Here is a 57,671-nt window from a genome sequence, read left to right as displayed (position 1 = left end):
TAGCCAAATTAACTATCTCGTATTTATTTACGGGGTAGTTTTTTTAGTAAAAATATGGAGCGGCACTTTGTTCAGCTGTGCTAGGATGGAGAAAAAGGGAGCGAGGGATTTAATTGATGAAAATTACTGAGTTGTTAGGTATCCAATATCCGATTTTTCAAGGAGCAATGGCTCATATCGCCCGTTATCCGTTAGTCAGTGCGGTATCAGAAGCCGGTGCATTAGGAATTATTGCGGCAGGTGGACTAAGTGGGGAAGAGTTGCGAGAACAGATTCGTGAAACGAAAAAACGTACAGACAAGCCTTTCGCTGTTAACTTGATGCTGCAAATGGACAATATTTCGGAACAAGTTGACCTACTGATTGAAGAAAAAGTAAAAATCGTTACGACTGGTGCAGGAACACCTAAACCTCATATGAAACAGCTAAAACAGGCTGGGATCAAAGTTTTCCCTGTCGTTCCTTCCGTGAAATTAGCGAAAAAGATGGAGCAATTGGGTGTTGACGGGATCATTGCTGAGGGAATGGAGGCTGGCGGACACATTGGTGAGACTACGACGATGACGCTGATACCGCAAGTAGCACAAGCGACTGAGCTACCATTGATTGCAGCAGGAGGCATCGGTGATGGTCGCGGGATGGCGGCGGCATTTGCTTTGGGGGCACAGGGGGGTCAAATGGGCACCGCTTTTTTTGCTAGCAGCAGAGTGTCCCATTCACGAAAACTATCAGAAGGCGATTATCCGAGCAAACGATACCGCTACAATAGTGATTCGTAAAGGTGGAGCGATCCGCGGATTAAAAAATCGTTTGACGACAGAGTCACCGAATGAGGCATTTACATTGGAAGCATTACGGTCTGCAGCAGATCCGGGAGATATTGAACAAGGATGCGTGATGTCTGGGCAGATTGCCGGATTACTGACCCAAGTGAAGCCAGCAAAGGATCTAATCGAAGAATTGTATAGAGAAGCTAAGTACGTGAGTGAAAGGATAAAAATAGACTAACGGGGTGCCCCGTTAGTCTTTAATAAACGTTTCAGCCAAATGGTAGTCACCTTCATAAGGAAGATCTTCACCATTGACGGTCATATATTTGTCGGTTCCTTTTCCAGCCAAAATGATGGCATCATTTGGTCCGGCATTATGAATCGCTTCTTTGATGGCTTTCTTGCGATCGGCTTCAAAGTGGACATGGACACGATCGTTTTGGATGCCTTGCTGGATTTCGTCTGCGATTTTTTTTGGATCTTCAAAGTTTGGATCGTCACTAGTCAGAACAGCGATGTCGGCATATTCTCCAATCGCTTGTCCCAGTCCGTCACGGCGAGATTCTGCTTTATTACCGGTAGAGCCGGTGATGACCAGAAGTTTCCCGTTCGGGTGCTGCTCCTTCGCAAAGGCTAACAAGGATTTCATGCTTAGATAATTATGGGCATAATCCACATAGATGTGGGCGCCATTTGATTTTAGCAGCAGGTTCATTCGACCAGGGACCAAGGCCTCAGCCAGACCTTGGCGACCGGCTGCTTGATCTGCGCCTACTAACGCACTAGCGATTAAGGCAGCAGCGGCATTTTCCTTGTTGAAATCACCAGCCAGCAAAATTTTATACTCGCCATTTAGCTCCAATCGATCCTCTGCACTGGATAGAGCAAATGCTAGCGGATGGTCTAACGGCTTCACCTGATAATCCGCTGCCTCATTCCCGTAAGTAATAACGGGAATCATTTGTTTTTCGGCTAATTCCTGCAGCAGATCAAAATGATCGATTTCATGCTGCAGAATGACTTGACGAGAATTTGCCACCAATTGTCGTTTACAATAGAAGTAATCTTCAAACGTTGGGTGTTCAATGGGTCCGATATGATCAGGCGAGATATTTAGAAAGATCCCTACATCAAAAGTTAAGCCATAAACGCGTGCGACTTTATAGGCTTGGGAAGAGACCTCCATGACTAGATGTGTCATACCGTTTGCTACGGCCTCTGCCATCATGCGATATAAGTCTAAAGATTCTGGTGTTGTCAGCTTTGATTTGAAAAAAGTAACGCCGTCTAAGGTTGTATTTAAAGTAGATAGCAATGCGGTCTTTTTATTTGTAGCGAGATCTAAAATTTGTTTTGTAAAATAAGCAACGGTTGTTTTTCCCTTCGTTCCGGTGATGCCGATCAGCTTCAATTTTTCTTGCGGGTAATCGTAAAATGCCATACTTAGAACGGCTAGCGCTTTACGAATGTCGGTTACAATAATCGCCAATTCTGCCGCCACCTCGTAGGGCTGTTCTGCAATATAACAGGTTAAACCGTCTTTCAGTGCTTGTTCTAAAAAGCGCTGTTGAAAATTATTGCCCTTACAGAAAAAAAGTGTGGTGCTATCGACTTCACGTGAGTCGTAAGAAATTTTTTCGAAGTCTTTATCAAAGGGAGCAGTCAGTGTCCAATGCGTTGGTGTGATGAACTCCCGTAAAAGATTTTCTTTTTCAAGTATTTGTTGAATTTGGGTAAGTGTCAGCATGTTGAGACCTCCAATATATAGTCTAGGCTATTATAGCATAGCTCAGGCTTAGAAAAAGTAAAGAGTGATTGTCAGGAACGCGATTTAGCTTTACTATAAGAGTAACGATTTTTAAGGAGGAGACCATGAAAGAGACACGACCAAGTGATCTGAGCTATCAGGAGAAAATGATTCAGGGATCGGCATGGATGTCGATCGGAAGTATTTTTTCCCGACTGCTGGGGGCAATATATATTATTCCATGGTACGCCTGGATGGGAGAAAATGCCAGAGCGGCGAATGGCTTATTTAATATGGGGTATACCTTTTATGCGTTGTTCATGATGATCTCCACTGCGGGATTACCTGGGGCAATCGCGAAGCAGGTCGCTCGTTACAATTCTATGGGTGACTATCAAACGAGTCATCGGTTATTCATCAAGGCTCTGCAGGCAACAGCGATCTTAGGGGTTGTCTTTGGTGGAGTCATGTTCTTCACTGCTCCGTTATTAGCTGGTTTATCAGGTGGGGGTCGTGAACTGATTCCTGTGATCCAGGCATTGAGCATCGCGGTCGTGGCCTTTCCATGTATGAGCGTTTTACGAGGCTATTTTCAGGGTCAGCAGGATATGCGGCCTTCTGCGATTTCTCAATTAGTTGAACAGGCGCTTCGAGTCCTATACATGCTTTTAAGTGTTTTCATCATCATGAAGGTTATGAAAGGCGATTACTTAAATGCAGTGATTCAATCGACCTTTGCGGCTTCAGTTGGGATGATCGGTTCTTATGCTGTTTTACTTTTTTATTGGTTCAAAAAGCATAAGCAAGAAAACAAGCAATTTCAACCTAGTCGGAATAAAGTGGCGATTGACACAAAGAAATTATTGATTGAAACGGTTCGCCAAGCGATCCCTTTTATTTTACTAGGAAGCGGAATCACCATTTATAAATTAGTAGATCAGGTCACGTTTATCCATACGATGAGTGCCAACACGAACTATAGCCACGAGCAATTAGTTGCCTTATATGCCCTTTTCAGCGCGAACCCAGATAAGCTGACGATGGTGGTGGTTGCCTTAGGGACCTCTTTAGCATTGACAAGCTTGCCGATGTTGACGGAACTTTTCACGCAACGACGTCGGCCAGAGCTGGCTAAACTGGTGAACACGAATATCCAATTGTTTGCTTTTATCATGCTGCCGGCTGTTTTTGGGATGATTTTGTTGGCCTATCCTTTGAATACGGTCTTTTATTCAGCAGATCTATTAGGGAGTCGCGTCTTGGTTGCTGCCTGTTGGGCTGGATTTGTTTCAGCTTTATTTATGATGCTGTCCACGACTTTGCAAGGCATCTCCCACAGCCGTATTGCTGTGAGGTATTGGTTAGCTGGGCTGCTGTTAAAAATAGTCATCCAGGTACCGTTAATTGAATTACTGGAAGTCTATGGACCCTTAGTTGCTACATTTATCGGACTAAGTTTTACCTGCGGCTTATGCTTATGGAAATTACGAAGAGTCGTCCACGCCAATTATAAGCTGGCTCTTCGTCGCTGTGTGTTGATTTTTATTTTAGCGATCCTAATGCTGATTGTTGCTGTTGTTGTTCGGCAATTAAGCTATTTAGCCTTTGATCCTTCATCTCGGGTTTCAGCTCTTGTTATTTGTCTACTGACGGCGGGAGCTGGCGGATTGGTTTATTTCTATTTGAGTTTGAAGATACGCTTAGTTGACAAATTAGTTGGGCCGCAGGCAAGAAAATGGCGCAGAAGACTTCATATTAAATAAAACTGTTTCTACTTCCGTTCTTTTATATAGAACGGAAGTATTTTTTTATTATAAATCAACGATTAAATTCAAATTCTACAAAAAATATTTGCAAAATAATTCAAAAAGAACAAGGTTTTTTCTTTTCTTTTCTTTACAAAAAGATTGCAATATTTCTAAAGATAATTTTTGTAATACAAGAGTAAAACAGTTACATCTGCTGGAAAAGGCTTGGATACTGACTTTTATTTAATAAGAATAAAAGTAATATATTTCAAAGTGACACACACGCCGGCGTTTTGTTACATAGTTTTATGTTTCTGTAATGAACTGTTACATTAATATTACCCATGAAATACAAAAGGATGGTAAAGTAGCACTCGTAGTCAAGAAGACAGAAGAACAATGACATAAGAAAAATCGGAGGAAGTTACATAATGAAATTAGGGAAAACATTTCTTTTTAGTACAGTATTAGCAGCAGGTGCAGGTTTAGCGATGGGAGCTACAGATGCACACGCTTCAGAAACATACACAGTAGAAGCGGGCGATACTTTATCAAAAATCTCACACAAGTTTGCTGGTAACGACAGCTTAGTAGAAGCAATTGCAAAAGCAAATAAAATTTCTAACGTAAACATGATCTTTGCTGGTCAAGAATTAACGATTGATAGTGAAGGAAAAGCAGCAAAAGAAGAAAAAACACAAGCAGTTGAAACTGTTCAAGAAACAACAACAATTCAAGCTTCCACAGAAGTACCTGCACAAGAAGCGGCACCAGTACAAGCAGCAACAGCTCCTGTACAACAAACACAAGCAGCTCCTGTTCAACAAGCAGCGCCAGTACAAGAAGCAGCTCCAGCAGCGACTGCAGCGACAACTTCTTCAGCAAAAGAATGGATTGCTCAACGTGAATCAGGCGGTTCTTATTCAGCTACTAACGGTCAATACATCGGACGTTACCAATTATCAGCTTCATACTTAAATGGTGACTATTCTGAAGCAAACCAAGAACGTGTTGCTGATCAATATGTAACTTCTCGTTATGGCTCATGGGAAGGCGCGCAAGCTTTCTGGCAAGCAAACGGTTGGTACTAGATAGACGATTTCAAGCCAAGACCTCACAATGAGATCTTGGCTTTTTTTATGGAAAAAAACCAGTTTGAACAGAGCCACTCTGTCCGAACTGGTTTCTTTTTCACCATAATCCTGGTAAAGCTCGTACGGCTATTTTCTGATTGGTAAAAGGATGGAGCAAATGCAATTCATAAGCATGCAACATTAATCGTCCGCGGGGATTTTTACTATATAAGGGGTCTCCGATTAATGGGTGCCCTATACTAGCAAGATGAACGCGAATTTGATGAGTCCTGCCGGTTTCCAATTGACAAAAAATCGCTGTTTGATTTGTTGATTGCTCGGCGACAGTGACATGAGTGATGGCAGGCTTACCACCTTTTGGATCGATTCTTCGTTTGCGACGATCATGCCGGTCACGGCCAATTTTTTTATTGATGGTTAAATCCTTTTTGATTGTTCCGTGAACGACCGCTTGGTAACGACGATAAATTTTTTTTTGCTCTAATAGACGCCCTAAGATTGGTAAGACAAAAGGGTTTTTCGCAAAAACAATCGCGCCGCTGGTTTCTTTGTCTAGGCGATGAACCACGTGAGGCTGGAAATCTGGCGCTAAATAGGCGGCTAAATGATTGAATAAAGTATCGCGCTCATCTGGCTGATTGGGGTGGGTTTTCATGCCTATGGGCTTATTAACAATGATTAAATGTTCATCTTCGTAAAGTACCTTAATTTGCTTTTTGTCGCCCAACAGGATCTTCCGTTCCGGATAATCGCTGGCCTCAAGAAGGATAGTAATCGTATCTCCAGGGTGAACGATTGATTGGAAATGACAAACTTCGCCATTAATCAGCAGGCCTTTGCGTGTTCGAATAAAATGGCGAACCTTTCGCGGGACTAGCCATTCCTGCTCCAGTAAATCTTTAATAGGCATTTCAACAGTATATTCAGGCAGAGTCATGGTAAATTTCATTGAATAGCTCCTTTTTATAGTTGTAAATGGATAGTAACTAAAATAGACGGGTTTAAAATAAGAGGATAGTTACTTAAGTGAGTAAGTAGCTGAAGCTTATTTTTTCTTTTTATTGAGTAAAATAAATCATTCATCCGGCTTATTGTATCACTTTTAACGGATATTTAAGAAAAAAATCAGCTTTTCCTTGATAGGCCATGCTAGAATACTCTCAAGTGTGTATCGGTCTGGAGACCCAAGCATAGAATCGGTCATTTGTGATACACTGTGTCTGAAATTTGTATAGAATGGAGACCAAACATGGATTTTCAGGAATTTTGGCGCAAATTTAAAAGTGGTGCGAAGGTTTTTTGGCAAAAGTTCCGTAGCGGGACAAAAACCTTTTGGGAGTGGATCAAGCCTTATTTGATTCGTTTTCACCATTGGCGCAAACGTATTTGGAAAAAATATCATATCAATAAAATCTTGCTCTTAATCACACTTGTAGGCATCCTAGTGATGAGTGTGTACCTATTTTTCTTAGCGAAGTCGGTGAATGTGGAGACGCTGCAGTCCAGCTTGAAGCAATCGACGGTTATCTATGACGAAAAGAATGAACAAGCCGGTTCTCTCTATGGACAGAAGGGAACCTATGTGGAAAGTGACCAGATTTCTCCTTATTTAAAGGATGCGGTTGTTTCTACAGAGGATCGAAATTTTTATAACCATCATGGATTTGACATCAAAGGGATTGCTCGAGCCGCGCTAGGTTTGGTTACCTCAGGTCATATTACTGGTGGAGGAAGTACCTTGACCCAGCAGCTGGCGAAAAATGCTTATTTGAGTCTCGATCAGACGCTTGAACGGAAGGCCAAAGAAATTTTCATGGCAATCGAGATTGAAAAGAAATATGACAAAGATCAGATTCTTACGATGTACCTCAATAATGCCTACTTCGGGAATGGGGTTTGGGGCGTTCAGGATGCAGCGAGAAAATATTTCGGTGTAGATGCGAATCAGGTAACGATTGGTGAAGCAGCGACGATCGTGGGGATGCTGAAGGGTCCAAGTATTTATAATCCGATTGACAATCTAGAAAATGCAGTAAATCGTCGCGATACTGTACTATCTGTTATGGTAGAAAATGGTAAGCTGTCCAAAGAACAGGAGGCGCAAGAAAAAGCCGTTGATCTGGGTTCAGAATTGAATGATACGTATTCCTCAGCGGATGCGGGCTATCGATACCCTTCATACTTTGATGCCGTCATCGATGAAGCAGTGGAACGCTATGGAATGTCTGAAAAGGATTTACTGAATAAAGGCTATAAAATCTACACCTCATTGGATCAGGATTATCAAAAACAAATGGAAGCTGTTTATGCCAACAACGCAAACTTCCCAGCGAATGCTGCGGATGGCGCAATGCCGCAATCGGCATCTGTTGCGATGGATCCCAAAACCGGTGGTGTGCAAGCGTTAGTTGGTCGTCGTGGAGAACACATTTTCCGCAGCTATAACTTTGCGACTCAAATGCAGCGTTCACCTGGATCTACAATGAAACCGTTAAGTGTTTATTCCCCCGCTTTAGAAGCTGGATACAAACCTGATAGTGTACTGAAGGACGAACCGCAATCGTACTATAAAGCGAAAAACTATGACGGAACCTATCAAGGGGAAGTGCCAATGTATCAAGCGGTGGCTCAAAGTCTGAACTTACCAGCCGTCTGGTTGCTACATGAGCTTGGCTTGAATAAGGGCTATAATAAAGCCGAAGAATTTGGAATCCCATTAAGTAAATCAGATAAATACTACGGATTAGCTTTAGGTGGGTTAGAAAAAGGGACCTCACCGATGCAAATGGCGGCCGCTTATGGTGCTTTTGCGAATGAAGGAAAAGTATATCAACCGCATTTGATCACAAAAATTATTGATTCTACAGGAGCGGTTATTGAAGATAATAGCTCGCCGAAATATGAGCAGGTGATTTCAAAAGAAGTGGCAAATGAAATGACCAGTATGCTCCTAGGTACTTTTTCAAACGGAACAGCAGCTCAGGCAGCTCCTGCAGGCTTCACAGTTGCTGGGAAAACGGGAACGACTGAAACGAACTTTGATGCAAACAAGGTCAATGACCAATGGATCATTGGCTATACACCAAATGTCGTGATTTCTACTTGGTTAGGTTTTGAAAAGGTCAGTGAGACACATTATTTGAGCGGGACAAGCGGTTCAGAAGTCGGGCAGGTTTTCAAAGCCGAAGCCGAATCTATCCTACCATATGCCGGACAATATTCCTTTGATGTCGCGGACGCTTACGTGACTGGCGGAAAAGTTGTAGCGGCAAATGAAGTGAACCAAGGCGCGGACAATTCGGACACGGATAAATGGCGGGAAGAATTAAAAGAAATTGGCGGAAAAGCCAGTGAAGGTGCTGCAAACTTCTTTGAAAAGGCTAAAGAAGGGGCTAATAAGTTGAAAGAAAAAGGCCAAGAACTATGGCAACAATATCAACAAGGAAATTAGGGTGTGAACCCGTTTCCATTCATGTTACAATAGAAAAGTAACTTTTATAGAAAATGAGGGAATAAAAAAATGGCAAACATCTACGATTCAGCGAACGGATTGGAACGCGAAATCCGCGAACTACCAGAATTTAAATCTTTAGAAGCAGCTTTTGCGGAATTAAAGAAAAATGAAACAGCTTATGCGGCGTTCAAGGACTTCCAAGCATTCCAACAAGGTCTGCAAGAAAAACAAATGCGTGGTGAAGACTTCAGTGATGAAGATGCAGCACAAGCACAAGCATTAGCAGAGAAGGTTCAACAAGAAGATTTGATCAATGAATTAATGGTGAAAGAACAAGCTTTCAGCGTAATCATCAACGATTTGAACCGCATTATCATGACTCCAATTCGTGAATTGTACGAAGGTTAATCAGAGATAGAAGCTGCGACGCCCCCGCGTCGCAGCTTTTTTTTGCCAGTCCAACTTTTCGCAGTTTTATGATTGAAGGAAAGTCCAATCATTTATTAACCTTCCATTCTATTACGTGTCGTATAGTTGGATGGTATGCGTACGAAAATAAGCTCATTTTTCTGGTGTTTAGAAAAATGAACACTCAAAAACTGAGCTAGCTGCCAGTCTCAATTTTTTTAGCTTACAAGAATCTTACAAGAAACGAATAAAAATGATAGATGAGAAAAAATCACAGTTTTTTTTATCGAAACTTGCTATACTTCATGCCATAAGGATGGCGAAGAAAGAATGAAGAAAATAGTTATTGGAGGCAGTGGAATAGTCCTGTTGGTTATCGGCTGTTTATTAGCTTGGCATGCAAATGCGTTAGATTTTCATGCAAAAAAAACACAAGAGACAACAATTGCCTCGACTAGGTCTTCGAAAGATTCATCACTAGAAGAAACTGAAGTGAAGCCAAAAGAGAAAGCAGCGATTGTCTTGCCGACGACTGCCAATCAAGAGTTAGACACTTTTTTGAACAGTCAGCATTTTTCAGGGACTGCGTTGGTAGTACGTAAAGGTCAAGTCATTTTAAATCAATCTTATGGGTTGGCGGATCAAGAAAAGCAAATGCAAAATACACCAACGACTCGGTATTATATCGGCTCAGCACAAAAAGCAATGATTGCCACAGGAATTTTACAGTTGGAACAAGCAGGTAAATTGAAGATCGAGGATCCTGTGGCGAAATACATAAAAGCTTTTCCCAATGGACAGCAAATCACACTGAAGAATCTGCTTAATCATACCAGTGGATTAACGGGACGCACAGAGGGAAGTAAAGAAATTTTGCCGGAGCAGATTGTTCAGGAGATCGAAGCGGCGGGCAGTGATTCCCCAATAGGAACTTGGCATTATTCGGATAGTAATTATGCAGTTCTAGCCTATATCCTTCAGCAAGTTAGCAAACAAAAGGTGCAGGCGTACATCCAAGAGCATATTTTCAAGCCAGCCAACATGCAAAATACAGGTTTCTATCAAAGTACTAAAGCAATCACTGACTTGGCAGAAAGCTATAAAGAAAAAAATGGCCGTTTAGAAAAAACGCAGTTACCAAATCTTACTCAATTATTTGGTGCAGGCGATATTTATACGACAGCGACCGATTTTTATTTGTTTGATCAGGCGTTGATGCAGGGAAAATTGATCAATGATGAAGAAAAAAGTAAAATGCTGACGGCAGGCAGTGCTTCTACTTATGGGATGGGGTTCTATGTGAATCCTGGGAGTTACTCTAGCCACGGGGTTCTTGGTGGATTTAATACAATCAATACCTTTACCCATACAGGACTGACCTTTATTATTTTATTGGCGAATACGAATCAGGTTCAGTCTTTAGGTCAGACCGCTGATCATATTTATGAAGTTTTAAACCAGATGGAATAAAAAAAGTTAGCCACACGGCTAACTTTTTTTGTTTAGAAGAATTTTTTGAATTGATCCCTCAAACTATCGAATTTCTCGGATTTTAATAATACTTTGGCTTTATCATAATATTCGTCCAGTTCGTCCTTATGGTCTTCGATAAACGCCTTGGCTTTGTCAATATTGCCTTCATTTAAGAGTTCTTTGGCTTTTTTGATAAGTTCTTCTTTATTCATTTCGCTCACTCCATTCAATTACTTTCATTCTAATTGATCTGCCTTCTTTTTTCGAGAATTTCCTTTTTAAAATGTTTTCTCAAATACGAACAGACTTTCGTTTTTTTATGTTAAAATAGATTGGATTAAAAGCTGATTATTCTAAAGTTCAGCACCATTGTATGTGAGGAGGAGAAAAAATGAAATTCCTACACGCGGCGGATCTACATTTGGATCGCGCCTTTGAAGGACTGACTACTGTGTCAGAGCATTTTCGAAAATATTTGGCAACTGCCAATCAGAAGATGCTGCAAAATATTGTAGATACAGCGATTACGGAAGCCGTCGATTTCATTTTATTGGCAGGGGATACCTTTCATCAAAATCGCCCCACGTTAAAAACACAACGTTATTTCTTTCAAGAAATGGCGCGTTTAGATGAAGCAAACATTCCTGTTTTTATGAATTTTGGCAACCATGACTTTTATCAAGCAGATCGTTATTGGTTTGCTTTTCCAGATACTATTCACATATTCGACGGGGAGCAAGTCGAAACGAAAAATTTTATTATAGGAGCCGGAGAGCAGATCGCGATCACAAGTTTTAGTTATCAACACCCAACGATCATCGAAGAAATGGCTGAGAAGTTTCCTCGGAAGGGTGCTGTCGATTTTCACATTGGTATGTATCACGGTGGACAGGCGCCTTATGCCCCATTTCAATTATCGGAGCTATCTTCAAAAGGCTATGATTATTGGGCGTTAGGACATATTCACGTTCCGCAAATCTTGGCAGAGCAGCCTTATGTTATTTATCCTGGAACACCACAAGGGCATACACAAAAAGAGATGAATCTCGCAGGTGTGATCGTAGTCGAGAGCCAAGGAAATCAACTGATTCCAAAAGCGGTGCCAGTGGAAGCTGTTCGCTGGGAAAAGCAGACATTGTCTTTAGCAAAAGTTAGACAACCTCGGGAAATTTTTCCATTAGTCCGTCGCCTAAGTGTAAATGGACCAACCTTAATGCATTTAGAATTTAGTGATGCAGAAAATGTGGGTTCAGAGCTGACGTATCAAATCGCCTCAGGAGAGTTACTAGAGGCGCTGCAAGAGGAAACCGCACCAGAGATTGGTCTTTGGCAATTATCATTGGCAGAGTTACCGAAGGAAAAGCCTTATCTGGCAGTGGACAATCAGTTGATTGATCATTTGATCCTGACGTACGAAACACCAGAAATATTTAATGAATTATTGAATGATTTGGACCAGAATCCACAGCTTCACCCTTTAATGGATCAAGCGTTTCGAACGCAAACGATGGAAAGACTAAAAGAAAAAATGGAGCAAAGCTATCAATTTAGGAGGGAAGCCGATGTGGATTAAAAAAGCGGAGATCACAAGCTTTGGCAAGTGGCGTCAGCAGACCTTCCTATTTGAAGCAAAAAATCAGTTAGTCTATGGATTAAATGAAGCGGGAAAATCAACGCTGTATCAATTCATCCAAGCAATCTTATTCGGTTTTCCCGCGAAGCGTAAAAAAGGTCAAGATTATACACCGAATGATGGCAGTGGTTTTGGCGGACGCTTATTGCTCGTCCATCCGACGTATGGCACAGTGACGATCGAGCGATACAAGGCAAAAAATAAAGGCAAGGCTAAAGTCTGGATGGAAGACGGTCAGCAAGGGGAAGAAGAATTACTGGAAAAAATTCTTTATCCGTTGAACCAGCAGCTGTTTCGTCAAGTGTTTACCTTCCAGCAGGAGCAGCTTCAGCAGTTAGATGCTCTAAGTGAAGAAAACTTGCATGAAGCGTTAATCTCCTTGGGCTTATCCGGCAGCAATGAACTATTTGAACAACGGCTGCAACTGAAAAATATGTTTGAAGCGATTTATCGGCCACGCGGACGCAAACAGCCATTGAATCAGGCTTTGCAGAAGTATCAAGCCCTGCAACAGAAGATCAAGGAAAAAGAAGCACAGGAGGCCGGCTTTCAGCAACTGGTACGTCAGGCAGATGAAGAAAAGCGGCAGGTAACGCAACAGGCCACAAAGAATCGCAACCTTCAGGAGCGTCAATTAGGTCTGGAACAGCAGCGGATGAACTGGTCAGCATACGCAGAATATTTAGAGTTAAAGAAAATGGAGTTGCAGCTATCAGCTAGTGAATCGGAACAGGCAGAGCTTCAAGCGTTTTATCAAGAGTATCAACAATTAATGAAAGAACAGGAAAAATTACATGCTGCGTTGCAACAGCACAGTGGAAATCAGGAATCAGCACGCTATTATTTTTACTTGGAAAACGAACAGAAGATCCAGCAAATAGTAGCTGAAAAAGTGACTATCACACGAATGCTGGATGAAGAACAGCGAATCGCAGTGAAGCTGGCACAAGTCAGCGAAGTTCCAACGAACTGGGAGCAAAATCTACCCAAACCGTTTGCAGATGAGCAAGAAATTCAAAAGCTTTTCGCTCCGCTGCAGGTACAGCAAAAAGCGCTAGAGGAACAGCAAATTCGTCTGCGTTTAGTCAAAGAACAGCGAGATCAAGCAGAAGCTAGCCTCAATGACTATGAACAGAAGCACCCTGAACTCTTCAACCGCAAAAAGAATCCGCCGTGGTTGTTGATTGGTGCAGCTGTTGGTTTGATCGTCGCCTTTTTGCTTCCTGCCCCTTTGCGCTATGTGTTGGTCGTAGCAGCAGTTGCTTGCGGTATCGGCGGGGTGCTGAAGCAGAGCAAACCTGCAAATAAAGATACTTGGCAGGAAAAACTTGGACAGCTGGATGTTTACGAAGGACAGGTAGCGGAAATGACAGAAAAAGCGGCTAAGAGTCAGCGCAATGTCCAACGCCTATTCGATCAGCTCCAAAATGAATTACGGCGAAGAAATTTAGCCGATGCTGAGAACGAGTTTGCGGTTGTGCAGGACAATCAACGGGCACAAAATTATTTAGCACAACTGAAAACAAACAAAGAGCTTCAGCAGCGACAATCGATTTTACGTCAAAATTTGATGCAGCAGGAAGAGCGTTTTGGCTTTTTGACAGAGTGGCTACCCCTTCATGAAAAAAATCTATCTGAAAAGTTTGCAGTGTTAGAGCAGTTTGTTAAGGAAATGGAGCAGATCCGTTTTGCTCAAACCTATCAAGAAAATACAGTTTTGCAGCAACGCATCCATGAAGCACAGAAGCATCAGCAACAGCTTTTAACGCAGTATCATCCTTTGATGGAAAAAGTACATTTGGCGTATCCATCAGAGATTCCCGCATTTTTACAGCGGGAATCCGAGGTGGTTCAAAAGCAAGGTCGGTTAAGAGAACTAACCAAGAGTGTCGCCCCATTATTCAAAGAGGAAACAACCCTTGCAGAAATCGAAGAAGGCTTGCGTATATTACAGCAGGAGATTCAAGCTGGCGAAGCTCAGCTCCAGCAATTACAGGAGCAAGAGCAGCGAACACGTTTGCAGATTCAACAAATGCAAGCAGATGGCACACTGGACAGTCTATATCAACAAATCAGCCAGCAACAGGCGTTAGTTGAAAATTTAACGACGGATTATGCATTGGCGAAGCTGGAGAACCAGTTGTTACAGGATATCGCCACGGAATTATCTGAGCAGCAGCTGCCTGAGCTGCTAAAACAGGCAACGAGCTATTTCCAAGAGTTAACCAATAATGCACACAGTCGTTTAGATTTTTCAGAAGGACTATTGACCGTCGATCAGATGAGTATATATAATCTTTCCACAGGAACCAAAGATCAAGTGATGATGGCCTTTCGCTTTGCTTATCTTGCTTTACAACAGAAACACCCATTGTGTCCAGTAATCATTGATGATGGTTGGCTCCATTATGATCATCAGCGAAAATATCAGTTTGCTAAATTATTACAGCATTTTAGTGAAAATTATCAGGTCATTTGTTTGTCATCTGACCAAGAAATGGTAAGCTATTACCAAGAGCTTCACCAGCCAGTCTGGGAATTGAAGGGAGTCCAACGATGAAAAAAATCAAAGAATTGACAGTTGATGAACAGTTTGAGATGTACGTGCTAATTAAGAACGCCGACGTTCGCTTAGCGAAAAATGGGAAAAAATTTATCGCGTTTACTTTCCAAGATACTTCTGGAACGGTGGATGGCAAATTTTGGGATGCTTCTGAGGAAGAGATTAAGCGATACAAGGCCGGACAAGTGGTTTTATTAAACGGCAAACGCGAAATTTATCAAGGGAACCCACAGGTGAAGATCATGCATCTGCGTACAACGAAGCCAGATGAACCCAATGATCCAGCTCTATACATGGAGCGTGCACCGATCAAGCGCGAGGATATGGAGGAAGAGTTTAATAAGACACTTTTTGAGATCACCAATGCCCATTGGAATCGGATCGTTCGTTTCTTGCTGAACAAATATCAAAAGGAATTTTTCGAATTTCCCGCAGCAAAGCGCAATCATCATGCATTTGCCGGTGGCTTGGCATTCCATACGTTGACGATGCTGCGTTTAGGCAAGGCGATCGCGAAGGAATATCCTCAGCTAAATACCTCATTGCTTTATGCTGGGATCATCATTCATGATTTAGGGAAGGTAATCGAGTTAACAGGTCCTTCTTCGACTGAATATACAGTAGTAGGTAATTTAGTCGGCCACCTTGTTTTGGTAGATGAAGAAATCACGAAAGCCTGTGCTGAATTGAAAATCAATGATGCTGACGAAGATATAGTGGTCTTGCGTCATATGGTCTTGTCACACCATGGACTTTTGGAATACGGATCTCCTGTGCGCCCACGCATCATGGAAGCAGAAATCCTGCACCAAATCGACAACATTGATGCTTCGATGCAAATGATGTCGAGTGCTGTGAAAAATGCAGAGCCAGGGACATATACCGAGCGTATCTTTGGATTGGATAATCGCAGTTTTTATGTACCAAAAGATATTTAAGACAAAGCATGCCGCGGAAGCCTCGCGGCATGCTTTTATTGTGAAGGAAGCCTTTCTTAAGCTGTCTGAAAAGTGACGATTAAGCTTGTTTGGAGATGAAAAGAAGATGATAGAAACGAAAAGACTTTACCTTCGAGAATTGCAACCATCGGATAGAGAAGCGTTAAGTAAAATTTTACAGGATGAGCAGACCATGTATGCTTATGAAGGAGCCTTTAATGACATTGAGGTTCAAGCGTGGCTAGATAAACAGTTAAAGAGTTATCAGCGGAATGGCTTTGGTTTGTGGGCAGCGGTTTTAAAGGAAACAGGCGAAATGATCGGCTAATGTGGCTTAACATGGCAGGAGCTTGCTGGGGAGCAAGTGTTAGAGATCGGCTATCTGTTCCAACGAGCGTTTTGGCACAAAGGATATGCAAGCGAAGCGGCAATGGCGTGTAAAAACTATGCCTTTGAAATGCTACAGGCAGACGAGTTTTTTTCAATTATCCGTGATACGAATGTCCCTTCTCAAAGGGTTGCTGAAAGAAATGGCATGACTCGTTGCGGAGAATTTATCAAGCATCATCGAGGCATAGATATGCCTCACTATGTTTATTCTGTTCAAAAGTAAGCCGTCGTTTACAGCGGCTTTTTTTATTTATTCTAATGATTCACATTTTAAGAGATGCTTGCGTTTAAAGCTAAAAACCGACTAAAAAAGCAAGTCGTGTTAAGATAAGTATAGAGGGAAAACTTATTTTTCGCTGTGATACAGCGTTGTTACAAATGGAGTGAGGTGAAACCGGATGAAGAAAAAGAAAGAAGTTCAAACGGTGGAAGAAAATTTTGATACAGTTGAGATCCCAGCAGAGCTAGAGGGTCTAACAGCTTCCGAAGTGCAGCGAAAAATAGAAGACGGTCAGACGAATCAAGTGGAAGAGAACTTGTTAAAGTCAGACAAAGAAATTATTAAAGAAAACACGATCAATATCTTCAATATTCTAAACCTTGTATTGGCCTTATTCGTGCTTTTAGTAGGTTCGCCAAAGAATACCTTGTTTTTTGGTGTTGTGGTGATCAACACCTTGATTGGAATTATCCAGGAATTAAGAGCAAAACATACCATCGATAAATTATCGGTCTTGGCCAAAACCAAAGCAGTTGTCTTAAGAGATGGACGGTTGCAGCAGATTGATCAGGAAGCTATCGTCTTGGGGGATATTCTTTATCTGCGAAATGGCGATCAGGTCCCAGTAGATGGGAATTTATTAGCGGGTGAAGGGGTCGAAGTAGATGAGTCACTCCTGACTGGTGAAGCGGATCGCGTACAAAAGACTTTGCAAGATAAATTGTTCAGCGGCAGCTTCGTCACTGCCGGGGAATGCTTCTATCAAGGAACGGCTGTGGGAAAAGATAATTTCGCAGAGCAATTAACCAGTGAAGCAAAAACGAAAAAAACAGAGAACTCAGAATTGACAAAGGTCTTGAGTCGAATGATTGCTGTTCTAACGATTGTGATTATCCCAGTAGGATTAGGCTTATTTTATAGTCAATACCAAGCATCTGCATCCATTAAGCAGGCTGTTTTAGGAACGGTGGCTGCGTTAGTCAGCATGATTCCAGAAGGTCTGATGTTGTTAACCAGCGTCGCATTTGCAGTTGGTGCAGCGAATCTGGCCCGTAAGAAAGTACTCGTGCAGGCCTTACCATCTATTGAGACGTTGGCGCGAGTTGATGTGATTTGCTTAGACAAAACAGGAACAATCACTGACGGCACACTAAAATTTGAACAAGCATTGCTGGGGGAAGTTTCAGAAAATCGTGTAAACACGATCATGGGTGCTCTCCTGCATCACTTGAAGGATCAAAATGCGACAGCAACAGCCTTACGTAAGGCTTTTCCAGCAGTCAGTGATTGGCAAGCAGAAAAAGTTATCCCGTTTTCTTCTGCAAGAAAATGGAGTGGCGTGTCCTTTAAGGATCAAGGCAGCTTCGCTTTTGGTGCGCCAGAATTTATCTTCAAAGAAATGACCGCAGAAATGCAAAGCAAGATCCAACCCTATTTGGAAGAAGGCCAACGCGTACTCGTTTTGGTGGAGTATCCAGGGACCTTGGAAGAAGAACTTGTCTATGAGCCGCGATTGCTTGCAACGTTGATTATCTCAGATAATTTGAGAGAGAATGCGCAGGCGACCTTTGGTTATTTTGCGAAACAGGATGTTCAATTGAAGGTTATTTCTGGAGACCATCCATTAACGGTTTCGAAAATCGCACAAAAGGCTGGAATCAAAAATGCCGAAACGTTTATTGATATGTCCGGCTTAGATGAGCCCATTGATTACAAAGCTTTAGTAAACCAAACGACAGTCTTTGGTCGAGTGACGCCAAAGCAAAAGCAATCTTTGATTCAAGCGTTAAAAATCAATCATACCGTTTGTATGACCGGAGATGGCGTCAATGATGTGTTAGCATTGCGAGAAGCAGATATTGGTGTGGCGATGGCAAATGGAAGCAGTGCGGCAAGAGCGGCATCCGATGTGATTTTATTAGATTCTGATTTTGCCCGAATGCAGAATGTTTTAAACGAAGGGCGACGGGTAATCAATAATATTGAACGTGTGGCTTCAATGTACTTGGTCAAAACGATTTATTCGTTATTACTCGCAGTAATCTTCATGATCATTGCAAGTCCATATCCTTTTGAACCGGTGCAATTAACACCGATCAATGCATTAACTGTGGGAATCCCATCCTTCTTCTTGGCGTTGAAGCCAAGTTATGAACGGATAAAGGGGGACTTTTTGAATAATATTTTACGGGTCTCTTTGCCTGGGGCTTTGACAGTTGTGAGTGCTGTAATGATTATTCAATTGGCGAATGTGTTGTTTGATTTAGATTATCAGGCGACGTCGACTATGTCTGTTTTTTTGACAGGATGTGTAGGATTACTGGTTTTATACAAAGTTTCTTTCCCATTAGATAAGAAAAAGATTGCACTGATTACCGCCTTGAGTACAGCCTACCTAAGTTGTTATCTTTTCTTTAGAGAATTTTTCGATTTTGATAAATTATGGAATCGCAATTTGTTTTTCGTGATTCCATTAACCTTTGGCATTTATTGGTTGTTCAAAGGCTTGACCTTTGTCATGGATCGATTAGTGGATTGGAGAATTCGCTGGAAAAAGAAACGACAGGCGAAAAAGAATCCGCAGTCGCGTGTCATTTAATAGAGTAATAAATACTTAAATTGTTAAAATTTCCCGGAAAAGGCTTTCTTTTTCGGGATTTTTGGTATAATAGACTAAAAGTAGAATTCTAGGAATACGGATGCCAGTCCAACTTTTCGCAGATTGTTTAGTGAGTAGACTAAAAAAGGCATCAGAATGAATAAAAGTGAGAGCCACCTAGTTGGATGGTATACGGCATAAAGATCAAACTAATTTTTCTTAAAGAAAAATAAATACCTTAATAGGAATACGGATGCCAGTCCAACTTTTCGCAGATTGTTTAGTGAGTAGACCAAAAAAGGCATCAGAATGAATAAAAGTTAGAGATACTTAGTTGGATGGTACACGGTATGAAGATCAGACTAATTTTTCTGAAAGAAAAATAAATACATTAATAGGAATAAGGAGGAATTCATCAATGGCGTTAACAAAATTGCAAAATGGTTCGGATATTCGTGGAATCGCTATCACTGCTGAGGATAAAGTGAAGAACTTAGGGGCCGAAGAAGTTCGTTTAATCGCAAACGGGATTCTTAATTGGTTAACGAGTAAGGGGTTAGAGCGTCCTTTCAAAATTGGGATTGGGCATGATAGCCGCTTAACTGGTCCAGAATTAAAGGATGCGATGGTAGCTGTTTTTGAAGCAGCTGGCTGTGAAGTATTGGATTTTGGCTTATCAACGACGCCTGCATTGTTTATGGCAACGCAGTTTGAAGAGTTTGCGTGTGATGCTGGGATCATGCTGACGGCAAGTCATCTACCATTTTATTTCAATGGGATCAAAATTTTCAGCCAAGCAGGCGGCGCAGAAAAAAGTGATATTGCCTACATTTTGTCCCATACTGAACCAAGTGAAGCGGCGAAAGGAAATGTAACCGAGGCCGATTTATTGTCTCGTTACGCAGCAGATCTAGTTGAAAAGATCCAACGTGGCAGCGGCAGTGAGCAGCCGTTAAAGGATATGAAAATCGTCGTTGACGCTGGAAATGGTGCTGGCGGATATTTTGCAGATAAAGTGTTAGCTGTACTTGGTGCGGACACCAGTGGTTCGCAATTTTTAGAGCCTGATGGTAATTTTCCTAACCACATTCCAAATCCAGACAACAAAGAAGCGATGGCAAGTATCAAAAAAGCGGTACTAAATAATCAAGCCGATCTGGGAGTCATCTTTGATACGGATGTCGATCGTTCAGCGATCGTTTCAAAGGATGGACAAATGATTAACCGGAACAATTTGATTGCCGTTTTATCGGCCATCGTTTTGCAGGAGCATCCAGGAAGTACGATTGTAACCAACTCGCCAACATCGGATCATCTGAAAAACTTCATTGAAGAAAAAGGCGGCAAGCAATATCGCTATATTTCAGGCTACCGCAATGTAATCAATAAAGCGATCGAGCTTAACGAAGAAGGTATTGATTGCCAATTGGCGATTGAAACGAGTTCCCACGCGGCGTTCAAAGAAAATTATTTCTTAGATGATGGTGCGTACGTCATCGCCAAAGTCTTGATGCTGTTACCAAAACTACAAAAAGAAAATCGTGAACTGACAGATTTGATGGCGGAATTGGAACAGCCTGTTGAAACACTAGAAATTCGCTATACCATTAGTGGAGAGAATTATAAAGAGGCTGGGCAGCAGATGATCGAGAAATTCCGTGAGGAGCTGCCAACACATGACGGCTTTGCGGAAAACTCTGAGAATCAGGAAGGTGTTCGCTTTTCTGTGACCGATCCATATGGACAGGGCTGGATGCTTTTACGTTTAAGTCTGCATGAACCGCTGCTAGTGATGCAGGTAGAAAATGATCAAGCCGATCAAATTCAAAAGCAATTACCTATATTCCGTGAAATTTTAGCTCAGAATACGCAAATTGATCTAACGAAAATTGACCAGCAATTGAATAAGTAAGATTGCTTGCAAAATAAGCCCCTTGGTCTGATGATAGGAATCAGAAAAAGGGGTTTGTTTTTTTGTATTCTTTTAATAGAGCAATTTCTAACGAAAAATTTCAGAATAGGAGAGAGACAGATGGAAATCACACTTGATGAAGCAGCAAAAGAAAAAATTTCGGAACACTTAGGAGTGGATAAGCTTTTATTATTAACTTTTGAAGATGGGGTCGGAGCGTATTCGCAGCATGCCATGATTCACATGCAGACACAATTTTCCATTAATATTATTTCCACTGATATAGAAAAAGCAGGTTATGACGAAAAAATCCCATCAAATATTGGCGACTTTTGGATCAAAGGGTATTCGAAGGAAGATTTGCAGGAAGAAATGCACATTAAATTTAATCCACGCTTGAGCACATTCAGTTTATCTGGAGAAGGTGGGATGATTGACGATAATCTAGGCTTCATCGATTTTACTAAAAATTAATTTAAGATGGATCGTCTTTCATTTTTTTTCTGTTCTTTGATATGATGATAAAAAAGGTTTCGAGACAGGTTCTTAACGTCAGATATTTGGAACCAGACAAACAACAGAAAGAGAGAAAATAAAGTGGCAAAAATCATGATCGTTGAAGATGAAGCGGTAATACGGCAACTGATTGGCGAAGAACTAACGAAATGGAGATTCGATGTTTATCAGGCAACTGATTTTAACCAGGTTTTTGAAGAATTTGAAGAGACGGAGCCGCAGCTTGTGTTGTTGGATATCAATCTTCCTGTATATGATGGGTATTACTGGTGCCAAAAAATTCGTGAAGTCTCCAAGGTACCGATTATTTTTATCTCCTCTCGCAATACCAATATGGATCAAATCATGGCGATGAACATGGGGGCGGATGATTATATTACAAAGCCTTTCCAAGTAGACATATTAGTTGCGAAGATTAATGCCTTGTTGCGCCGCTCATACAATTACGCTGAGAGCGGTGAAGAATTAGAGCATAATGGCATCACGTTGAACATTGACAACAGCAGTATGACAATTAATGGTGAAGTCGTTGATCTTAGTAAGAATGAGTACCGGCTCCTATTCATTTTGATGAAGCAACACGGGAAAATCTTAAGCCGTGATAAATTATTACGTGCTTTGTGGGACGATGAACGCTTTGTCGATGACAATACTCTAACAGTCAATATCAATCGTCTGCGTCGGAAGATCGAACAAGCTGGAATTGATGACTACATTCAAACGAAGGTTGGACAAGGCTACATTGTCCCATAAGGAGCGGCCATGACATTTATCAAGTATTTAAAGGATCGTCTACTGGTTTTATTAGGTTGGGCAGTCTTAAGTTCACTACTGGTTTTTATGGTCTGGCTAACACCGGATTTACACGGCTTTTGGGACAATCTGGGGTATCTGTTGATTTTGCAACTCTTTCTCGTCTTCCTTTTTTTCACGATTGATTATTATCGTCGAAAAAAATGGTACAAGGAATTCGATAAACAGGAAGAGTCTCATTTGCAGCATTTTGTCGAATCTGCGACAAACAATGAGGAAGTGTTGATTCAGGAATACGTCAATAAGCAGGTACGAGAGCATCATTCGATGATGGAGCAATTGTTGGATAGTCAAAAGGATCAAAAAGATTACATGGATTCTTGGATTCATGAAATAAAAGTGCCGTTAGCGGCAGTCGATTTGATTTTGAATGCGATTGAATTTGATATTCCGGATGAAAAGTTTGTTTTGCTGCAAAATGAACTTCAACAGATTGATGAGTATGTGGAACAGATTCTCTATTATTCTCGTTCGGACGAATTTGTAAATGATTATTTGATTCAAGAATATTCATTGAAAAAAATTGTTCAGCCGATCATTCGCAGTCAAGCCAATTATTTCATTCAAAAAAACCTCCAATTGACACTAGCAGAAAATGATGCCAAAGTGCTGACCGATGCCAAATGGATCGAGTTTATTTTTCGCCAGTTATTGAGCAATGCCATCAAATATACACCAGATCATGGTCAAATCACTATTACAATCGAGACGAAAAGTGCCGGAGCTTCTTTGATTCTAGAAGATAGTGGCGTTGGGATTCCACCAGAGGATCTAGGACGAATTTTTGACAAAGGCTTTACAGGTGAAAATGGTCGAAAAGCGCAGCAGCATTCGACAGGTCTTGGCTTGTACTTAGCGAAGCGACTCGCTGAGAAATTAGGGGTAGCTATTACGGCAGAGTCAACAATGAATAAAGGCACTAAGATGACTTTATTTTTTCCGCGATTAGATTATTATCATGAAGAACGATAAATTACTAGTTTTCGATTGCCAAAACCTCTTTTTTTCGCTAAACTATTTCAGTTGTGAATTGAAGGGAGTAAGGTTATGAGTATTTTAATTGCCCTAATACCAATGGTAGCATGGGGAAGTATTGGTTTGGTGAGCGGGAAATTAGGTGGAGACGCCAATCAGCAAACCTTAGGAATGACGATGGGGGCTTTTGTTTTTGCATTAGTGACCTTTTTCATCGTTCAGCCAGCTATGAGTGGTTGGATTTTATTAATCGGATTTTTATCAGGTTTCTTTTGGTCCATTGGGCAGAACGGTCAGTTTCACGGGATGAAATTCATGGGGGTTTCGGTAGGGTTACCGATCTCAACGGGCTTTCAGTTAATTTTAAATACTGTCGCTGGTGCAGTGTTCTTCCATGAATGGACGAAAACAAAAGATTTTATCCTAGGTTTTATCGCCTTGGCATTACTTGTTTTAGGGGCTTATTTAACTGCTCGCAAGGATGACGAGAGTGGTGTGCAATCAGATGACCGTATGTTGGACTTCGGCAAAGGGTTTCGCTCGTTGATTTTTTCAACGTTAGGGTACGGCGTTTACACAATTATTATTACCTGGGCCGGACTAGATCCATTGGCAATTATCTTGCCGCAAAGTGTCGGTATGTTAGTTGGAGCCAGCTTCTTTGCCTTTCGCAAGGCTAAACTGGACCGCTATGTATGGCGAAATATGGCTTCTGGTCTTTTGTGGGGAATCGGAAATATCTGTATGCTGTTAACCGTTAAGGAAATTGGTTTAGCGATTGGATTCTCCTTGTCACAGATGGGAATCATCATTTCGACATTAGGCGGGATTTTCCTTCTGGGCGAACGCAAAACGAAAAAAGAAATGTATTATGTCATTATCGGCTGTCTGCTGATTATTGTTGGCGGTGTCGTATTAGGCTATATGAAAGCATAAAAAAATAAGCGTGCCGCTTGGCATGCTTATTTTTTAGGCTCTATAATTTCTAGGACTGATAGAAAATCATTCTATCGGTCCTTTTTGAGCATGAAAAAACAAAACATACAGAAGCTCCGTTAGAATTGAATCACCACAACACAAGCAAAGGAGCGTTCTGTATGCCTGATCTTCATCATATCAAACTACTACTTGGAATCAAAGATAAAAACATTTTCATCACAAATGTGGAATCGAAGAGCATTAAGAATATCAAGAGTCTTGTTGTTTCTGCGACGTTAAGTAAAGAAATTCGTCGCTGTCCTTTGTGTAAACAGATGAATCATGAAGGCATGATCGTTAAGAACGGAAAGAAAAAATCGCTCATTCAACTTAATAAATGTGCGAACCAACTGACTTATCTTGCTTTAGCGAAACAACGCTACCACTGTCGTGGCTGCCACACCTATTTTACGGCGAATACCTACATTGTCGATAGAAACTGCTTTATCGCTAAACAAGTGCGCTATAAAATTTTAGAAGAGCTAACGGAAAAACAAGCAATGACGACAATCGCTAAGCATTGCGGAGTTTCTTGGTCGACCGTTTCTCGGACACTCGCTTCTCTGATCCCCATGACAAAAGTAAAAAGAAATTGGTTACCGCGTTGTTTATTAATGGATGAATTTCGTTCACTGAAAAATCAAGTCGGTCCCTACTCCTTTTCTTGTATGGATGGCGATACTGGAAAATTACTGGATATTCTTCCTTCACGGAAGAAAAAGGCTCTCGTTTCTTATTTTATGCAATTTGAACGACGCGCACGATTGAAGGTAAAGGTCATCGTGACGGACATGAATGTTTCTTATGCCTCTCTGATAAAGGAATGTTTTCCAAAGGCAAAACTCGTTGTGGATCGTTTTCACATTGTCAAACATCTCATTCGTAAATTTGAGGATATTCGCGTACGAATCATGAAAAGCTTTGATCGAAACGATCCAACACAAGCCAAATATTATCGACAATTAAAGGCGTTGTCTCGGCTTCTGATCAAACGACAGGACAAGCTTGTTTATGACAAATGGACCAAATGGCGCAATTTTGGTTGGGCGTATCTCACCGAAAGTGAAGTGGTGGATCGTCTGCTTTCGATCTCTGACGAATTACGAATCGCCTATTTTTACTATCAAGAAATTCTTCAAGCGTTTCACGACAAAGAGGCGGACACTTTCTTTAAACTTGTAAGAACGATGCCCAATTCCGTTCCAAAAGAACTGCATTCTATAAAAAAAGCTTTTATAAACTATGAATCCGGCATTCGTTTAGCCCTCGAATTGCCTTATTCAAATGCCAAAATAGAAAATCTGCATACCCACATCAAAGCGTTAAAACGAGTCGCTTATGGCTTTCGAAGCTTTCGGAAAATGAAGACCAGAATTTTCTTACTAAATAATCTGATTACCTATGAATCAAAAAATATCTAAAGTAGAAAAGGAATTCTACCTTAGATGTTCTTATCTCACTCTATCAGTCCTATTTGACAAAGAGCCATTTTTTATAACTACTGTCCAGAATTTAATTCCATTAATTTTTGCTTTAAGTCGTTTTCCATATGACCGATCTCGATCTCGGCTGCTTGACGACGTTCGCGACCTTCTTTTTGAATCCGCAGGGTTTCTTCTAATGTTTCGACTAGATCGTTTTGTGTTTGCTGCAAGGTATCTAGATCGACGATGCCGCGTTCGTTTTCTTTGGCCGTTTCGATGGTTGAAATCTTCAGCATTTCTGAATTTTTCTTCAACAGGTCGTTGGTTGTTTCAGATACCTGACGTTGTGCTGTAGCAGCGTCTTTTTGACGTAGTAAAGTCAAAGCGATCGCTACCTGATTCTTCCACAATGGAATCGCCGTATTGATAGAGGCTTGAATCTTCTCGGCCAATGCTTGATTGGTATTTTGGATCAAGCGAATTTGCGGTGCTTGCTGAATCGTGATTTGTCGTGCCAATTTTAAATCGTGGGTCCGTTTATCCAAACGATCCAAAAATTGTGTATAGTCGTTGACGACCTGGACGTCCATTTGATCGCCAGAGCTTTGTGCCTTCGCTGTTGCTTCAGGAATCGTCGTCATTTTCATTTCTTCGATCTTCAACTCAGCGGCAGCAATATAGATATTCAAGGCGTCAAAGTAATCTTTGTTTTTATTGTAAAGTGTTTCAAGCATTTGGTTGTCCCGCAATAAGCCATCTTTTTCAACGTTTAATTTTGTGGCGATTTTATCAATTTGAGCACCGATCTTTTGATATTTCGTTGTAATTTCATAGATTGACTGTTTTACTTTACCAAACATTTTTTGGAAGATATTGCCTTCACCGACGCGTAATTCGTCAGGATTCGCTTCATTTAAGCGGTACATTAATTGATTCAACGAATCGCCGATTGGACCGATATCTTGTGAAGAGACGGTATTCAGCATAGATTGCGAGAATTCGCTTAATTTTGTTTGTGCAGTTGAACCGTAACTGATTACGGCTTGAGAATCATTGACATCGATTTTTTTCGCAAGCTCGCGGGCTTGTACTTGCCGTTCCTCAGGCAATTTATCGACTAAGCGATCTGCTTGTTCCTGCGACTGCAGGTGAGAGATTTCTTGCTGTTGAACGGGGGTTAAAGAATCGGTGCCAAATGGGTTACTGAGTAGGTCATCTAAAGTACTGTCGACCGGTTTGGTTTCTGTTTTATTTTCTGGTTCCACTATGTGTCCTCCTGTTCGAAAAAAATCTAGCTTCAGCTAGATTTTTTTGTTAATGTTTCGCTTTTTTTATTTTGTGGACAAATCAGGATCATGGTCAAGATTTTTTTTCGCGATGGAAATTTCAACATCCATGTCTTCTAAATCTTCAGCGACGAATTGTTGATAATCTTTCACGATTAAATCAGCCATTTGATCGATGATCTGTGCGCTTTCTTCTAGTTTACCATAAACTTCTTTTGACTTGACCTCATGTCCGTTGATTTCAACATAATTATCTGTCAAATCAACGATATTTGGCAAGTGCGTATAAAGAAATTGGCTCGCTTCTGGCAAACGTTTTGGATCTTTTACTAATTCTTTAAATAAAGCTTTGGCAGCCTTCAGCGTATCGTGTCGTAAATCGATCGCTTTAAGCTTCGCATTCTTTTGGATATTTTGCTGCAGACGTAAAACTTGTTGTTTTGATGAATTCATTGTTTCACGGAACAATTCAATTTCACGTTCGCTCATACCCAATTGTTTATAGTAAGCTTCCTTTTCTTTCGATAGAAATGGTAGTTCTTCTTTTTGTGGACGAACTTTTCTTCCCTTAAGTCCACGATAGATCAACCAAAAGCCGACAACCAACATTAAAAAGACGATATAGTCACCGAAATCTCCTTCAAGAAAGGAGAGAATGCCGATTGTTGCGATGATGATAGGGAATATTTTCCTGCGCATAATAATCCTCCTAGTCTAGTAATAACCCTTCACATTATTTATTCAAAATTCTTGATTTCTTTACACGCTCATCATAGCATGAATTTCTATAGAATTAGTATCGGACTAAAGATGGATTTTTCAGATTTAGAAAAAACATAAGAATTTTCTGTGATACAATAAGGCAGAACCTTCGAGTTGAAGCTATATGGGAAACTTCTTCCTTTGTTTGCAGCTTCCATTGGAAGAAATCCTCTTATTTTTGTTAATAAAAGATTTAAGAAATTAATGTTAAACTTGAAAATGCGAAAAGGAGAAAAGGTGTTGTCATGTTAGAATATAAAGATTTTGAAGAGAAGACAATTGAACGGAAAGAAATATTTAAAGGAAAGATCATTGATGTTTATTTAGATGACGTGGCTTTACCGATGGGAGGAACAGCCAAACGCGAATTGGTTTTCCATCACGGTGGTGTCGGTATCATTCCTATTACGAAAGAGAATAAAATGATCATGGTCAAACAATTTCGCAAGCCGCTAGAAAAAGTGGTATTGGAAATTCCCGCTGGAAAAATAGATCCAGGTGAAGGGCAACAGCCAGAAAAAACGGCGATGCGTGAACTAGAAGAAGAGACCGGTTACCGTGCGGAAGAGTTAACTTACATAAATGAGATGTATCTATCACCCGGATTTTCAAATGAAAAATTATATATCTATGCCGCGACTGATTTAGTCAAGGTAGAAAATCCTCGGCCTCAAGATGACGATGAAGTGTTGGAGCTTTACGAATTGACCATGGAGGAAGCGAAACAAGCGATCCTAGATGGATTGATTTGTGACGCAAAGACAATCTTCGCCGTCAATTATTGGGAACTGATGTTGTTAAAGAAATAGACTAGGAAAAATGAGTTCATTAGTAAGAATAAGGATGTCAGTCCAACTTTGCCAGTTCTGCTTTTCTCAGTATTAAGTGGGTGAATTTAATTTTCAATTACGAGAATATTAAGGATACGTGATATTTAGCAGAATGGTAGGCGTACGAAAATCATTGGAATTTTACGTTAGAAAAATTCCAACTATTATTATGAGCTAGCTTAGCAATATTAGGATTGGAATAAGATAAGACACATTAACTTAATCAATGGAATGAAGTTTAGTTGGATGATATACGGAGTGAAGATCAAAATTATTTTTTCTTAAAAAATAATTACATTATTAAGAACGAGGAGTGGATCACTCATGAGCCAATCACCCTTGGTGACGCGCAGCGAATTGAGGAAACGAAAAGAAGAGCAGGAGCGTTTGGCAGAAGAGCAGCGGAAAGCGGCGGAGCGAGCCTATGAAAAAAGAGAAAAAGAAATCAGTTCTGTCTATCGGAAAGAGTTGAAGAAGAACAAGCCTGTGACGAAATCCCGCAGCAGTGAACGGGTAAAACAGAAGGAACGCAGCAGCTTTTTAAATAAAGCAATAATTTTTGTTTTATTGCTTTTGATCGTGGTAATGTTAGCTGTATTCTTTATTTAAACAGTAAAAATATATTAAAAAGAAATAGAGGAATCGTTATGAAAATCGGTATTATCGGTGCAATGGAACCAGAAGTAAAAGCATTAAGAGAAAGTTTGGATCACCCATTATCTTGGGAACAATCTGGAGCGTTGTTTATCTCAGGGGGACTAGGCAATCATGAAGTGATTGTTGTTCAATCAGGAATTGGAAAGGTATTGGCTTCAATCACTACTTCGGTATTGATTCAGCAATACAAAGTGAACATGGTCATCAACACGGGAACCGCTGGTGGGATTGGCGAAGGATTAGCGATTGGTGATTTGGTTATCGCAGATAAAGTTGCTTACTTTGATGTGGATGCGACGACTTTTGGTTATAAGATAGGGCAAGTTCCAGGTATGCCGCTTTATTATGAAGGATCAACGTATTTAAAGGGCGAAATGGTGACAGCCAGCAAGAAAATGAATCAATCTGCCCGTGTTGGGTTGATCGTTTCAGGAGATACCTTTGTGAGCAGTCCAGCCAAAATCAAGGAAATCAAAGCTTCATTTCCAGAGGCTTTAGCTGTTGAAATGGAAGGAGCTGCGATCGGACATACCGCCGCACAATTTGGTATTCCATTTTTGATCGTCCGAGCAATCAGCGATACGGCTGACAGTGAAGCGACGGAAACACATGAAGAATTTGTTAATCGTACTGGAACATTATCAGCACAGCTTGTTATGGAATTTGTGAACCATTTGAAATAAAGTTTTTTAAGGATTCAACTAAAGGAGGAACTTGCATGCGGGCGTTACTTTCGATTGATTATACGAAGGATTTTGTAGCAACTGATGGAAAACTAACTACAGGGGAAGCAGGTCAGGCAATTGAGGGGGAGCTGGTCGCTATCACAGAAGACTATTTCCAGCAGGGGAATTTTGTCGTTTTTGCTATTGATGGGCATGATCCAAGCGATCAGTACCATCCTGAAAATAAACTCTTTCCGGCGCACAATGTCATCGGTACGAGCGGACGAGAGTTGTATGGCTCATTAGCTGATTTCTATCAAGCAAATCAAGCAGAAAAAACGGTTTATTGGATTGATAAACGGCATTATTCAGCCTTCAGCGGCACCGATTTAGACATTCGGTTACGGGAGCGAGGGATTACAGAGCTTTGCTTAACTGGGGTGTGCACTGATATCTGTGTGTTGCACACGGCGGTAGATGCCTACAATTTGGGTTATCAATTAGTGATACCTGAGAAGGCTGTTGCAAGCTTTGATGCGACTGGACATACTTGGGCATTGAATCACTTTAAAAATACTTTAGGAGCAACTATTATATAAAGCGAAATCGCAACGAAACTCTGTTTTCGTTGCGATTTTTTTCTTATAAATAATTAGGAATAAAGGTGGTGAAGTCTTCAATGACACCATCTGGCGCCAAGTTTTCTTTTTCGAAAACGGATCGATTTTTTCCTTCGGGATCAATGGCGACGATCGTTCCGATTTTCGCATTGCGAGCTGCCTGTAATCCAGAGTAGGAATCCTCAATCACTAAGCAATCTTTTGGGGCAACGGCGATCTTCTCAGCGGCGATCAGGAAAATATCCGGTGCAGGCTTTCCAGGAAAACTGCCTGTATGACAGACCATTTTTTCTTCATCAAACCAGTCACCTAAATGTAAATAGTCAAAATAAAAGTCCATGTTCACCTTTGGCGATGCCGAAGCGATGGTCATGGGTATTTTTTCTGCTTTTAAATAGTCTAAGACCTCTCGTAAACCTTTGGTAAAGTCATTGTGATCTGCACTGGCTAAGACCGATTCACGATAATAAGTCTCCTTTTCATCAGATAATTTTTCCACTTCTTCTTCACTTAATTCTGGTGAAATAAAATTACGCAAGATCACATCATTAGTTTTCCCGTGAAGATTTTTTAGGATATCCTCTTCGGTCATTTCCTTATCTGAATACTTTTGGATCAAATAAAGCCAAGCAGCTTCATGGAGATCAGAATCCATAAACATGGTTCCGTTAAAGTCAAATATTATTCCTTTCATACATAAACCTCACTTTTTCCCAAGATACCCCTAGTTTAGCACGTTTTGAAAATTGTTGATGAAAAAGATAGTATTGTTTGCAACTTCAAATCAATCGTTTTATAGTATTTAAGAATAAATAATGGAGATGAAAAGCATGTTGGATTATTTGGTTATTGCGCTCTTTGCTTTTGTTGGCGGAACCGCGCGCTATTGGTTGGGCGTATGGCTTCCTGCGGTCAACGGTTTTCCTATAGGAACCTTGCTGGTCAATTTATTAGGGTGCTTTATTTTTAGTTGGATCGTGAAACATATTTTGAATGATATTGATATATCTGCTCGTCTCGTTTTAGGAGTAGGAGTCGGCTTCTGCGGCGCCTTGACGACGTTCTCTTCCTTTGCGCTAGATACGATGAAATTAGTGCAGGCCGGACAAATCGGGCTAGCCTTTCTTTATTTACTGTTATCAGTTGTCGGCGGTTTAGCGATGACTGTACTCGGCGAGGCTATTTATCATAGAAGGGCGGAGACAGAATGATCAATACGCTATTAGTCGGCAGTGGGGCAGCGATTGGCGCAATGCTGCGTTTTACGTTAAATAACTATTTTGAACCCCAGACTAAACACCTGCCAAGATCAACGTTCTTTATCAATCTCACTGGAAGCCTTCTGCTCGGTATTTTCTTTGGACTGCATTTAACGGATTCGGTTTATCTATTTTTAGGGACTGGGATCATGGGTGGATATACGACCTTTTCTACCTATAATTTTGAGTTGTTTGTTTTATGGAAAAATGATCGTTCAATGTTTTATCGTTATTTTTTTGGAACTTATGGATTAGGTATATTATGTAGTTTTCTGGGTTTAGTCATCGGAAATAGCCTCTAAAAAGGTTCAAGAAAGCTTATAGAAATGGGAACTTAAATTAGATAGCAAACGAAATAGTTAATTGTTTCGATTTTTTTAATAATTATAAATCCTGCAAAACAAATTGATGAACCTGATTTTGAAAGGCTGATGAAAGACAGTTGCTTCGAGGCTAGTGAACCAATTATACGATGCACTAACATGGACTAGGTTATATGTTTTTTTATATCAATTGAAAAAAGCAAAGAGATGGATCAAGGCAGCTTTTGATCCATCTCTTTGCTTTTGATTCATTAAAGAAGAGTTACTTCATTTGGCGAACTTTCTGAGGCGTTTCATTAAAAAAAGCTTTGAACTTTTGATAAAACTGAGTCTTATTCGAAAATCCGACATATTCACTGATGGCATCGATGGAAACATTAGTAGTTAGAAGTAAGCGATGCGCTTCATGCAAACGCTGTTCAATAATTAATTGTTTGAAATTTTTTCCGGTCTCCTTTTTGATGAGATTGGACAGGTAGTTGCGATTGTAGCCTAATTCTTCTGCCAGTGATTTTAAGGAGAGGCTCCTAGGATTTTCTTCGATGCATTGCAAAATTTTTAACATGGTAGCATTGATGGAATTTGACTGATAAATCGTTGGTAACTGGGCTTGATATACTCGGGAAAGTTGCAGAAACAATACTTGAGAAAAAGAGTTCACTATATCGTTGCTTAAACGGTTGTCGAAAAAAAATTCTCGAATCATCTGTTCAAGAGTCGCCTGAATTTCCTCATTATTCGTCAGATCCAGCAATAAATAATTCTCGTGGATGTCAGAATCAAGGACACTATTGATAAGAAAATCATAAGTAACACCTGTATTTTTGGCATCTATTTTAGTAAAGGCCGACAGATTGATATCTGATAATTTGAATAGAAAATTAATTAATAAGTCTTCTTCTCTCAGTGGAAGAAGCTCATGTTGTGAATTTTGATCCAAAAGCAATAATTGTTTTTCCTGTAAAAGTAGTTCTTTCCCATTAACAATCTGCCTTGATTCTCCTTGAAGCATATAATTAAATTCCATGAATTGATGGGAATGCAGCGGATAAGCAGCAAATCTTCGATGTTTTCGAATTAATATTGTTTTGTTTTCTAGAAAAAGCTCATTCTTGATTTTTAAATAACTCGATTTTTCTTCGTCAAATTCATCCAGCCATCTCTTTGTTCTCTTCTGAACTTTTTCAGCATCACTTAAAGGTAAAAAGTATTCTTCAATCTTCTTCATTTTTTTATCACCTGTATTTTTGATACTCATATGCTAACATTTTGCCATTGTTTTGTAAACGCTATCAAAGTAATCTTAGGTTGTAAGTTGCAACGCACGAAAAACAACTAAAGGAGAAAGTCATGAAAAAAGATTATCGCGAGATGGCTAGACAGATTCCGATTGAAGATCGGCCAATTTCAAACAAGAAATTGTCTGGATTGGGAAATTTCTTTGGATTATATGGTGGAGAACATATTGCAGCGACCGAATTTGTCATTGGTGCAACCTTGGTTACTTGGGGAGTCAGCGCAACAAATATTTTTATTGGATTACTGATTGGGAATTTGTTAGCAACACTTACGTATGCGCTTGTCTGCGCGCCGATCGCTGTAGATACACGATTAACTTTATATTCTTATTTGAATAAAGTTCTAGGGCCATATATGCAAAAAGTCTATAACTTTATCTGGGGCCTTGCCTCCATAGCAATGGCGGCCTCCATGTTGACGGTATCGGCATCAGCGGTGCGAGAGATTTTTAACGTACCTCTACAAACAAATTGGTATCCGACAAGTATCACATTTATTTTGATCGTACTTGTCTTAGGGGTCATTGTTACCGTTGTTGCGGCAAACGGCTTCGATGCTGTAGCAAAGTTTGCTTCGGTCAGTGCACCGTGGATGATTTTGGTTTTCTTTGTAGGTGCCATATTATCACTTCCAACGTTGTTCAGTGCAGCTGGAACACAAGGCATCCACTCTTTTGGTGACTTTATGAATTTAATGAACGCGACTGTTTGGACAGGAACGCCATTACCAGGGAATCCACAGTTAGGGTTGCCGCATGTCATTGCTTTTGCCTGGATGTGTAACTTAGCTTATCACGGCGGCCTAAATGATATGTCGTTGTTTCGCTTTGCTAGAAAATCAACCTATGGCTATGTATCCGGCGTCGGGATGTATATTGGTCATTTCTTCGCTTGGGGCTGCGCCGGTATCATGGGAGCGGCGGCATCAATTATGCTAGGAAAATCACTACTGGTTCTTGATTCGGGAGCTGTAACAAATGCAGTTGTCGGCGGTATGGGCTTACTGGCAGTCATTTTCGCTGGGTGGACGACAGCTAATCCGAGTATTTATCGAGCTGGATTAGCATTTCAAACGATCTTTAATGTTGATTTAAAAAAATTAACCTATGCGGTTGGAATTATCATGACCATTGCTGCTACGTTCCCTATTACTGCCAATGTGATGACAATCGTCAACATTATTGTGTTAGTTGTTCCATCTATCGGGGCGATCGCAATAACAGAACACTGGATACTACCTAAATTAGGGGCTACACGCTACTGGTCGATGTATCGGAAAGATCAAGTGAATAAAGCTGCGTTGATTGCATGGCTGATCTCATTGGCCTTTGTGGTCATCATGACAATGACGAATCTGATCCATTCTTATTTCTTATTTTTACCAACGTATTTGCTGGCGATAGCGGCTTATGCCATCTTGGCTTTATCAATGGGGGCCAAAGAGGACTATTCATCAGAAGTACTTGAAGAAGAAAAGATTCAAGCTGCCTTGTTGCAAGTCATTCAAGAGGAGGAAAAGGATATCGTGGACAATCGTCAGGCGAAAGTTCCTAAGTTGGCTCGGACGCTACAGGGGACATCCTTTATATTTTTAGCAGCAATTTTGATTGTTACGATCTTGCGCTTTATCGGATCGATGGATGATCAAACCTTCAGAACTGTTTCTTTACTATTAACACTCTTGTATTTCGTTTTTGGTGCTAGTGGCATGTATGTGAGAGAGAAAGCTTTTGAAAAAGAAAGTATTGCTCAAGTAGAAGAGCCTGTTTAAGGAGAAAAGAGATGAACGAAAACTATATAGCTGTTGATATTGGCGCATCTAGCGGACGCTTGATGCTGGCGGAAAAAAACTTTCAAGACAAGATTACTCTAAACGAAGTTCATCGTTTTAAAAATGGTTTTTCTGATAGTGAGGGAACAGATCATTGGAACGCTGATCATTTGGTGGAAGAAATCTTGATTGGCTTGGAAAAGGTGAAGCAGCGAGGGATCGAAGAATGTTATGTCGGAATCGATACTTGGGGCGTGGATTATTGTTTGCTGGATGAAGAGGGGCAAGCATTGAGTCAACCGATCAGTTATCGTGATCATCGCACAGCAGGGGCGATGGAAGCGTTCGATGCCAACTTTTCCCTCAAAAAACTATATGAAAAAACAGGAATCCAGCTTCAATCGTTTAATACGGTGTTCCAATTACTAAGAGAAGATCGAGAAAAATTGGTCAAAGCAAAGCAATTATTGCTGATGCCGGATTACTTAGGCTACGTTCTCACCGGCAATGCTGTATTAGAAAAAACGAACGCGTCCACGATGCAGCTGATGAACTTGGAGTCACGGAAACTAGATGAGGAGATTCTTGCTGCTATTGATGTGAAAAAAGAATTGTTTCCAGATTTGGCTGAACCAGGTTCAATCCTAGGACCGATCCTGAGAGAAAAGTTTCCAGATTATGATCTGCCGGATGCCACATTGATCACGATTGCTTCTCACGATACAGCGTCAGCAGTCGTGGGAACACCAGGAAAGGGCGACAATTGGGCCTACATCAGTTCAGGCACTTGGTCATTGATGGGGGTAGAAATGGAGGAAGGGGTTGCGACTGCCGAAGCCTTCGATGCGAACTTTACCAACGAGTGGGGTGTTCAAGGAACGATCCGTTTCTTGAAGAACATTATGGGAATGTGGCTGATCCAAGAAGTCGCAAGGCTGCAGGACTATCGCTATTCTTATCCAGAGCTTGCTGAGCTGGCTAGTCAGGAAGAGCCATTTGTTTGCCTGATCGATGTCAATGATCCGCGCTTCATGAATCCAGAGAATATGATTACTGAGATTCAAACGTATTGCCGCGAACTGAATCAAAAAGTACCTGAGACAGCAGGCGAACTTGCTCGTTGTATCTATGACAGTTTAGCACTGTGTTATGCAGTAGAACTAGAAAAGCTTGAAAAAATCATCGGACGTACGATTACTCAGCTCCATATCGTTGGGGGCGGGTCAAATAATGACTTCTTGAATCAATTAACGGCGGATGCCTGTGGGATCAATGTTTTAGCAGGACCAGGGGAAGCAACCGCCATCGGCAACATCATAGTTCAGATGGTAGCGACAAATGGTTTTGGAACATTGGCAGAAGGCCGCGAAGGCATCAAAAAATCTTTCCCAATGAAAGAATTTCAACCGCAAACAGACAATCATCAAGCCATTGAAAAGTACCATGCCTTAACAAAAGCATTTGTATAAAAAAATAGATTGAAAAGAAAAAGGAGCAGAATCAAAATGACAAAAACTGTAGAAGCGCGTTATGAAGAAGCAAAAGCTCGTTATGCAGAAATCGGTGTGAATACTGATGAAGCATTGAAAAAATTACAGGAGGTAAAAATTTCAATGCATTGCTGGCAAGGGGATGATGTCAAAGGCTTCTTAAATCCTGAAGGCGAGTTGACCGGAGGGATCATGGCAACTGGAGATTATCCAGGTGCAGCGCGTACGCCTGATCAATTACGCCAAGATATCGAAAAGGCTCTTTCATTGATTCCGGGAAGTCACAAGATCAACTTGCATGCCATTTATTTAGACACTGATGAAGCAGTCGATCTAAATCAGATTGAACCAAGACATTTTGAAAAGTGGGCGGATTGGGCCAACGAGCAGGGTGTTGGCTTAGACTTTAACCCGACCTTTTTCTCTCATCCTATGATGAAAGATGGGATGACGTTGGCACATCCAGATCAAGAGGTTCGCGACTACTGGATCGAACATGGCAAACGTAGCCGTAAAATTGCAGAATATCTTGGAAAAGAAACCGGTCAAACCTGTATCAACAACTTCTGGATGCCAGATGGGATGAAAGATAATCCGATTGATCGCTACAATCCACGTAAACGCATGATGGAATCATTAGATGAAATCTTCGCTGAAGACTTGAACGAAGAATATACCCAAGAAGCGGTTGAAAGCAAACTATTTGGAATTGGCGCTGAAGCTTATACAGTAGGTTCTCATGAATTCTATATGGGGTATGGCTTAACTCGTGATAAATTGATTTGTTTAGATGCCGGTCATTTCCATCCAACGGAAGTTATCTCCAACAAATTGACTTCACTGGCGCTATTTTCTAAGGGCATTATGCTCCACGTTTCGCGCCCTGTTCGTTGGGATTCTGACCATGTAGTGATCATGGACGACGAATTGCAAGAAATTGGCAAAGAGATCGTCCGCAATGACTTATTAGCTAAGACCAATATCGGCTTGGACTTCTTTGATGCAACGATCAACCGCGTAGCTGCTTGGGTCATCGGAACACGCAACACCCAAAAAGCATTATTGAAGGCGATGCTAGAACCAATTGAAGAGTTAAAAGAAATGGAACTGGACCTTGATTACACGAAACGCATGGCGCTGACAGAAGAATTGAAGGACTTCCCTTATGCAGATGTGTGGAACTACTTCTGTGAGCTGAACAATGCTCCAGTCGGTATGAATTGGTACGAAGAAGTCATGGACTATGAAAGAGATATTTTGTCAGCTCGAGGCAAAGAAATGGCACACGCATAACTAGTCGGCGGGGAGAGACATGGCCCCGCCTTGTTAGATAAAAACTTGGAGGAATCGATCGTGAATAATATTTTAGAAGCGTCTTTTGTGAAAGAAATGGTGGAAGTAACCAGCAATCTGTATCGTTTAGGTTGGGATGAAAGAAATGGCGGCAATGTGTCGTATTTATTGGAGGAAGCAGAAGTCACTGAGTATATAGATCCTATGAAGGTGTTGCGGAATATTCCAATGGACTTTGATGGGGCAACCCTTAAAGGAAAATATTTTATCGTAACCGGTTCTGGGAAATATTTTAAAAATGTCGCCCAAGATCCTGCGAACAACCTAGGTATCCTGCGAGTGGCAGAAGATGGTCAAAGTGTGGATCTACTATGGGGCTATACAGATGGCGGTGTTCCAACAAGTGAATTGCCTGCTCATTTAATGAGCCACAGCGCACGTTTAGCGGTTGATCCCGAAAATCGGGTGGTCATGCATTGCCACGCGACTCATCTTTTAGCGATGACTTTCAGCCATGAACTGACATCTAAAGCAATCACTCGAACACTTTGGGAAATGTGTACCGAATGTCTAGTCGTTTTCCCTGAGGGCGTGCAAGTATTGCCTTGGTTGGTTCCAGGCTCAAATGAGATCGGTGAAGCGACTGCAGAAAAAATGCGTCAAGCCCGTTTAGTTCTATGGTCGTTTCATGGCGTGTATGGCGCAGGTCGGACCATCGATGAAACCTTTGGCTTGATCGAAACCGCGGAAAAAGCCGCACAAGTATATACGTATGTTCAAGCCCAAGGTGGTATTAGACAAACAATCAGCGATGAAAACTTTCTCGCCTTAGCGAAACAGTTTGGAATCACACCGAATCCAGAATTTTTTGAAGCGACGGTGTTGAATGCATGATCAAAAAAGCAGTGAGAATGAAACTTTATCCAGACATGAAGGAAGAATATGCCAGACGACATCAGGAACTCTGGCCTGAGATGCGGGAAATGTTAAAAGAGCATGGAGCGACCAGCTATTCGATTTTTTTCGATCCAGAAACAAATTTTTTGTTTGGCTATCTTGAAATCGAAGATGAGGCGAAGTGGTCTAAGACCGCCAATAAGGAAATCAATCGTAAATGGTGGGATTTCATGGCAGATGTAATGGAAACAAATCCGGATAGTTCGCCAGTGACTGTCGATTTAGAGCAAGTATTTGAATTGTAAAAGAGACCAGAAATACAAACAGGGGATGCTAGTTTCAATATACAGTTGGCTAAAATGAATAGGCAGTTGTCTCAGAAGTTCACAGCTGGGAGAAAGATAGGGAAAAAGTTTTAAAAATTTATCATGAAGTTTTGTGCTGTGTAACAAATGATCCGGCTTTGAACTTTCGATAAAGTGTAGTGACGAAATCAAGTTTTGAAAGAGGTCTGACTCAGGAGCATTCGTTTCTGTAAATAAGTGGGTGATCAAAATAGTTGGACCTGTTTCAATAAATTCGTCTTATTTTATGGCAAAAATTTGCAATCATTAGTCATGGAAAGCGCTTTTATTTTATGGGATAATTGATTGTGAAGCATAGCACAATAAAGGAGAGATACTATGGTAGTTAATCGAATGATTTTGAATGAAACCTCTTATTTTGGTAAAGGAGCGATCCAAGAGGTAGCCAATGAAGCAAAAAAACGTGGATTCAAAAAAGCATTGGTCGTGACAGACAAGGATTTATTGAAATTTGAAGTAGCGACAAAGGTTACGGCAATTTTAGATGAGGCAGAGTTAAGCTATGAGATTTTTGATGGGATTGTACCGAACCCTTCGATCGAAGACGTTCAAGCGGGAGTCAAGGCCTGTGAGGCCGCAGGAGCAGACTACATTGTAGCGATCGGAGGTGGTTCGCCGATTGATACAGCGAAGGCGATCGGGATCATTAATACAAACCCTGATTTTTCAGACGTTCTTAGCTTAGAAGGACCGGCGGATACGAAAAATCCTGCGTTACCGATTTTAGCGGTACCGACAACCTCGGGAACAGCGGCTGAAGTAACAATCAATTACGTGATTACAGATAAAGCAAAACAGCGCAAGTTTGTTTGTGTCGATCCCCATGATATTCCAGTCGTGGCCTTTGTTGACAGTGATATGATGATGGGAATGCCCACCGGTTTGTGTGCGTCAACAGGAATGGATGCTTTGACTCATGCAATCGAAGGCTTTATTACAAAAGGTGCCTGGGAAATGACGGATATGCTTCATATTAAAGCGATCGGTATCATCAGTCACGCCTTGCGTGATTCAGTAGCTGGCAATCAAGAGGCTCGGGAAAAAATGGCCTTAGGACAGTACATTGCCGGGATGGGCTTTTCAAACGTTGGACTGGGATTAGTTCACGGAATGGCGCATCCGTTATCCGCTTGGTATGACACCCCTCATGGCGTAGCATGTGCCACCTTATTACCATTGATCATGGACTTTAATAAGGATTATACAGGAGAAAAATATCGTGAAATTGCTGTCGCGATGGATGTGGAAGGCGCGGCGGATATGTCGTTAGCGGAAGTTCGTGATGCGGCAGTACAGGCGGTGAAGCAGCTGGGGATTGACGTGGGCATTCCACAAAATCTGACAGAAATCGGAATGAAGGAAGCGGATATCCAACAAATCGCTGAGGATGCTTATCGAGATGTCTGTTCACCAGGAAATCCACGAGACGCTACCTTGGAGGAAATCATCGCCCTTTACAAGTCGATGCTATAAGAAAAAGCCAACCTTCGCGAAGGTTGGCTTTTTTGATCCTGTCTATTAGTCTTCTTCAGGAACTTTATTTTCTAAGTCTGTTCGAACAATCAATACGTCACAATCCGCGTTGCGGATAACATATTCAGAAACTGAACCGATAAACAACCGTTCAACAGCGTTTAATCCAGTCGCACCAAGCATGATCAAGTCGATTTGATTGTTCTCAGGGATTTGGTTAGCGATCATCACTTTTGGTGCACCATATTCAATGACTTTGCTGATGTGCTCAACACCAGCTTTTTTTGCGTCAGCTTCGTAATCGTCTAGTGTTTGTTTAGCCATATCTGTCGCTTGTTCTGCTAAAACATTGTCAAAAGAAGAAACTGTTTGAAACGCGCGTGTATCAATGACATGAGCAAGTAATAATTCTGCTTGGTTTCGTTTTGCGACGTTTACTGCTTTTTTGAAGGCTAATTCAGCTTCATTAGAACCGTCGACTGCTACCATAATTTTACTATATTGTTGATCCATCGTTCCCAACTCCTTTTCTCATTTATATTTTAAATCAAAATTCTTGAAATTGGTACTGTTAACCTTTTTTTGTTTTCGATCCCATCAATAAAGCGAAGAGTGCTGCCACCACCAAGAGAATAATTAAATAGATCATGGAGTAGGTTCGCTGATTGATAAAGCCGATAACAATGCCAATCATTCCCAGCAATGCATAAATGTAGCCAAACTGGCGTAAAAAGCTGCGGGATTCTGTTTGTGTGTCTTCACTGAAAAGAACTAAAAAGCCTTGAGGTTTTTTGATCAAATAATAGCTGCAGATCAATAAAATAAGTGCAAGTAAAAATAATAAAATGCGGATCATTTTCTTCCTCCAATACAATAAAAAGCAATTTGCAGAACGCAAATTGCTTTCAATCCATAAAAAATGGAAAATTCCGTCGATGCCGTTATTCACCCGATAGTATTGATCCCGCAAAATCTAGCAGGTGGGTTCCATGGTCTAAGCGTCGAACTACCAAATGAAAAGGCATGTTACCAACTTTGACACAAGACGGATCCCAATATATCAATAAAAATGTTCGGTCAACACTGAAATAGGCAACGCGCACATCACAGAATTTCCATCTCAATCATAGCACAGTCATTATTGAGACGCAACGAAGTGGCTTGCAAGGATAAACTTGAAACACTTCAAATGATTCACGTCTTCTATACGTATATTGTATAAAAAAGGAGGCTCATATGTCAAAAAAATTCGCTTATTTTTTTATTTACCTAGTCATTTTTTTCTTCGGCCCATTCATAACACAGGCGGAAGCCGAATCTCTAGAACTTTTTCCGCCGATTGACCAGCAAAAGGAATACCCGTTAAGCGCAGCAGGAATGAAGGAACTTCTCTTTGACCTATATCAATTTGGAACAGAGGAGCACTATACGATTCAATTTGATGGAGCACTTGATTTGAGTCAAACAGCTGTTGGTATTAATGAAAGCTTGTCTAACCCAACCATTGAAACAATCAACTTCGCTAGTCTGCCTGCAAGCTTGACCTTTAAAGGATCTGGAGCGGAAAGTCACTTATCTTTACCTAAAACGTGTTTCTTTGGTCAAGACAGTCATTTCGAAACCTTAAATTTAAAAGCATCGAAAATTTATGGGAACGGTCATCAGCTTTATTTTGAGAATATTCAGCATAGCGATCATACGCAATTATTTGGTGGTAGTGATAGAAATCTAGTAGGAAATCCTTTGCTTTTTTTTCAAGGAGTAACAGGCGGGTCATGGGAAATATATGGTGGAAATGAAGCAGGCACGCTATCTGGCAGCCCTTCAATTCAGTTGCTATCTTTGACTGGGGACATTCAGCGCTTGTGTGGCGGTTCATTGAAGGGAGAAATCATCGGAAATGTGAGTACCCGCATTCAACAGCTTAACGGTATGTTAATGAATTACTATGGAGGCGGCTTTGGAACAGCCGATGAACCTGTCATTGTGAAAGGGACGATTGATAATCAGCTGACGTCTGAGTCAACGGCCTTTACCTTAGGAGATTTTGTTGGTGGAGCAGCCTTCGGCGAAACAGGTGCAGTGAATACATTGATCACTGGTAAGGGGAGTTTTTCTGATACAGGGATTCTGATCGGCGGCTCGCAAGTTGGTGAGATTCATGGACAGGAGCAGGCGATTACGACGGTGATTGATACGCGACAATTTCAAAAAGGAGAGCGAAATTTTGTTGGCGGCAATCAATACAGCGGAACAATCTATGGAGATATCGAAAATCAGATTTATGCGGGAAAGGCTTCACAGGGGTCGTTTAATCGAATTGATGGCGCTGGGGGAATGGAGGTGGAGAAACGGAGCTTAACGAATTCACAAAGTTTCACACCTGTGGTCGATCTAACAGATCCGCAAAATAGAACTGCGGAAGAGCTTGCTTATGATCAACTGGCTCCTTTAGAACGCTTTTCTTTAGCAAAGAGCAATACCCGTTTTTTCGTTGAAGGAAACGTTGTAACCCGCTTATTAGGCGGTTGTGTCAGTGGCGGGCGCAATGTTGAAAATAATGTTTGTGGTGCGGGGGTTGCAGGAGTGATCAATGGGAACGTTCAGTTGGAACTAGGACAAGAAACACTTGTTTATAGCAAACGGTGGGGAGTCTATGCGCAAGAGATGGGGCTGGAGCCAACGAAGCTAACCAATGAGAGGAATTTAGGCGCCTCATACGGCTTCAGTACTTCTGCAGGAGGAGGAGAGAATCAACAGCCATGGGGGAACACGTTGTACATAAACGGAAAGACTGAATTAGTCATTAAGCAGGCGCTATTGAATTATGCCTATGGCGGAAGCTTCAACGGGATAATTGAAGGAACTTGCTCTTCTCGGCTCGAAAAGGGGCAAGTCAGTGCTATTTTTGGCGCTGGCAGTGGTTGCTATCGGATTTATGGGAATAGTCGACTGGAAATTACTGGCGGGAAGGTCGAAAATTATGCGGTGGCAGGCAGCAATCAAGATCGACGACTAATTGGTGATATTCAGACAAGGATATCTGGCGGAGAGATTTTAGGATCGGTAGCGGCGTCCTATGGGTTGCGATCGAATCACATGATCGAGGGAAATGTTGAGACCATTATTAGCGGTGGGAAATTTTCAAAGAGCAACGAGGCAACGCAAATCATGGGCGGGATTGCCAAACACGGTCTACTAAATGGAAACGTAGCATTGACCATAACAGGAGCTGTAGAATTAGCAGCAGGACTAGGAATTTCAGCCGCTAGACCCAGGATGGCAGAAATAACCAATCGCCTCGGAGGCATCGATAAGCAGCTTGCATTTGAGTTAACAACCGAGCAGAGTTTTGCGGAAGTTGAAGTATTAGGAGACGGTGGAGAAAATCCCACTTCAGTTTATACACCTGCAATCAACATGAAACTGCGTGCACCAAATGGGCGATTTTCGTTGGTTCAGGGGATGCTAAAAAACAGCTATGCAGGCAGTCTAACCCACGAACTGTCTATCGAAATTCAAGCAGCTCAATCAGTCCAGACCATTATTGGCAGCGATTCGACAACCTTTAACAATCGATTGATTGAGAACAGTCCCGCGAAGGTCGGGGTAAAAATAGGCGGCACTCAAGCTGACATACCTGTTGAAAAAATACAAAATTTCACCCAACTAACGTTAGAAAACAACGTGTCCGCAAAAAGGATTTTAAATGGCAGTGGTGCTACCAATGAAAATTTTGGACAAACTTTCGATCAATTCGGAGAACTTTCTTTAATCGCAAATGCGAGATTAAACGTGGAGGAGTTAAAAACAGGTCGACTGATGACCGCGAAAAACACTGAATTGCATTCACCAGCGGGAGAAAATAATATTTTTCTGCGAGAATTACTGCCAGAGGAAAAATTGAGGTGGCGCTTATTAATACCTGAAACGCTTCATGAGGTGACAGGCAGAAACTTCGCACAGCAAAAAGGGTACCCCATAATGACCTTTGTTGGAGAGAAAAGCTCGCTGGGGCCTGAAAATTTTATTGGCTTTGATGAGCAAGGGCAAGCATTTACCGGAGACTCTAATGGTCAAATTGGCTTGGCAGTTTCTGCCACGATCATTGGTTACCAAGTCGCAAGTGAGTTAGGAGAAATTACGCATAATCTCACTCTGAAACCGAACAACCAGCCATTGCCTTTAAACGTTTGGGGCGTGGCTAATAAGCGAAGCGGTGAATTAATTATTCCTTCTGAAAGCACCGTTTCCCCAGAATTAAGATTTACCGATACGGAACAGTTCTCCCTTCAACAAGCCGAGGTGATAGGAAGCAGTGGGGAGAATATCTTATTGACGGAGAATTACTGGCATCCACTGGAAAGAACATACTATCAAATTCGAGCGCACTTTAATTATATAGGGTCCCTTAAGCTACTTGCGGTTCCAGATTTGATCGATTTCGGACAGCACAAATTAGGCAAGCAAACAGCTTTTTACCCGACTATTCTTGGCCATCTTGAGATAAAAGACACACGTATAGAGCAGAGTCCGTGGGAATTGACACTACAAGCTGAAGTCCCAGAAGGCGGACAGCTTTATTTTCAGGAAGATGGAAAGCTTCTATCATTGGAGGAATCGGTAACAGTACTCCAGCAGTCAGGTTCTTTGAATACAACCTTTGAAGAGTGGAACGAGTCAAAAGGGCTATTCCTAATCATTCCTAAAGAACAGCAGAAGCTGGGTGAGGGATCAATGACGTTTCACTGGACACTGACAACAAAAGTCGAATGATTTTGTTGATATAGAAACAAAATTATCCTAGAATGAGTGTGCACGCATCGGAAGGCCAAATGAGGGTTCATTTAGGATGAATAGGGGAATGACGCATGAACAAAAGAGAAGAAGTTTTGGAAGGATTCAGCCAAGTATTTAATAAACGTGCATGGTTGGATAAGGTGAAGATGGAGACGGCTTTGGCAGGATATACTGCCTCTGAGGTTCATTGCATGGAGTTTATTGGCAAACATACAGATCCGAATGTCACAAAAATGGCAGAAGCGATGTACATGACGCGGGGAGCGATCAGTAAGCTAACCAAGAAAATGGTAAAAAAAGGGTATATCGAAAGCTATCAAAAAGCAGAGAACAAAAAAGAAGTTTATTTTAAGCTGACAGCAGAAGGGCAGAGAGTTTTTGCTATTCATGAGCAGCTTCATAAAGAGTTTGAGGATCGTGACGCGATCGTCTTCGAACCGATTACAGACGAGCAGTATGATGCGTTCCTAAAATTTCTTGCACGCTATAATCAGCACTTAGATCAGGAGATTAAGAAGCAAGGACTTACGATCAATTAGTTATAGCAGTCAATGGTGAAACAACCTCCAAAAGTTAGACCAAAAATCTAATTCTTGGAGGTCTTTTTTTGAAATAATTTAGTTGACAAGGAAACAAAATGAAGTTATAGTTTCCTAGGAAACAAAAAAACTTCTTTTCTGCAGCAAGAAGCAACCTGTTTCCTTGAAGTTAAACTAAACGGAATAGATAGCGATAAGCGAAGGTTCATTTGACGACAAAGCGACGGATCTAGCTATTCCGCTTTGAAATGAATTTTTCAATCAAGAAAGGAGATCTCTATGACTCAATCAACAAAATTACCAAAAAACGTTTTATCGGCGGCCTGGGCGATCGCTCTTGGCGCCATTGCTCCAATGCTCGATTCTACAATGGTGAATATTGCCATTGATCAATTGACCAAAAATTTTCATACCACGTTGGCAATCATTCAATGGGCGATCACGGGCTATGTTCTCGCACTGGCCATCGCTGTTCCCATCGCAGGCTGGTTGATGAACCGTTTTGACGGCAAGAAAATCTTTATCAGTGCGGTAGTTCTTTTCGGCTGTACTTCTGTGCTTGCCGGGATTAGCTGGAGTGTTACTAGTTTTATTGTCTTTCGTCTGCTTCAAGGATTTACCGCTGGGATCATCACGCCGTTAATGTCGACTCTGTTAGTTAAAACAGCAGGGCCTGAAAAGATTGGTCGTGTCATGGCGATCGTCAGTACACCGATGATTTTTGGCCCAATCCTTGGCCCAGTGCTTGGCGGCTTCATTGTTCAAGCAGCTTCTTGGCGATGGATATTCTTTATCAATGTGTTTATCATTTTGATCGCCGCGCCACTAATGATGCGGACATTGCCCAGCTTTGAACCCTTCAATCGAGAAAGCAAGCTAGACATTTTTGGCATTCTCGATTTGTCAGTAATGAGTGCCGCGTTGATCTACGGAATTACGAAAGCTGCTGATCACGCAACCTTTAAGAATAGCGAGGCCTTGCTCTGGACAGGACTGGGCGTATTGCTGCTGTTTGTTTACATTTTTTACGATTATCGTAAGCAGCACGCCACGGTTTTGCCATTGACTATTTTTTCTAACAGGAGCTTTAAAGCTGCCAGCATTGGCTTATTCTTTGCTAATATCGCGATTATGGGTCCGATGCTGATTCTGCCTTTGTTCTTCCAAAACTTTCGTCATTTTTCAGCCATGGAAGCTGCCATCGCACTGATTCCCCAAGGTATAGGGATGCTAGTGACGCGCCCGATGATTGGTAAAATGATTGATAGGCTTGGCGCAAAGTATGTCGTCATTGCTAGTTTAATTATTTCTTTGATAGGAACGATTCCATTGCTTTTTGTCACAGATCATACCAGTATGATTTGGATCGCTTTGATTTTATTCATTCGCGGCACAAGCTTCGGCGGAATCAATTTACCCCTAACTAGTGATGCCTATACGGGCTTGGCTGATGAAGAATTGCCAGATGCTGGTGTGGGAATCAACATTATCGAAAATCTAGGCTCAAGCTTTGGTTCGGCGATGATCGCAACGGTCGTGGCAACTGTATTACAAAGTTCTCAGCCAACGATTGCTCATGAGTTATCTGCCTACCACACGGGATTTCTTGTCTCAGTCATTGTCTTGATCCTCATTTTTCTCCCTAGTATTTTTCTAACAAATAAAGCGAAAACCACCGTCGAGTAATTTTCGACAGTGGTTTATTTTTTCTTCTTCCATTCTTCGATCCGCTGATACTGCTGACCAAGTGCCTGCTCGTATTTCCCGGTAGCCTTCGGTTCATAATAATGAGCATCTTTGATCTTATCAGGTAAGTATTGCTGGTCGACCCAAGCATTTTCAAAGCTGTGAGGGTATTGATAGCCTATTCCTCGATTAAGTGCTTTGGCTCCTTTGTAATGACTGTCTCGCAAATGGTCAGGGACCTCACCGGCATTTCCCATGCGAATATCCGTGATTGCAGCATCCAAGGCTGTGTAGGCAGAATTCGATTTAGGCGAAAGACAGAGGTCCACCACGGCGTTAGCCAGAGGGATGCGTGCTTCAGGAAAGCCCAATTTCTCCGCTGCTTGCACAGCTTGGACGGTTCGAGCGGCAGCGGGCGGATTTCCTAGGCCGATATCTTCATAGCCAATCACCATTAAGCGCCGACAAATAATCGGTAAATCACCAGCTTCGACTAAGCGACCTAGATAATGCAAAGCGGCATTGACATCACTGCCGCGAATGGACTTTTGAAACGCGGAGATGACATCGTAATGAGCGTCACCATCTTTGTCGTGGGTCAGTGCTTTACGTTGAACGCATTCTTCAATGATCGAAAGCGTCAAATGAATGTTGCCATCTTTGTCCTTTGGCGTTGACTTAGTTGCCAGCTCTAAACCGTTCAAAGCACTGCGCAAATCCCCATTTGTAGCACGAGCTAAGTGGTTCAAGGCCTCGTCATCTAGTACGACAGGATATTCACCTAATCCACGCTCCTTATCAGCTAAAGCAGAGGTAACCGCTGTGATAATATCCTCTTCATTCAGCGGCTTTACCTCAAAAATCTGAGTTCGGCTTCGAATCGCGGGATTGATCGTTATGTACGGATTTTCTGTGGTGGCACCAATCATAATAATCCTTCCGCTTTCTAAATGCGGCAAAAGAAAATCCTGTTTGGTTTTGTCTAAGCGATGCACTTCATCTAGTAATAAAATAACCGTCCCGCTCATTTTTGCTTCCTCGGCGACGATTTGTAGGTCTTTTTTTGTATCGGTAGCAGCATTCAACATACGAAACGCATAGTTGGTTGAGCCCGCAATAGCACTGGCAATACTGGTCTTTCCTGTACCAGGAGGACCATACAGAATCATGGAAGAAAGCATCCGAGCATCTACCATGCGGCGAATGATTTTTCCTGTACCGACCAAATGCTGCTGTCCCACTACTTCATCTAAGTTGCGGGGACGCATGCGAAAAGCTAAAGGCTGTTGCATAAGAAACCTCCTTGAAATTTGAGTTAAGGGATTCACTCTTGTGGTGAAAACGAGCTTGTTACGAAAAAGGTCTAATCCTATATGAAAAAGTAGAAATTCACGCAAATGAGTGATTTCTAAAAAAATTGATATCTTCGTGCGCGTACTAACTAGCTTCATGCAATTTAGTTAAGTTAGTGCATCTCATATTGTTTTCAATCCTAATATTGCTAAGCTAGCTCATAATTATAGTTGGAATTTTTCTAACGTAAAATTCCAGTGATTTTCGTACGCCTACCATTCTGCTAAACAGCGCTCTTTGTTTATGTAGTTAAGAAATGAATTTCTTTTGTTCTATATCGAACTGCGAAAAGTTGAACTGGCAGTTAGCTCACTATAAAGAATTCATTTTTCAAAACCCGTGAAAAATGAATCTGATTTTCACTGCGCGTACCATCCAACTAAACAGCGCTCTTTGTTTATACAGTTAAGAAATGAATTTCCTTTGTTCTATATCGAACTGCGAAAAGTTGGACTGGCAGCTAGCTCACTATAAAGAATTCATTTTTCAAAACCCGTGAAAAATGAATCTGATTTTCACTGCGCGTACCATCCAACTAAACAGCGCTCTTTGTTTATACAGTTAAGAAATGAATTTCCTTTGTTCTATATCAAACTGCGAAAAGTTGAACTGGCAGCTAGTTCAAAAAAAGGGAATCATTTTTCAAAACCCGTGAAAAATGAATCTGATTTTCACCACGCGTACCATTCAACTATACAGTGCTCTTTGTTTATACAGTTAAGAAATGAATTTCCTTTGTTCTATATCGAACTGCGAAAAGTTGAACTGGCAAATGTATGTTCTGATTATAACATTTTTCCTTTGTGTTTGCTGAGTTTTGATCGCTGAGCGTAGCATGCGGCTGGATTATTGTGTATCATGTAGAAGGTGAGAAAAATGGAGCAATTAATCAATTGTTTTAATACGGAATCGACTGAAAATATCGCCCAGTATTTATTGGGAATGTATTTAGAGCATGAGACACCTGCTGGGAAATTAGCTGGCTATATCGTTGACTGTGAGGCGTATCTTGGTCCAGATGATGAAGCGGCGCATAGTTATGGGATGCGTGATACACCACGGGTGCGAGCCATGTACGAAAAACCAGGGACGATTTATTTATACACCATGCATACCCATTTGATTTTGAATATGATCACACAGCCTGTAGGAATGCCTCAAGGGGTGATGATTCGCGGGATTGAGCCAGCAGAAGGAATCGAGCAGATGATTTCAAATCGTCATGGACGCAGAGGATCGGCGATTTCGGATGGACCAGGAAAGCTGGTCGAGGCGCTAGGAATTACCAAAGAATTATACGGGGAATCAATTTTTACCAGTCCGTTGCATTTGCTTCCAGAGAAACGCCGGATTCCCAAACAAATTGATGCATTGCCTCGAATTGGGATTCCTAATAAGGGGATTTGGACAGAACGCCCATTGCGCTATGTTGTCCATGGCAATCCGTACATAACCAATCAGCGCAAAGCTTCAATAGAAGAAAACAATGGATGGAGGAAGTAAAATGGCAAAAGAAACCATGATTACTTATTTAGACAGTTATTTGAACAAAAAGATTCCCGATTATGAGCTGGCGTTAGACTGGGATACTCGGAACCGCAGCTTTGAAATTGCTTTTCGTATTTATGGAGAAAATAAAGGACAGATTGAGATCGATGATGTGGATGGCGTAGCCTCTGAGGAAGAGATTATCGAATTTGAAGACGCGATTTTGCTGGTTGATCCTGAGAAATCAGTTTATGATTCGGAAGACTTTTTAGCCGTGATTCCTTATGAAGGCAAAAAAGGCATGAAGAAAAACGAACTAACGGCTGTAGTGGACTATTTGAAAGATGTGATCGAAGAGGGCCAGAGTGACTTGTTAGACTTTTTGGCGGATGATAGTGAAGACGCGATTTTTGAAATGACGTGGGATGAGGCGGTATTCAAGGCGTCAATCAAACCAACAGACAGCAGTTACCTGCCGTACCCAAGCTATTAAAATGTTCCACGTCTTCTTTCTATATTAGAAAGGCGTGATTCGTGAGAAAAAATAAACAAGTGAGGACCATGAACTAGGAGGGGCGATCAACATGAAATGGAATGAAGTCAAAGTAACAACGGAAAGCGAGGCAGTCGAGGCGGTCTCGAATATTTTAATGGAGGCTGGCGCATCTGGTGTAGCGATCGAAGATGCATTGGACTTTGAGAACTATCAAGAAGATCAGTATGGCGAACTTTTAGATAAAGAAACATTCTCAAGCTTAGAAGAAGGCGCAGTAGTCATGGCCTATTTCCCAGAAACAATCTTCTTACCGGAAATTCTGCCATTTATTAAGGACAGTATCACCGAATTGCCAGAGTTCGGCTTAAACATTGGTGAAAATATCGTGGAAGTCAGCGAAGTGGAAGAAAGCGACTGGGCAACAGCTTGGAAGAAATATTATCATCCTGTTCGTGTCACGCGCTATTTAACGATCGTACCAAGCTGGGAAAAATACGAACCCAAACATGAAGACGAAAAAATCATTACCTTAGATCCAGGGATGGCTTTCGGAACGGGGACGCATCCGACGACGAATCTAACCTTGCAGGCATTGGAGACGGTCCTGCGAGGCGGGGAAACAGTCCTAGATGTTGGAACAGGCTCTGGTGTATTGAGTATCGCCAGCTCGCTATATGGAGCAAAAGATATTTATGCCTATGATTTAGATGAGGTAGCGGTTCGTTCCGCACAGGAAAATGTGGATCTAAATGCGAATACAGAAAATATCCATGTCTCTGCCAATGATTTATTGGTTGGGGTAGAGCAAGAGGCAGATGTGATCGTCGCGAATATCTTAGCGGATATCATTGTTTTGATGGTGGAAGATGCTTGGCGCTTATTGAAGCCAGAGGGAACGTTGATCGTTTCGGGGATCATTGAAGATAAAAAAGATATGGTACTGGAAGAAATGTATGCACAAGGCTTTGAAGTAGATCGAATCTTCCAACAAAAAGATTGGTTCGCCATCATCTTGAAGAAGCCAGAGGAAGACTGAGATGCAGCGCTATTTTATTGATCAAGCCTATCAATCAATCGTCGAAATCAGTGGAGAGCCCCATCATCATATGTCTCGGGTGATGCGGATGTCCGTAGATGATCAGGTATTTCTCGTTTTTAACGATCAAACAGCTATCAAAGCAAAGATTGTCGCGATTGATAGTGATCACGTGCGACTAGAAGAAGTTGAGAAAGAAAAAATGCAACGAGAGCTTCCTATTCAAATTACGGTCGCCAGCGGATTTCCCAAAGGTGAAAAATTGGAATTGATCGTACAAAAGGGAACGGAGCTTGGTGCTCATGATTTTGTCGCTTTCCCGGGAGAAAGCTCGGTGGCAAAGTGGGACACGAAGAAGCAAAAGAAAAAACAGCAGCGTTTAAACAAGATCGCACAAGAAGCAGCGGAGCAATCCCATCGCCAAGTGTTGCCTACGGTTCGATTTGCTTCAGAAAAGGAACTGATTGCTAGCTTTTCTGAATATGAAGCGGTTCTGATCGCTTATGAAGAATCCGCCAAACAAGGTGAGCAGGCGCAATTAGTTCAGACTTTTCAACAGATGACAGCTGGTGAAAAATTGCTGGTTGTTTTCGGTCCAGAAGGCGGATTGACACCGAAGGAAATCGAAAAATTCCAAGCAGCCGGAGCGAAACTCTGCGGCTTAGGCCCACGAATTTTACGGACAGAAACAGCACCTTTTTATCTTTTGAGCGCGGCGAGCTTCTATTTTGAATTGCAACATTGATTTGATTGAAAAAGCTTACTAGAGTTTGTATAATAAGAACAATCATTTTCAGAAAATAAAGGGGGAACGTCACATGGCAAAAGAAGTTGAATTGACCGGTCCTGACGTCATCAGGATGGTTAGTACGTACATGGGAAAAGAGCACGTGGCGTTTGTACAAAAGGCTTACGACTTTGCTTATGAAGCTCATAAGCCTCAAATTCGCAAATCAGGAGAGCCCTATATCATCCATCCGATTCAAGTAGCGGGGATCTTGGCTGATCTACATATGGACCCTCACACGGTGGCGACAGGCTTTTTACACGATGTGGTAGAAGATACACCGGTTACTTTAGAGGATTTGAAAGTCGAATTCGGTGAAGATGTAGCCTCATTAGTTGATGGCGTCACTAAATTAGGGAAAATCAAATATAAATCACATGAAGAACAATTAGCAGAAAATCACCGTAAAATGCTGTTGGCGATGGCGCAGGATTTGCGCGTCATCATGGTTAAGCTGGCGGACCGTTTACACAATATGCGGACGTTAAAATATTTGCGGGATGATAAGCAGCGTCGGATCGCTCGTGAAACCTTAGAAATCTACGCACCGCTGGCTGATCGTTTAGGGATGAGCCGGATCAAGTGGGAATTGGAAGACACTGCGCTGCGGTATCTGAATCCTAAGCAATATTACCGTATCGTTCATTTAATGCGCAGCAAGCGTGATGAGCGCGAAGCCTTCGTAGAGGAAGCCGTTAATGAGATCAAGGAAGCGACACAGGAACTGGGGATCGAAGGGGATATCTACGGTCGTCCAAAACATATCTATTCTATTTATCGCAAAATGCGGGATCAAAAGAAACAATTTGACGAAATCTATGATTTGTTAGCTATTCGTGTCATTGTTGATTCCATCAAGGACTGTTACGCAGTTTTAGGAGCGATTCATACAAAATGGAAACCAATGCCAGGACGTTTCAAGGATTATATCGCGATGCCTAAAGCGAATATGTATCAATCCTTGCATACGACCATCATTGGACCAAGCGGCAATCCGGTAGAAGTGCAGATTCGAACGCATGAAATGCATCAAATCGCCGAATTCGGGGTTGCAGCTCACTGGGCATATAAAGAAGGCAAGACAGATAAGACTGAAGCAACACAGGATAACAAACAGTTAGACTGGTTCCGAGAAATTATTGAGCTCCAGGACGAAAGCTACGATGCTTCCGAATTTATGGAAAGCGTCAAAGGCGATATCTTCAGCGACAAAGTATATGTATTTACACCGAAGGGTGATGTCACGGAGCTACCAAAAGGCTCTGGCCCCTTGGATTTTGCGTATAGTATCCATACCGATGTCGGCAATAAAACGACCGGTGCCAAAGTAAATGGCAAGATGGTACAGCTGGACTATAAACTGAAGAATGGTGACATCATCGAGATTATGACTTCAGCCAATTCCTTTGGCCCAAGTCGCGACTGGTTGAATTTAGTCAAAACCAGCAAAGCGAAAAATAAAATCAAGCGCTTCTTCAAAACACAGGACCGGGAAGAAAATGTCACGAAGGGCCATGATGCGGTGGTTAAGTGCATCAATGATCTTGGATTTGTACCGAAGGAAATGCTGACTAAAGACAAGCTTGCGGATGTCTTGGACAAATTCAACTTCCATAGCGAAGAAGACCTGTATGCGGCGATCGGTTTTGGTGAAATGAGTGCGTTAACCTTTGCCAATCGTTTGACGGAGAAAGAACGCCGTGAACAAATGAAACAAAAACAACGGGATGCCGTTGACGAAATGGTCAATAATCCCAAAGAACCAGAAAAAATCAAAGTTCGTCATGAGGGCGGCATCGTCATTCAAGGGATCGACAATTTATTGATTCGCATCAGTCATTGCTGTAATCCAGTTCCTGGAGATAGCATCGTTGGCTATATCACGAAAGGTCGCGGGATTTCGATCCACCGGACAGACTGTCCAAATATTACGAAGCAAAAAGATATCCAGCAACGGCTGATTGAAGTGGAATGGGAAGATACAACCAATTCTGTTCAAGAATACAATGCGGATTTAGAAATTTATGGCTTTAATCGTGATGGTCTATTGAATGATGTCTTGAACATTGTTAGTGGTATGACAAAGAAATTAGTCAGTGTTGAAGCGAAACCCACGAAGGATCGTTTGGCGGTGATTAATTTGACCTTTAAAATTCAAAACTTGAATCATTTGTATTCAATTGTTGATAAGGTCAAGACAATACCGGATGTTTACAGTGTGAAACGGACGAAGGGCTAGAGAACAAGGAGGCTTTTATGCGAGCAGTTATTCAACGAGTGAGTGAAGCAAGCGTGACGATTGATGAAAAGATCGTAGGCAAAATTGATCGTGGATTTATGATTCTCCTAGGTATCCACGAAGAAGATACAAAAGCAGATGCAGATTATCTGATTCGGAAAATTCCACTATTACGTGTATTCGAAGATGAAGAAGGAAAAATGAATCAGTCTCTGCAGGATGTCGGCGGCAGTGTGCTGAGTGTGTCACAGTTTACTTTATATGCGGATACTAAAAAAGGCAATCGACCAAGCTTTATAAAAGCGGCTCGTCCAGAAACCGCGATACCATTATATGAGTATTTCAATGACGGATTACGCCAAGCAGGATTAACAGTAGAAACTGGAGAATTCGGCGGCGACATGGATGTCGCATTAGTCAACGATGGTCCAATCACCATTCTTTTCGATACAAGAGATAAGTAACAAGTAAAGTACAAAAGTCAGAAGACTTTTGTACTTTTTTTTCAGTTCTGCTTTTTGTAGTTTTTAAACGATTAGAGACAATATATTAATTAAAAGAGAATTCTAGCTCGAAATGTTTAGCAGAATGATATGCGAAGCGAAAATAAACTCATTTTTCTGTTTTCTAGAAAAATGTCTACCTTGATCAGAGCTAGCTGCGAGTCCAACTTTTCGCAGTTTTTAAAGTATGAGATCAATTTAAATGATTAAATGTAAACATCTTACAAGATGTTTAGTTGAATCGTATGCGTACGAAGATAAACTCCTTTTTCTACGGGCTCCAGAAAAAGGAATACCCTACCAGTGAGCTAGCTGCGAGTTATTTCTTAACCAGTGAGCTAGCTGTCAGTTCTGCTTTTTGCAGTTTTTAAAGCATGAAAGGAAGCAAACCTTTGAAAGGTGAACATTTTTCGAATTGTGTGATTGGATTGTCTGTAAACGTAAATAAGGTCATTTTCCGAATATTCCAGAAAAAGGAAGGGAGTAAAGTGGAGTTTCCTCTACCTTTTCTAGAAGAAATAAGCGATAATTGAACAAAATGATTCAAAATAGGAGTGTCGAATTGATGGAAACGAGGACAGAACAGGATTCAATGGGCTCGATTGAAGTGCCAAAAGAGGCTTGGTGGGGGGCACAAACCGAACGAAGCCGTCAAAATTTTAAAATTGGCGGAGAAAAAATGCCGCCGGAATTATTGCATGCTTTAGTACTAGTCAAAAAAATGGCAGCGACGGCCAATCAACGAACGGGGAAATTAGCAGCAGAAAAGGCATTAGCTATCCAACATGCAGCTAACTTGTTATTAAAGGGAGAGCACTGGGATGAGTTCCCATTAGTAGTTTGGCAAACGGGCAGCGGGACTCAAAGCAATATGAACGCCAACGAAGTCATTGCTCATTTAGCGAGTCAAAAAGATTTAGCGATTCATCCTAATGACGATGTGAATATGTCCCAAAGCTCTAACGATGTTTTCCCCACCGCTCTGCATATTGCAGGGACTTTTGCGATTGAGAAAAATCTTTTACCAGCTATTCATGAAATGATTGCTATACTGGAAGAATTGGAAGAAAAAAACAAACATGTGATCAAAATTGGACGGACACATCTGCAGGACGCAACACCAGTAACCTTTGCTCAAGAGATTAGTGGCTGGCGTGCTGCCTTAGAGCATAACGAAAACATGTTGATCAATAGTCTAGCTGAGCTTCGTCAGCTAGCCATCGGTGGAACAGCTGTAGGAACGGGCCTGAACGCCTCAAAAGCGTATGAAGAAGCCTTCATCGAAGCGCTAAAAGAAGAAACAGGGATTCATTTTATCAGTGAGTCTAATAAGTTCCATGCTTTAGCAAATCGCGACGCTGTAGTGTTTGTCAGCGGCGCCTTAAAGGCGTTAGCGGCGAATTGCATGAAGATGGCCAATGATATTCGCTGGTTAGCAAGCGGACCACGCAGCGGTTTAGGGGAGATTACTTTACCGGCTAATGAACCCGGCAGCTCGATTATGCCAGGAAAAGTTAATCCGACCCAATGTGAAGCATTAGCGATGGTTGCCGTTCAAGTGATGGGGAATGACACGACTATCGGTGTTGCCGCTTCTCAGGGGAATTTTGAGTTGAATGTCTATTTGCCGCTGATTGCTTTTGATTTGCTGCAAAGTGTTCGCTTATTAACAGACGCGCTCCATTCATTTAGTGAGAACTGCTTGAAGGGACTCGTTGTAAATGAGGAACGGATGGCTGAATTACTAGAGCGATCATTAATGCTGGTAACCGCGTTAAATACGCATATTGGTTATGACAAGGGAGCAGAAATTGCGAAAAAAGCCTTCAATGAAGGAACAACACTAAAGGAATCAGCCTTAGCATTAGGCTATGTATCGGAAGAAGAGTATGAAGCCTGGGTTCGTCCAGAAAAAATGATTGGAGAGAATGACATTGACTATTTATGATGACGCATTGGCCGCCCATAAAAAATGGCGCGGAAAGATCGAAGTAACGAGCCGAGCAAAAGTACAAAACAAAGAGGATTTGTCTTTAGCCTATACACCAGGGGTTGCAGAGCCTTGTCGAAAAATCGCTGAGGATAAAAAGAAAGCCTATG

General features: G+C 41.5%; 49 protein-coding genes, 1 other RNA gene and 2 pseudogenes (2 of these 52 cut by a window edge). 41 read left to right on the top strand and 11 right to left on the bottom strand.

Features of this window, described 5'->3' with window-relative positions; genetic code table 11:
- Both leuS and J9537_RS12850 read left to right on the top strand, forming a co-directional pair.
- Window positions 1–3: the 3' end of a leucine--tRNA ligase gene (leuS, locus tag J9537_RS12855; protein ID WP_010745347.1), read on the top strand. The gene continues 2,511 nt to the left of window position 1, outside the view; the window shows 3 of its 2,514 coding nt (coding positions 2,512–2,514); the start codon falls outside the window, past its left edge; it ends in the stop codon at window positions 1–3.
- Between the two features lie 113 nt (window positions 4–116).
- Window positions 117–1,008 (top strand): annotated as a pseudogene (locus J9537_RS12850) (NAD(P)H-dependent flavin oxidoreductase).
- Between the two features lie 12 nt (window positions 1,009–1,020).
- Here the strand turns inward: J9537_RS12850 and J9537_RS12845 are convergent.
- On the bottom strand, window positions 1,021–2,517 hold the full coding sequence (locus J9537_RS12845) for a UDP-N-acetylmuramoyl-L-alanyl-D-glutamate--L-lysine ligase (protein WP_010745349.1): 1,497 nt from the start codon (window positions 2,515–2,517) through the stop codon (window positions 1,021–1,023).
- Window positions 2,518–2,642: 125 nt separating this feature from the next.
- Here J9537_RS12845 and J9537_RS12840 point away from each other — a divergent pair, with 125 nt between their 5' ends.
- Together J9537_RS12840 and apf are read left to right on the top strand one after the other, a co-directional pair.
- Complete coding sequence (locus tag J9537_RS12840) at window positions 2,643–4,280, top strand: putative polysaccharide biosynthesis protein (RefSeq protein WP_010745350.1); 1,638 nt, start codon at window positions 2,643–2,645, stop codon at window positions 4,278–4,280.
- Window positions 4,281–4,696: 416 nt separating this feature from the next.
- Window positions 4,697–5,356 carry an aggregation-promoting factor gene (gene apf, locus J9537_RS12835; RefSeq protein ID WP_010745351.1) on the top strand — a complete coding sequence of 220 codons (660 nt, stop codon included), beginning with the start codon at window positions 4,697–4,699 and terminating at the stop codon, window positions 5,354–5,356.
- A gap of 100 nt (window positions 5,357–5,456) precedes the next feature.
- On the opposite strand, the gene J9537_RS12830 is transcribed toward apf, so the two are convergent.
- Window positions 5,457–6,308 (bottom strand): RluA family pseudouridine synthase, encoded by an 852-nt coding sequence (locus J9537_RS12830; RefSeq protein ID WP_010745352.1) that lies wholly within the window; start codon window positions 6,306–6,308, stop codon window positions 5,457–5,459.
- Window positions 6,309–6,608: 300 nt separating this feature from the next.
- On the opposite strand from J9537_RS12830, the gene J9537_RS12825 reads away from it, so the two are divergent.
- The 3 genes from J9537_RS12825 (at window position 6,609) to J9537_RS12815 (ending at window position 10,691) form a co-directional block, all read left to right on the top strand.
- Window positions 6,609–8,810, top strand: coding sequence for a PBP1A family penicillin-binding protein (locus J9537_RS12825; protein ID WP_010745353.1), 2,202 nt, complete (start codon window positions 6,609–6,611; stop codon window positions 8,808–8,810).
- Between the two features lie 69 nt (window positions 8,811–8,879).
- Entirely contained in the window at window positions 8,880–9,221 is a 342-nt protein-coding gene (locus J9537_RS12820) for a YlbF/YmcA family competence regulator (protein WP_010745354.1), read from the top strand.
- A gap of 330 nt (window positions 9,222–9,551) precedes the next feature.
- Entirely contained in the window at window positions 9,552–10,691 is a 1,140-nt protein-coding gene (locus tag J9537_RS12815) for a serine hydrolase domain-containing protein (RefSeq protein ID WP_010745355.1), read from the top strand.
- Window positions 10,692–10,723: 32 nt separating this feature from the next.
- Here the strand turns inward: J9537_RS12815 and J9537_RS12810 are convergent, their stop codons facing one another.
- The gene (locus J9537_RS12810) at window positions 10,724–10,906 is read right to left on the bottom strand and encodes a hypothetical protein (protein ID WP_010745356.1); all 183 of its coding nucleotides are present in this window, start codon (window positions 10,904–10,906) and stop codon (window positions 10,724–10,726) included.
- Window positions 10,907–11,085: 179 nt separating this feature from the next.
- Between J9537_RS12810 and J9537_RS12805 the strand changes: the two genes are divergently transcribed.
- The 11 genes and pseudogenes from J9537_RS12805 (at window position 11,086) to J9537_RS12755 (ending at window position 25,652) form a co-directional block, all read left to right on the top strand.
- The gene (locus J9537_RS12805) at window positions 11,086–12,267 is read left to right on the top strand and encodes a metallophosphoesterase family protein (RefSeq protein WP_010745357.1); all 1,182 of its coding nucleotides are present in this window, start codon (window positions 11,086–11,088) and stop codon (window positions 12,265–12,267) included.
- On the top strand, window positions 12,257–14,887 hold the full coding sequence (locus tag J9537_RS12800) for an ATP-binding protein (RefSeq protein ID WP_010745358.1): 2,631 nt from the start codon (window positions 12,257–12,259) through the stop codon (window positions 14,885–14,887). Before J9537_RS12805 ends, J9537_RS12800 begins: the two co-directional genes overlap by 11 nt.
- Window positions 14,884–15,828, top strand: a complete 945-nt coding sequence (locus tag J9537_RS12795; RefSeq protein WP_010745359.1) for a 3'-5' exoribonuclease YhaM family protein — start codon at window positions 14,884–14,886, stop codon at window positions 15,826–15,828. Before J9537_RS12800 ends, J9537_RS12795 begins: the two co-directional genes overlap by 4 nt.
- 106 nt (window positions 15,829–15,934) lie before the next feature.
- Window positions 15,935–16,441, top strand: a pseudogene (locus J9537_RS12790) (GNAT family N-acetyltransferase).
- A 175-nt stretch (window positions 16,442–16,616) separates the two neighbouring features.
- A complete protein-coding gene (locus J9537_RS12785) occupies window positions 16,617–19,037 on the top strand; it encodes an HAD-IC family P-type ATPase (RefSeq protein WP_010745362.1) in 2,421 nt (806 codons plus the stop codon).
- 418 nt (window positions 19,038–19,455) lie between these two features.
- Window positions 19,456–20,949 carry a phosphohexomutase domain-containing protein gene (locus J9537_RS12780; protein WP_010745363.1) on the top strand — a complete coding sequence of 498 codons (1,494 nt, stop codon included), beginning with the start codon at window positions 19,456–19,458 and terminating at the stop codon, window positions 20,947–20,949.
- Between the two features lie 120 nt (window positions 20,950–21,069).
- The gene (locus J9537_RS12775; protein ID WP_010745364.1) at window positions 21,070–21,423 is read left to right on the top strand and encodes an iron-sulfur cluster biosynthesis family protein; all 354 of its coding nucleotides are present in this window, start codon (window positions 21,070–21,072) and stop codon (window positions 21,421–21,423) included.
- Between the two features lie 123 nt (window positions 21,424–21,546).
- Window positions 21,547–22,218 carry a two-component system response regulator SapR gene (gene sapR, locus J9537_RS12770; protein ID WP_010745365.1) on the top strand — a complete coding sequence of 224 codons (672 nt, stop codon included), beginning with the start codon at window positions 21,547–21,549 and terminating at the stop codon, window positions 22,216–22,218.
- Window positions 22,219–22,227: 9 nt separating this feature from the next.
- Window positions 22,228–23,250 carry a two-component system sensor histidine kinase SapS gene (gene sapS, locus J9537_RS12765; protein ID WP_010745366.1) on the top strand — a complete coding sequence of 341 codons (1,023 nt, stop codon included), beginning with the start codon at window positions 22,228–22,230 and terminating at the stop codon, window positions 23,248–23,250.
- Window positions 23,251–23,325: 75 nt separating this feature from the next.
- Entirely contained in the window at window positions 23,326–24,189 is an 864-nt protein-coding gene (locus J9537_RS12760; RefSeq protein ID WP_010745367.1) for a GRP family sugar transporter, read from the top strand.
- A 161-nt stretch (window positions 24,190–24,350) separates the two neighbouring features.
- Window positions 24,351–25,652, top strand: a complete 1,302-nt coding sequence (locus J9537_RS12755; RefSeq protein ID WP_002302440.1) for an ISL3 family transposase — start codon at window positions 24,351–24,353, stop codon at window positions 25,650–25,652.
- A gap of 77 nt (window positions 25,653–25,729) precedes the next feature.
- Here the strand turns inward: J9537_RS12755 and J9537_RS12750 are convergent, their stop codons facing one another.
- Together J9537_RS12750 and J9537_RS12745 are read right to left on the bottom strand one after the other, a co-directional pair.
- On the bottom strand, window positions 25,730–26,920 hold the full coding sequence (locus J9537_RS12750) for a toxic anion resistance protein (protein ID WP_010745368.1): 1,191 nt from the start codon (window positions 26,918–26,920) through the stop codon (window positions 25,730–25,732).
- Window positions 26,921–26,986: 66 nt separating this feature from the next.
- A complete protein-coding gene (locus J9537_RS12745; RefSeq protein ID WP_010745369.1) occupies window positions 26,987–27,640 on the bottom strand; it encodes a 5-bromo-4-chloroindolyl phosphate hydrolysis family protein in 654 nt (217 codons plus the stop codon).
- Window positions 27,641–27,948: 308 nt separating this feature from the next.
- On the opposite strand from J9537_RS12745, the gene J9537_RS12740 reads away from it, so the two are divergent.
- The 4 genes from J9537_RS12740 to J9537_RS12725 all read left to right on the top strand — a co-directional run bounded on the left by J9537_RS12740 (window position 27,949) and on the right by J9537_RS12725 (window position 30,454).
- Window positions 27,949–28,512 (top strand): NUDIX hydrolase, encoded by a 564-nt coding sequence (locus tag J9537_RS12740; protein WP_010745371.1) that lies wholly within the window; start codon window positions 27,949–27,951, stop codon window positions 28,510–28,512.
- Between the two features lie 345 nt (window positions 28,513–28,857).
- Entirely contained in the window at window positions 28,858–29,142 is a 285-nt protein-coding gene (macP, locus tag J9537_RS12735; RefSeq protein ID WP_010745372.1) for a cell wall synthase accessory phosphoprotein MacP, read from the top strand.
- 38 nt (window positions 29,143–29,180) lie between these two features.
- On the top strand, window positions 29,181–29,873 hold the full coding sequence (locus tag J9537_RS12730) for a 5'-methylthioadenosine/adenosylhomocysteine nucleosidase (RefSeq protein ID WP_010745373.1): 693 nt from the start codon (window positions 29,181–29,183) through the stop codon (window positions 29,871–29,873).
- A gap of 35 nt (window positions 29,874–29,908) precedes the next feature.
- Window positions 29,909–30,454, top strand: a complete 546-nt coding sequence (locus tag J9537_RS12725; RefSeq protein ID WP_010745374.1) for a cysteine hydrolase family protein — start codon at window positions 29,909–29,911, stop codon at window positions 30,452–30,454.
- Between the two features lie 43 nt (window positions 30,455–30,497).
- Here J9537_RS12725 and J9537_RS12720 read toward each other — a convergent pair whose 3' ends face one another.
- On the bottom strand, window positions 30,498–31,169 hold the full coding sequence (locus tag J9537_RS12720; protein WP_010745375.1) for an HAD family hydrolase: 672 nt from the start codon (window positions 31,167–31,169) through the stop codon (window positions 30,498–30,500).
- Between the two features lie 136 nt (window positions 31,170–31,305).
- On the opposite strand from J9537_RS12720, the gene crcB reads away from it, so the two are divergent.
- Together crcB and J9537_RS12710 are read left to right on the top strand one after the other, a co-directional pair.
- Entirely contained in the window at window positions 31,306–31,686 is a 381-nt protein-coding gene (gene crcB, locus J9537_RS12715; protein WP_010745376.1) for a fluoride efflux transporter CrcB, read from the top strand.
- Complete coding sequence (locus J9537_RS12710; protein ID WP_010745377.1) at window positions 31,683–32,036, top strand: fluoride efflux transporter FluC; 354 nt, start codon at window positions 31,683–31,685, stop codon at window positions 32,034–32,036. The genes crcB and J9537_RS12710 overlap by 4 nt, the downstream gene beginning before the upstream one ends.
- Before the next feature lie 283 nt (window positions 32,037–32,319).
- On the opposite strand, the gene J9537_RS12705 is transcribed toward J9537_RS12710, so the two are convergent.
- A complete protein-coding gene (locus J9537_RS12705; RefSeq protein ID WP_010745378.1) occupies window positions 32,320–33,285 on the bottom strand; it encodes an AraC family transcriptional regulator in 966 nt (321 codons plus the stop codon).
- Between the two features lie 122 nt (window positions 33,286–33,407).
- On the opposite strand from J9537_RS12705, the gene J9537_RS12700 reads away from it, so the two are divergent.
- From J9537_RS12700 to fucO, 6 genes are all read left to right on the top strand, one after another.
- Window positions 33,408–35,126, top strand: a complete 1,719-nt coding sequence (locus tag J9537_RS12700) for a purine-cytosine permease family protein (RefSeq protein WP_010745379.1) — start codon at window positions 33,408–33,410, stop codon at window positions 35,124–35,126.
- Between the two features lie 11 nt (window positions 35,127–35,137).
- On the top strand, window positions 35,138–36,595 hold the full coding sequence (gene rhaB, locus J9537_RS12695; RefSeq protein WP_010745380.1) for a rhamnulokinase: 1,458 nt from the start codon (window positions 35,138–35,140) through the stop codon (window positions 36,593–36,595).
- A 36-nt stretch (window positions 36,596–36,631) separates the two neighbouring features.
- The gene (gene rhaA / locus J9537_RS12690) at window positions 36,632–37,909 is read left to right on the top strand and encodes an L-rhamnose isomerase (RefSeq protein ID WP_028020580.1); all 1,278 of its coding nucleotides are present in this window, start codon (window positions 36,632–36,634) and stop codon (window positions 37,907–37,909) included.
- Window positions 37,910–37,969: 60 nt separating this feature from the next.
- Complete coding sequence (gene rhaD / locus J9537_RS12685; RefSeq protein ID WP_028020579.1) at window positions 37,970–38,803, top strand: rhamnulose-1-phosphate aldolase; 834 nt, start codon at window positions 37,970–37,972, stop codon at window positions 38,801–38,803.
- Entirely contained in the window at window positions 38,800–39,111 is a 312-nt protein-coding gene (gene rhaM, locus J9537_RS12680) for an L-rhamnose mutarotase (RefSeq protein WP_010745383.1), read from the top strand. The genes rhaD and rhaM overlap by 4 nt, the downstream gene beginning before the upstream one ends.
- A gap of 378 nt (window positions 39,112–39,489) precedes the next feature.
- Window positions 39,490–40,644 (top strand): lactaldehyde reductase, encoded by a 1,155-nt coding sequence (gene fucO, locus J9537_RS12675; protein WP_060789560.1) that lies wholly within the window; start codon window positions 39,490–39,492, stop codon window positions 40,642–40,644.
- A 45-nt stretch (window positions 40,645–40,689) separates the two neighbouring features.
- Here the strand turns inward: fucO and J9537_RS12670 are convergent, their stop codons facing one another.
- The 3 genes from J9537_RS12670 to ssrS form a co-directional block, all read right to left on the bottom strand.
- Window positions 40,690–41,157 carry a universal stress protein gene (locus J9537_RS12670; protein WP_010745385.1) on the bottom strand — a complete coding sequence of 156 codons (468 nt, stop codon included), beginning with the start codon at window positions 41,155–41,157 and terminating at the stop codon, window positions 40,690–40,692.
- Window positions 41,158–41,215: 58 nt separating this feature from the next.
- Entirely contained in the window at window positions 41,216–41,500 is a 285-nt protein-coding gene (locus J9537_RS12665) for a hypothetical protein (RefSeq protein ID WP_010745386.1), read from the bottom strand.
- A 66-nt stretch (window positions 41,501–41,566) separates the two neighbouring features.
- Window positions 41,567–41,760: non-coding RNA, 6S RNA (gene ssrS / locus J9537_RS12660), on the bottom strand.
- Window positions 41,761–41,880: 120 nt separating this feature from the next.
- Between ssrS and J9537_RS12655 the strand changes: the two genes are divergently transcribed.
- The 3 genes from J9537_RS12655 to J9537_RS12645 all read left to right on the top strand — a co-directional run bounded on the left by J9537_RS12655 (window position 41,881) and on the right by J9537_RS12645 (window position 47,669).
- Window positions 41,881–45,420 carry a hypothetical protein gene (locus J9537_RS12655; protein ID WP_010745387.1) on the top strand — a complete coding sequence of 1,180 codons (3,540 nt, stop codon included), beginning with the start codon at window positions 41,881–41,883 and terminating at the stop codon, window positions 45,418–45,420.
- 95 nt (window positions 45,421–45,515) lie between these two features.
- On the top strand, window positions 45,516–45,983 hold the full coding sequence (locus J9537_RS12650; protein WP_010745388.1) for a MarR family transcriptional regulator: 468 nt from the start codon (window positions 45,516–45,518) through the stop codon (window positions 45,981–45,983).
- A gap of 279 nt (window positions 45,984–46,262) precedes the next feature.
- Window positions 46,263–47,669 (top strand): MDR family MFS transporter, encoded by a 1,407-nt coding sequence (locus J9537_RS12645; protein ID WP_010745389.1) that lies wholly within the window; start codon window positions 46,263–46,265, stop codon window positions 47,667–47,669.
- Window positions 47,670–47,683: 14 nt separating this feature from the next.
- Here J9537_RS12645 and J9537_RS12640 read toward each other — a convergent pair whose 3' ends face one another.
- Complete coding sequence (locus tag J9537_RS12640; protein WP_010745390.1) at window positions 47,684–48,961, bottom strand: replication-associated recombination protein A; 1,278 nt, start codon at window positions 48,959–48,961, stop codon at window positions 47,684–47,686.
- Window positions 48,962–49,898: 937 nt separating this feature from the next.
- Between J9537_RS12640 and J9537_RS12635 the strand changes: the two genes are divergently transcribed.
- The 8 genes from J9537_RS12635 to J9537_RS12600 form a co-directional block, all read left to right on the top strand.
- Window positions 49,899–50,525: a DNA-3-methyladenine glycosylase gene (locus tag J9537_RS12635; protein WP_010745391.1), complete on the top strand. Its 627-nt coding sequence runs from the start codon at window positions 49,899–49,901 to the stop codon at window positions 50,523–50,525.
- A gap of 1 nt (window position 50,526) precedes the next feature.
- Entirely contained in the window at window positions 50,527–51,003 is a 477-nt protein-coding gene (locus J9537_RS12630) for a DUF3013 family protein (protein WP_010745392.1), read from the top strand.
- 91 nt (window positions 51,004–51,094) lie between these two features.
- The gene (gene prmA / locus J9537_RS12625; RefSeq protein ID WP_010745393.1) at window positions 51,095–52,042 is read left to right on the top strand and encodes a 50S ribosomal protein L11 methyltransferase; all 948 of its coding nucleotides are present in this window, start codon (window positions 51,095–51,097) and stop codon (window positions 52,040–52,042) included.
- A 1-nt stretch (window position 52,043) separates the two neighbouring features.
- Window positions 52,044–52,787, top strand: coding sequence for a 16S rRNA (uracil(1498)-N(3))-methyltransferase (locus J9537_RS12620; RefSeq protein ID WP_010745394.1), 744 nt, complete (start codon window positions 52,044–52,046; stop codon window positions 52,785–52,787).
- A 73-nt stretch (window positions 52,788–52,860) separates the two neighbouring features.
- Complete coding sequence (locus J9537_RS12615; protein ID WP_010745395.1) at window positions 52,861–55,068, top strand: RelA/SpoT family protein; 2,208 nt, start codon at window positions 52,861–52,863, stop codon at window positions 55,066–55,068.
- 17 nt (window positions 55,069–55,085) lie between these two features.
- Window positions 55,086–55,532, top strand: coding sequence for a D-aminoacyl-tRNA deacylase (gene dtd, locus J9537_RS12610; RefSeq protein ID WP_010745396.1), 447 nt, complete (start codon window positions 55,086–55,088; stop codon window positions 55,530–55,532).
- Between the two features lie 604 nt (window positions 55,533–56,136).
- Complete coding sequence (gene fumC, locus J9537_RS12605) at window positions 56,137–57,519, top strand: class II fumarate hydratase (protein WP_010745397.1); 1,383 nt, start codon at window positions 56,137–56,139, stop codon at window positions 57,517–57,519.
- Window positions 57,500–57,671, top strand: the start of a protein-coding gene (locus J9537_RS12600; RefSeq protein WP_196805505.1) for an NAD(P)-dependent malic enzyme. It continues 1,004 nt past the right edge of the window; only the first 172 of its 1,176 coding nucleotides appear in the window; it begins with the start codon at window positions 57,500–57,502; its stop codon lies off the right edge, out of view. Before fumC ends, J9537_RS12600 begins: the two co-directional genes overlap by 20 nt.

It is taken from the genome of Enterococcus raffinosus (assembly GCF_019175485.1).
In the GTDB taxonomy this organism is placed as follows: Bacteria; Bacillota; Bacilli; order Lactobacillales; family Enterococcaceae; genus Enterococcus_A; species Enterococcus_A raffinosus.
Note: the sequence above shows the minus strand (reverse complement) of the source record. Positions and strands in the feature narration are given on the sequence as shown.

Bases quoted from the DNA above. Each gene is read 5' to 3' on its own strand.
- J9537_RS12615 (WP_010745395.1), top strand. From the start codon at position 52,861: ATGGCAAAAGAAGTTGAATTGACCGGTCCTGACGTCATCAGGATGGTT.
- J9537_RS12780 (WP_010745363.1), top strand. From the start codon at position 19,456: ATGGCGTTAACAAAATTGCAAAATGGTTCGGATATTCGTGGAATCGCT.
- J9537_RS12755 (WP_002302440.1), top strand. From the start codon at position 24,351: ATGCCTGATCTTCATCATATCAAACTACTACTTGGAATCAAAGATAAA.
- J9537_RS12775 (WP_010745364.1), top strand. From the start codon at position 21,070: ATGGAAATCACACTTGATGAAGCAGCAAAAGAAAAAATTTCGGAACAC.
- J9537_RS12830 (WP_010745352.1), bottom strand. From the start codon at position 6,308: ATGAAATTTACCATGACTCTGCCTGAATATACTGTTGAAATGCCTATT.
- J9537_RS12635 (WP_010745391.1), top strand. From the start codon at position 49,899: ATGGAGCAATTAATCAATTGTTTTAATACGGAATCGACTGAAAATATC.
- sapS (WP_010745366.1), top strand. From the start codon at position 22,228: ATGACATTTATCAAGTATTTAAAGGATCGTCTACTGGTTTTATTAGGT.
- macP (WP_010745372.1), top strand. From the start codon at position 28,858: ATGAGCCAATCACCCTTGGTGACGCGCAGCGAATTGAGGAAACGAAAA.
- prmA (WP_010745393.1), top strand. From the start codon at position 51,095: ATGAAATGGAATGAAGTCAAAGTAACAACGGAAAGCGAGGCAGTCGAG.
- J9537_RS12740 (WP_010745371.1), top strand. From the start codon at position 27,949: ATGTTAGAATATAAAGATTTTGAAGAGAAGACAATTGAACGGAAAGAA.
- J9537_RS12795 (WP_010745359.1), top strand. From the start codon at position 14,884: ATGAAAAAAATCAAAGAATTGACAGTTGATGAACAGTTTGAGATGTAC.
- J9537_RS12800 (WP_010745358.1), top strand. From the start codon at position 12,257: ATGTGGATTAAAAAAGCGGAGATCACAAGCTTTGGCAAGTGGCGTCAG.
- J9537_RS12645 (WP_010745389.1), top strand. From the start codon at position 46,263: ATGACTCAATCAACAAAATTACCAAAAAACGTTTTATCGGCGGCCTGG.
- fucO (WP_060789560.1), top strand. From the start codon at position 39,490: ATGGTAGTTAATCGAATGATTTTGAATGAAACCTCTTATTTTGGTAAA.
- J9537_RS12845 (WP_010745349.1), bottom strand. From the start codon at position 2,517: ATGCTGACACTTACCCAAATTCAACAAATACTTGAAAAAGAAAATCTT.
- fumC (WP_010745397.1), top strand. From the start codon at position 56,137: ATGGAAACGAGGACAGAACAGGATTCAATGGGCTCGATTGAAGTGCCA.
- crcB (WP_010745376.1), top strand. From the start codon at position 31,306: ATGTTGGATTATTTGGTTATTGCGCTCTTTGCTTTTGTTGGCGGAACC.
- J9537_RS12840 (WP_010745350.1), top strand. From the start codon at position 2,643: ATGAAAGAGACACGACCAAGTGATCTGAGCTATCAGGAGAAAATGATT.
- J9537_RS12630 (WP_010745392.1), top strand. From the start codon at position 50,527: ATGGCAAAAGAAACCATGATTACTTATTTAGACAGTTATTTGAACAAA.
- J9537_RS12815 (WP_010745355.1), top strand. From the start codon at position 9,552: ATGAAGAAAATAGTTATTGGAGGCAGTGGAATAGTCCTGTTGGTTATC.
- J9537_RS12825 (WP_010745353.1), top strand. From the start codon at position 6,609: ATGGATTTTCAGGAATTTTGGCGCAAATTTAAAAGTGGTGCGAAGGTT.
- J9537_RS12730 (WP_010745373.1), top strand. From the start codon at position 29,181: ATGAAAATCGGTATTATCGGTGCAATGGAACCAGAAGTAAAAGCATTA.
- J9537_RS12810 (WP_010745356.1), bottom strand. From the start codon at position 10,906: ATGAATAAAGAAGAACTTATCAAAAAAGCCAAAGAACTCTTAAATGAA.
- J9537_RS12710 (WP_010745377.1), top strand. From the start codon at position 31,683: ATGATCAATACGCTATTAGTCGGCAGTGGGGCAGCGATTGGCGCAATG.
- dtd (WP_010745396.1), top strand. From the start codon at position 55,086: ATGCGAGCAGTTATTCAACGAGTGAGTGAAGCAAGCGTGACGATTGAT.
- rhaB (WP_010745380.1), top strand. From the start codon at position 35,138: ATGAACGAAAACTATATAGCTGTTGATATTGGCGCATCTAGCGGACGC.
- J9537_RS12705 (WP_010745378.1), bottom strand. From the start codon at position 33,285: ATGAAGAAGATTGAAGAATACTTTTTACCTTTAAGTGATGCTGAAAAA.
- J9537_RS12720 (WP_010745375.1), bottom strand. From the start codon at position 31,169: ATGAAAGGAATAATATTTGACTTTAACGGAACCATGTTTATGGATTCT.
- rhaM (WP_010745383.1), top strand. From the start codon at position 38,800: ATGATCAAAAAAGCAGTGAGAATGAAACTTTATCCAGACATGAAGGAA.
- J9537_RS12665 (WP_010745386.1), bottom strand. From the start codon at position 41,500: ATGATCCGCATTTTATTATTTTTACTTGCACTTATTTTATTGATCTGC.
- J9537_RS12820 (WP_010745354.1), top strand. From the start codon at position 8,880: ATGGCAAACATCTACGATTCAGCGAACGGATTGGAACGCGAAATCCGC.
- J9537_RS12760 (WP_010745367.1), top strand. From the start codon at position 23,326: ATGAGTATTTTAATTGCCCTAATACCAATGGTAGCATGGGGAAGTATT.
- J9537_RS12655 (WP_010745387.1), top strand. From the start codon at position 41,881: ATGTCAAAAAAATTCGCTTATTTTTTTATTTACCTAGTCATTTTTTTC.
- J9537_RS12805 (WP_010745357.1), top strand. From the start codon at position 11,086: ATGAAATTCCTACACGCGGCGGATCTACATTTGGATCGCGCCTTTGAA.
- rhaA (WP_028020580.1), top strand. From the start codon at position 36,632: ATGACAAAAACTGTAGAAGCGCGTTATGAAGAAGCAAAAGCTCGTTAT.
- J9537_RS12785 (WP_010745362.1), top strand. From the start codon at position 16,617: ATGAAGAAAAAGAAAGAAGTTCAAACGGTGGAAGAAAATTTTGATACA.
- J9537_RS12640 (WP_010745390.1), bottom strand. From the start codon at position 48,961: ATGCAACAGCCTTTAGCTTTTCGCATGCGTCCCCGCAACTTAGATGAA.
- J9537_RS12670 (WP_010745385.1), bottom strand. From the start codon at position 41,157: ATGGATCAACAATATAGTAAAATTATGGTAGCAGTCGACGGTTCTAAT.
- J9537_RS12650 (WP_010745388.1), top strand. From the start codon at position 45,516: ATGAACAAAAGAGAAGAAGTTTTGGAAGGATTCAGCCAAGTATTTAAT.
- J9537_RS12700 (WP_010745379.1), top strand. From the start codon at position 33,408: ATGAAAAAAGATTATCGCGAGATGGCTAGACAGATTCCGATTGAAGAT.
- J9537_RS12620 (WP_010745394.1), top strand. From the start codon at position 52,044: ATGCAGCGCTATTTTATTGATCAAGCCTATCAATCAATCGTCGAAATC.
- apf (WP_010745351.1), top strand. From the start codon at position 4,697: ATGAAATTAGGGAAAACATTTCTTTTTAGTACAGTATTAGCAGCAGGT.
- J9537_RS12725 (WP_010745374.1), top strand. From the start codon at position 29,909: ATGCGGGCGTTACTTTCGATTGATTATACGAAGGATTTTGTAGCAACT.
- J9537_RS12745 (WP_010745369.1), bottom strand. From the start codon at position 27,640: ATGCGCAGGAAAATATTCCCTATCATCATCGCAACAATCGGCATTCTC.